This is a genomic window from Bradyrhizobium sp. AUGA SZCCT0169 (assembly GCF_018130085.1).
Classification (GTDB): domain Bacteria; phylum Pseudomonadota; class Alphaproteobacteria; order Rhizobiales; family Xanthobacteraceae; genus Bradyrhizobium.
The window spans coordinates 1-55,611 of the sequence record NZ_JAFCMC010000010.1; the positions used below are offsets into that span (position 1 = coordinate 1).

Annotated in this window: 58 protein-coding genes (1 of these 58 only partly in view); 23 read left to right on the plus strand and 35 right to left on the minus strand. The window is 62.2% G+C overall.

Annotation, left to right across the window (positions count from 1 at the left end; all coding sequences use genetic code 11):
- Positions 1–595: 595 nt before the first annotated feature.
- Positions 596–751: a hypothetical protein gene (locus JQ609_RS13885; protein WP_212273822.1), complete on the plus strand. Its 156-nt coding sequence runs from the start codon at positions 596–598 to the stop codon at positions 749–751.
- Between the two features lie 59 nt (positions 752–810).
- Here JQ609_RS13885 and JQ609_RS13890 read toward each other — a convergent pair whose 3' ends face one another.
- From JQ609_RS13890 to JQ609_RS13925, 8 genes are all read right to left on the minus strand, one after another.
- Positions 811–1,797 (minus strand): ABC transporter substrate-binding protein, encoded by a 987-nt coding sequence (locus tag JQ609_RS13890; RefSeq protein WP_212209194.1) that lies wholly within the window; start codon positions 1,795–1,797, stop codon positions 811–813.
- Positions 1,798–2,599: 802 nt separating this feature from the next.
- Positions 2,600–2,857: a hypothetical protein gene (locus tag JQ609_RS13895; RefSeq protein WP_212273823.1), complete on the minus strand. Its 258-nt coding sequence runs from the start codon at positions 2,855–2,857 to the stop codon at positions 2,600–2,602.
- Positions 2,858–3,015: 158 nt separating this feature from the next.
- Entirely contained in the window at positions 3,016–3,648 is a 633-nt protein-coding gene (locus tag JQ609_RS13900; RefSeq protein WP_212273824.1) for a flavin reductase family protein, read from the minus strand.
- 115 nt (positions 3,649–3,763) lie between these two features.
- Positions 3,764–4,369: a TetR/AcrR family transcriptional regulator gene (locus tag JQ609_RS13905; protein ID WP_212273944.1), complete on the minus strand. Its 606-nt coding sequence runs from the start codon at positions 4,367–4,369 to the stop codon at positions 3,764–3,766.
- A gap of 18 nt (positions 4,370–4,387) precedes the next feature.
- On the minus strand, positions 4,388–7,540 hold the full coding sequence (locus JQ609_RS13910) for an efflux RND transporter permease subunit (protein ID WP_212273825.1): 3,153 nt from the start codon (positions 7,538–7,540) through the stop codon (positions 4,388–4,390).
- Positions 7,541–7,578: 38 nt separating this feature from the next.
- Positions 7,579–8,685, minus strand: a complete 1,107-nt coding sequence (locus JQ609_RS13915) for an efflux RND transporter periplasmic adaptor subunit (RefSeq protein ID WP_212273826.1) — start codon at positions 8,683–8,685, stop codon at positions 7,579–7,581.
- A gap of 374 nt (positions 8,686–9,059) precedes the next feature.
- On the minus strand, positions 9,060–10,229 hold the full coding sequence (locus JQ609_RS13920) for a winged helix-turn-helix domain-containing protein (protein WP_212273827.1): 1,170 nt from the start codon (positions 10,227–10,229) through the stop codon (positions 9,060–9,062).
- Between the two features lie 120 nt (positions 10,230–10,349).
- Positions 10,350–10,580 carry a hypothetical protein gene (locus JQ609_RS13925; RefSeq protein ID WP_212273828.1) on the minus strand — a complete coding sequence of 77 codons (231 nt, stop codon included), beginning with the start codon at positions 10,578–10,580 and terminating at the stop codon, positions 10,350–10,352.
- A 506-nt stretch (positions 10,581–11,086) separates the two neighbouring features.
- On the opposite strand from JQ609_RS13925, the gene JQ609_RS13930 reads away from it, so the two are divergent.
- Positions 11,087–11,716 (plus strand): OmpA family protein, encoded by a 630-nt coding sequence (locus JQ609_RS13930; protein WP_212273829.1) that lies wholly within the window; start codon positions 11,087–11,089, stop codon positions 11,714–11,716.
- Positions 11,717–11,969: 253 nt separating this feature from the next.
- On the opposite strand, the gene JQ609_RS13935 is transcribed toward JQ609_RS13930, so the two are convergent.
- A complete protein-coding gene (locus JQ609_RS13935; RefSeq protein WP_409411178.1) occupies positions 11,970–13,178 on the minus strand; it encodes a phospholipid carrier-dependent glycosyltransferase in 1,209 nt (402 codons plus the stop codon).
- 284 nt (positions 13,179–13,462) lie between these two features.
- Between JQ609_RS13935 and JQ609_RS13940 the strand changes: the two genes are divergently transcribed.
- Together JQ609_RS13940 and JQ609_RS13945 are read left to right on the plus strand one after the other, a co-directional pair.
- On the plus strand, positions 13,463–14,173 hold the full coding sequence (locus JQ609_RS13940; RefSeq protein WP_212209185.1) for a FecR domain-containing protein: 711 nt from the start codon (positions 13,463–13,465) through the stop codon (positions 14,171–14,173).
- A gap of 2 nt (positions 14,174–14,175) precedes the next feature.
- On the plus strand, positions 14,176–15,285 hold the full coding sequence (locus JQ609_RS13945; RefSeq protein ID WP_212273831.1) for a hypothetical protein: 1,110 nt from the start codon (positions 14,176–14,178) through the stop codon (positions 15,283–15,285).
- Between the two features lie 113 nt (positions 15,286–15,398).
- Here JQ609_RS13945 and JQ609_RS13950 read toward each other — a convergent pair whose 3' ends face one another.
- Together JQ609_RS13950 and JQ609_RS13955 are read right to left on the minus strand one after the other, a co-directional pair.
- The gene (locus JQ609_RS13950; protein ID WP_212209184.1) at positions 15,399–15,830 is read right to left on the minus strand and encodes a VOC family protein; all 432 of its coding nucleotides are present in this window, start codon (positions 15,828–15,830) and stop codon (positions 15,399–15,401) included.
- A gap of 211 nt (positions 15,831–16,041) precedes the next feature.
- Positions 16,042–16,587: a cupin domain-containing protein gene (locus JQ609_RS13955; protein WP_212209183.1), complete on the minus strand. Its 546-nt coding sequence runs from the start codon at positions 16,585–16,587 to the stop codon at positions 16,042–16,044.
- 132 nt (positions 16,588–16,719) lie between these two features.
- Between JQ609_RS13955 and JQ609_RS13960 the strand changes: the two genes are divergently transcribed.
- Entirely contained in the window at positions 16,720–16,935 is a 216-nt protein-coding gene (locus JQ609_RS13960) for a CsbD family protein (RefSeq protein ID WP_212273832.1), read from the plus strand.
- Positions 16,936–17,208: 273 nt separating this feature from the next.
- On the opposite strand, the gene JQ609_RS13965 is transcribed toward JQ609_RS13960, so the two are convergent.
- The 5 genes from JQ609_RS13965 to ggt all read right to left on the minus strand — a co-directional run bounded on the left by JQ609_RS13965 (position 17,209) and on the right by ggt (position 23,668).
- Positions 17,209–17,667 carry an FKBP-type peptidyl-prolyl cis-trans isomerase gene (locus JQ609_RS13965; RefSeq protein WP_212209181.1) on the minus strand — a complete coding sequence of 153 codons (459 nt, stop codon included), beginning with the start codon at positions 17,665–17,667 and terminating at the stop codon, positions 17,209–17,211.
- A 166-nt stretch (positions 17,668–17,833) separates the two neighbouring features.
- A complete protein-coding gene (locus JQ609_RS13970; protein WP_212209180.1) occupies positions 17,834–19,969 on the minus strand; it encodes a catalase in 2,136 nt (711 codons plus the stop codon).
- Between the two features lie 235 nt (positions 19,970–20,204).
- Positions 20,205–20,477: a SemiSWEET family sugar transporter gene (locus JQ609_RS13975; RefSeq protein WP_212209179.1), complete on the minus strand. Its 273-nt coding sequence runs from the start codon at positions 20,475–20,477 to the stop codon at positions 20,205–20,207.
- Positions 20,478–20,704: 227 nt separating this feature from the next.
- Complete coding sequence (locus JQ609_RS13980; RefSeq protein WP_312014852.1) at positions 20,705–21,952, minus strand: FAD-dependent oxidoreductase; 1,248 nt, start codon at positions 21,950–21,952, stop codon at positions 20,705–20,707.
- Positions 21,953–22,081: 129 nt separating this feature from the next.
- Complete coding sequence (gene ggt, locus JQ609_RS13985; RefSeq protein WP_212273833.1) at positions 22,082–23,668, minus strand: gamma-glutamyltransferase; 1,587 nt, start codon at positions 23,666–23,668, stop codon at positions 22,082–22,084.
- A 204-nt stretch (positions 23,669–23,872) separates the two neighbouring features.
- On the opposite strand from ggt, the gene JQ609_RS13990 reads away from it, so the two are divergent.
- Positions 23,873–24,625 (plus strand): rhodanese-related sulfurtransferase, encoded by a 753-nt coding sequence (locus JQ609_RS13990; RefSeq protein ID WP_212209177.1) that lies wholly within the window; start codon positions 23,873–23,875, stop codon positions 24,623–24,625.
- The gene (locus JQ609_RS13995; protein WP_212273834.1) at positions 24,618–24,833 is read left to right on the plus strand and encodes a SlyX family protein; all 216 of its coding nucleotides are present in this window, start codon (positions 24,618–24,620) and stop codon (positions 24,831–24,833) included. The genes JQ609_RS13990 and JQ609_RS13995 overlap by 8 nt, the downstream gene beginning before the upstream one ends.
- Before the next feature lie 77 nt (positions 24,834–24,910).
- Here the strand turns inward: JQ609_RS13995 and JQ609_RS14000 are convergent, their stop codons facing one another.
- From JQ609_RS14000 to JQ609_RS14010, 4 genes are all read right to left on the minus strand, one after another.
- Positions 24,911–25,177 carry a hypothetical protein gene (locus JQ609_RS14000; protein ID WP_192738391.1) on the minus strand — a complete coding sequence of 89 codons (267 nt, stop codon included), beginning with the start codon at positions 25,175–25,177 and terminating at the stop codon, positions 24,911–24,913.
- 98 nt (positions 25,178–25,275) lie between these two features.
- A complete protein-coding gene (locus tag JQ609_RS35535) occupies positions 25,276–25,410 on the minus strand; it encodes a hypothetical protein (RefSeq protein ID WP_283813718.1) in 135 nt (44 codons plus the stop codon).
- 21 nt (positions 25,411–25,431) lie between these two features.
- On the minus strand, positions 25,432–25,653 hold the full coding sequence (locus JQ609_RS14005; protein WP_212209175.1) for a hypothetical protein: 222 nt from the start codon (positions 25,651–25,653) through the stop codon (positions 25,432–25,434).
- 290 nt (positions 25,654–25,943) lie between these two features.
- A complete protein-coding gene (locus JQ609_RS14010; protein ID WP_212273835.1) occupies positions 25,944–26,810 on the minus strand; it encodes a LysR family transcriptional regulator in 867 nt (288 codons plus the stop codon).
- A 353-nt stretch (positions 26,811–27,163) separates the two neighbouring features.
- Here JQ609_RS14010 and JQ609_RS14015 point away from each other — a divergent pair, with 353 nt between their 5' ends.
- The 3 genes from JQ609_RS14015 (at position 27,164) to hemE (ending at position 30,446) form a co-directional block, all read left to right on the plus strand.
- Positions 27,164–27,577 (plus strand): TadE/TadG family type IV pilus assembly protein, encoded by a 414-nt coding sequence (locus JQ609_RS14015; protein ID WP_212273946.1) that lies wholly within the window; start codon positions 27,164–27,166, stop codon positions 27,575–27,577.
- Positions 27,564–29,246, plus strand: a complete 1,683-nt coding sequence (locus JQ609_RS14020; RefSeq protein ID WP_212273836.1) for a pilus assembly protein TadG-related protein — start codon at positions 27,564–27,566, stop codon at positions 29,244–29,246. Before JQ609_RS14015 ends, JQ609_RS14020 begins: the two co-directional genes overlap by 14 nt.
- 153 nt (positions 29,247–29,399) lie before the next feature.
- Complete coding sequence (gene hemE / locus JQ609_RS14025) at positions 29,400–30,446, plus strand: uroporphyrinogen decarboxylase (RefSeq protein WP_212273837.1); 1,047 nt, start codon at positions 29,400–29,402, stop codon at positions 30,444–30,446.
- Between the two features lie 146 nt (positions 30,447–30,592).
- On the opposite strand, the gene JQ609_RS14030 is transcribed toward hemE, so the two are convergent.
- The 3 genes from JQ609_RS14030 to JQ609_RS14040 form a co-directional block, all read right to left on the minus strand.
- Entirely contained in the window at positions 30,593–32,206 is a 1,614-nt protein-coding gene (locus JQ609_RS14030; protein WP_212273838.1) for a GMC family oxidoreductase, read from the minus strand.
- Positions 32,207–32,343: 137 nt separating this feature from the next.
- Entirely contained in the window at positions 32,344–33,120 is a 777-nt protein-coding gene (locus tag JQ609_RS14035; protein ID WP_212273839.1) for an enoyl-CoA hydratase, read from the minus strand.
- The gene (locus JQ609_RS14040) at positions 33,117–33,590 is read right to left on the minus strand and encodes a MarR family winged helix-turn-helix transcriptional regulator (protein ID WP_212273840.1); all 474 of its coding nucleotides are present in this window, start codon (positions 33,588–33,590) and stop codon (positions 33,117–33,119) included. The genes JQ609_RS14035 and JQ609_RS14040 overlap by 4 nt, the downstream gene beginning before the upstream one ends.
- Positions 33,591–33,851: 261 nt before the next feature.
- Between JQ609_RS14040 and JQ609_RS14045 the strand changes: the two genes are divergently transcribed.
- A complete protein-coding gene (locus tag JQ609_RS14045; RefSeq protein ID WP_212273841.1) occupies positions 33,852–34,094 on the plus strand; it encodes a hypothetical protein in 243 nt (80 codons plus the stop codon).
- Between the two features lie 149 nt (positions 34,095–34,243).
- Positions 34,244–35,284: a uroporphyrinogen decarboxylase family protein gene (locus JQ609_RS14050; protein WP_212273842.1), complete on the plus strand. Its 1,041-nt coding sequence runs from the start codon at positions 34,244–34,246 to the stop codon at positions 35,282–35,284.
- 17 nt (positions 35,285–35,301) lie between these two features.
- Here JQ609_RS14050 and JQ609_RS14055 read toward each other — a convergent pair whose 3' ends face one another.
- The 7 genes from JQ609_RS14055 to JQ609_RS14085 form a co-directional block, all read right to left on the minus strand.
- Positions 35,302–35,694, minus strand: coding sequence for a VOC family protein (locus JQ609_RS14055; RefSeq protein ID WP_212209166.1), 393 nt, complete (start codon positions 35,692–35,694; stop codon positions 35,302–35,304).
- Between the two features lie 91 nt (positions 35,695–35,785).
- Positions 35,786–36,049 (minus strand): hypothetical protein, encoded by a 264-nt coding sequence (locus JQ609_RS14060; RefSeq protein WP_212273843.1) that lies wholly within the window; start codon positions 36,047–36,049, stop codon positions 35,786–35,788.
- Complete coding sequence (locus JQ609_RS14065) at positions 36,046–37,032, minus strand: DUF2778 domain-containing protein (protein WP_249127976.1); 987 nt, start codon at positions 37,030–37,032, stop codon at positions 36,046–36,048. Before JQ609_RS14065 ends, JQ609_RS14060 begins: the two co-directional genes overlap by 4 nt.
- A 198-nt stretch (positions 37,033–37,230) precedes the next feature.
- Positions 37,231–37,656, minus strand: coding sequence for a DOPA 4,5-dioxygenase family protein (locus JQ609_RS14070; RefSeq protein WP_212273844.1), 426 nt, complete (start codon positions 37,654–37,656; stop codon positions 37,231–37,233).
- A 112-nt stretch (positions 37,657–37,768) separates the two neighbouring features.
- The gene (locus tag JQ609_RS14075; protein WP_212273845.1) at positions 37,769–38,326 is read right to left on the minus strand and encodes a carboxymuconolactone decarboxylase family protein; all 558 of its coding nucleotides are present in this window, start codon (positions 38,324–38,326) and stop codon (positions 37,769–37,771) included.
- A 47-nt stretch (positions 38,327–38,373) separates the two neighbouring features.
- Positions 38,374–38,907, minus strand: a complete 534-nt coding sequence (locus JQ609_RS14080) for a VOC family protein (protein ID WP_212273846.1) — start codon at positions 38,905–38,907, stop codon at positions 38,374–38,376.
- A gap of 63 nt (positions 38,908–38,970) precedes the next feature.
- Positions 38,971–39,768 (minus strand): SDR family NAD(P)-dependent oxidoreductase, encoded by a 798-nt coding sequence (locus JQ609_RS14085; RefSeq protein ID WP_212273847.1) that lies wholly within the window; start codon positions 39,766–39,768, stop codon positions 38,971–38,973.
- Between the two features lie 214 nt (positions 39,769–39,982).
- Between JQ609_RS14085 and JQ609_RS14090 the strand changes: the two genes are divergently transcribed.
- Positions 39,983–41,023: a LacI family DNA-binding transcriptional regulator gene (locus JQ609_RS14090; protein WP_212273848.1), complete on the plus strand. Its 1,041-nt coding sequence runs from the start codon at positions 39,983–39,985 to the stop codon at positions 41,021–41,023.
- 80 nt (positions 41,024–41,103) lie between these two features.
- Positions 41,104–42,072, plus strand: coding sequence for a tripartite tricarboxylate transporter substrate binding protein (locus JQ609_RS14095; RefSeq protein ID WP_212273849.1), 969 nt, complete (start codon positions 41,104–41,106; stop codon positions 42,070–42,072).
- Between the two features lie 50 nt (positions 42,073–42,122).
- Here JQ609_RS14095 and JQ609_RS14100 read toward each other — a convergent pair whose 3' ends face one another.
- Both JQ609_RS14100 and JQ609_RS14105 read right to left on the minus strand, forming a co-directional pair.
- Positions 42,123–43,346, minus strand: coding sequence for a cytochrome P450 (locus JQ609_RS14100; RefSeq protein ID WP_212273850.1), 1,224 nt, complete (start codon positions 43,344–43,346; stop codon positions 42,123–42,125).
- A gap of 64 nt (positions 43,347–43,410) precedes the next feature.
- Positions 43,411–43,620, minus strand: a complete 210-nt coding sequence (locus tag JQ609_RS14105; RefSeq protein WP_212273851.1) for a ferredoxin — start codon at positions 43,618–43,620, stop codon at positions 43,411–43,413.
- A gap of 163 nt (positions 43,621–43,783) precedes the next feature.
- Here JQ609_RS14105 and JQ609_RS14110 point away from each other — a divergent pair, with 163 nt between their 5' ends.
- From JQ609_RS14110 to JQ609_RS14120, 3 genes are all read left to right on the plus strand, one after another.
- Positions 43,784–44,422: a TetR/AcrR family transcriptional regulator gene (locus tag JQ609_RS14110; protein WP_212209157.1), complete on the plus strand. Its 639-nt coding sequence runs from the start codon at positions 43,784–43,786 to the stop codon at positions 44,420–44,422.
- A gap of 118 nt (positions 44,423–44,540) precedes the next feature.
- The gene (locus JQ609_RS14115; RefSeq protein WP_212273852.1) at positions 44,541–45,449 is read left to right on the plus strand and encodes a hypothetical protein; all 909 of its coding nucleotides are present in this window, start codon (positions 44,541–44,543) and stop codon (positions 45,447–45,449) included.
- A 69-nt stretch (positions 45,450–45,518) separates the two neighbouring features.
- Complete coding sequence (locus JQ609_RS14120) at positions 45,519–46,343, plus strand: SDR family NAD(P)-dependent oxidoreductase (protein WP_212273853.1); 825 nt, start codon at positions 45,519–45,521, stop codon at positions 46,341–46,343.
- Here JQ609_RS14120 and JQ609_RS14125 read toward each other — a convergent pair.
- On the minus strand, positions 46,293–46,526 hold the full coding sequence (locus tag JQ609_RS14125) for a hypothetical protein (RefSeq protein WP_192740622.1): 234 nt from the start codon (positions 46,524–46,526) through the stop codon (positions 46,293–46,295). The two genes, JQ609_RS14120 and JQ609_RS14125, sit on opposite strands and share 51 nt — an antisense overlap.
- Positions 46,527–46,732: 206 nt before the next feature.
- Here JQ609_RS14125 and JQ609_RS14130 point away from each other — a divergent pair, with 206 nt between their 5' ends.
- Positions 46,733–46,954, plus strand: coding sequence for a hypothetical protein (locus tag JQ609_RS14130; RefSeq protein ID WP_212209154.1), 222 nt, complete (start codon positions 46,733–46,735; stop codon positions 46,952–46,954).
- Positions 46,955–47,081: 127 nt separating this feature from the next.
- Complete coding sequence (locus JQ609_RS14135) at positions 47,082–48,152, plus strand: putative sulfate exporter family transporter (RefSeq protein ID WP_212273854.1); 1,071 nt, start codon at positions 47,082–47,084, stop codon at positions 48,150–48,152.
- Positions 48,153–48,549: 397 nt separating this feature from the next.
- Here JQ609_RS14135 and JQ609_RS14140 read toward each other — a convergent pair whose 3' ends face one another.
- Both JQ609_RS14140 and JQ609_RS35770 read right to left on the minus strand, forming a co-directional pair.
- Positions 48,550–48,927, minus strand: coding sequence for a carboxymuconolactone decarboxylase family protein (locus JQ609_RS14140; RefSeq protein WP_192734580.1), 378 nt, complete (start codon positions 48,925–48,927; stop codon positions 48,550–48,552).
- Positions 48,928–48,975: 48 nt separating this feature from the next.
- Positions 48,976–50,319 (minus strand): MmgE/PrpD family protein, encoded by a 1,344-nt coding sequence (locus JQ609_RS35770; RefSeq protein ID WP_212273855.1) that lies wholly within the window; start codon positions 50,317–50,319, stop codon positions 48,976–48,978.
- Positions 50,320–50,467: 148 nt separating this feature from the next.
- Here JQ609_RS35770 and JQ609_RS14150 point away from each other — a divergent pair, with 148 nt between their 5' ends.
- The 4 genes from JQ609_RS14150 to JQ609_RS14165 form a co-directional block, all read left to right on the plus strand.
- Entirely contained in the window at positions 50,468–51,397 is a 930-nt protein-coding gene (locus tag JQ609_RS14150) for an NAD(P)-dependent oxidoreductase (protein WP_283813850.1), read from the plus strand.
- A 31-nt stretch (positions 51,398–51,428) separates the two neighbouring features.
- A complete protein-coding gene (locus JQ609_RS14155; protein WP_212273856.1) occupies positions 51,429–52,826 on the plus strand; it encodes an MmgE/PrpD family protein in 1,398 nt (465 codons plus the stop codon).
- A gap of 127 nt (positions 52,827–52,953) precedes the next feature.
- Positions 52,954–53,892 (plus strand): branched-chain amino acid ABC transporter permease, encoded by a 939-nt coding sequence (locus JQ609_RS14160; RefSeq protein ID WP_211996673.1) that lies wholly within the window; start codon positions 52,954–52,956, stop codon positions 53,890–53,892.
- Positions 53,889–55,611 carry the 5' portion of an ABC transporter permease subunit gene (locus JQ609_RS14165; protein WP_212273857.1) on the plus strand. It continues 68 nt past the right edge of the window, so 1,723 of the gene's 1,791 nt are visible here — the first part of the coding sequence; its start codon is at positions 53,889–53,891; its stop codon lies off the right edge, out of view. Before JQ609_RS14160 ends, JQ609_RS14165 begins: the two co-directional genes overlap by 4 nt.

The following is a 55,611-nucleotide window of genomic DNA, read 5'->3' on the forward strand; positions in this document are numbered from 1 at the left end:
CTTTACGGCTTATGACGCGCTCTCCCCGGTGAGACGGCCTCTATTGCCACCGTCGCCCCTCGGAAGCGTTGGCTCCCTTAAGGCTTGACGCCGTTACGGGCGCCAGGACCACACGCTTTCGCCGTACGCTTCAGCCGCGACCGTCAATCGCAACAACAGCGTCCACCGCAACCCGCCCCTCGTTGTGACGATGGCCAACGCCCTCTGAGTGGGACGGAATGGCTATTGATGTGCAGGTGATTTGGGGTGGAAGGAAAGGGAAATATTTTTGATTTGCAGAAATTTGGGACTTGACATGATTTCTTAAAATCGGAAGTGATTTGCCCGTCGGGTCAATTTGTCGCGGGAAAGCGCAGGACCATGCGGCAGTGATGAGCGGGCGGCGGACCACCGATGAAGCAGCGACGAGCCCCGGATCAATCATAAACCTAAGTATCATCGTCCCAAACGAATGTAAGGCACTGATGAACGTCCGTGCAATGGTCCGACCCTTCCCTCTGCGAGAGGTTGTCGTTCGACGGCGTTATGCGGTTCGAACTGAGCGCTGGGCGGAGTAACGACCACGAAACTTGCAAGCAGGAAGGGAAGCACTGTCATGGACGTCATCATCCAGAGGATCAACGGCTTGTGGCACCTCATCGTCGGGTCGTGTCAGATCCGGACTCCGTTCCTGGAGACACAGCACCGCTCGCTGGTCGTTGCGTACGCCCGCCAGGTCTACCCGGGCGCCAAGATCCACGAACGCGACTGAGCACTCACGAAGGTCAAGAACTCGTAGGGCTGAGCGGCAGGCGTAGTCCACCCGACGGGCTATTCGATCACCTCGTCGGCACGTCCGATCAGCGCCAGCGGTATGTTCAAGCCTAGCACCTTTGCGGTTTTTAGATTGATTATCAATTCGGCCCTCGTGGTCTGCTGGACGGGCAGGTCAGCCGGCTTTTCGCCCTTAAGAATACGGCCGGCATAGAGACCGACCAAACGAAACCCCTCCGTCAGATTTCCACCGTAGCTCAAAACGCCGCCAGCTTCCGCGAAATCGCGATACTGATAGATCGCCGGCACCCGATGGCGCAACGCCAATGTAGCAAGTTGCTGCCTTCGTCCGGTGAAGAATGAATCAACGGCGATCACGAGCGCATTTGCCCGAAGTTGAGCCATTTTTTCAAAGACCGCATCGAACTCAGGTTCTGTGCCGGCACTCAGGATGTGCAATTGTAATCCAAGGATATCGGCCGCAGCTTGGACCTCTCTCGTGGTAGAGGCCATAAGGGCAGGATTGGTCGGGTTAATTAAGAGAGCCATGGCAGTCGCCGTGGGGATCAACTCGTGCATTAATTCCAACCGCTTCGGGGCAAGTTCGCCAGCTAACGAAGTCGTGCCGGTTACGTTGCCCCCCGGTTTGTTCAGGCTTGCGACTAGTCCAAGTGCAACCGGGTCGCCGGCTGTGAAGATGACGATTGGAATTGTTGATGTCGCCGCCTTTGCGGCCAATGCCCCGGGAGTTGTGGCTGGAGCGACAATCACGCTCACTTCACGATGGACCAGCTCGGCCGCCAAGGTAGGCAACCGGTTATTCTGACCCTCAGCCCAACGATATTCTACACGTACGTTCTGGCCCTCGGTGTAGCCGAGTTCGCCTAGGCCGCGGCGGAAACTGCGCAGAGCGCTCTCAGATACGGCGGGAGATTCGCTGCCCAGAAATCCAATCACCGGCAGGAATGGTTGCTGTGCCCATGCCATAAATGGGCACGCTGACGCCGCAGCACCGACAAAGGCTATAAATTTCCGCCGGTCCATGCTGCCTCCTTACCAAGAAAGCAGGCGCATCTTATCGCTGAATCCGGCCCATCGATAGAGGCTCGAGCGCCTACCGCAGCGCATATCCTGGTCGAAATCTTTACGCGTCAATCGCAGGCGGTGACGATCGTTCGACATCACGGTCATCGACGTTCGAGCCGCAAGCGGCGGATTACGCCGGAGCCTGTCATCGGGCCGCGCTTCGCGCGGACCCGTTGTGCTCAATCCACCCTGTACCTTTGCTGGCGTTCGGCGCTGGTCTAACAGTGTAGACTGGTCGCACGGGCCTATCTACCGGGAGCCGCCCAATCCGCCTGTGCCGAGAGCACCCACGTAGGATCTGCGCCCCGGTAGAGCGGCCACGGTCCGTCACCGTAATTCCCGAAGGCGCCGCTGGACGGCCGGGTTTTGGCTATTAGTATAGGTGCGGGAAACCGAGGGGGAAGCCAATGCTTTTCAAGCGATTTCGACGGGCCGTTGAACCCAGTCCCAGCAAATGGAAGCGAATAGAGGAAACACCGATACCGTTGAGCCTCGGTCGGATTTGGCTCGTTGATATTGATGGCAATATCACCCGCGCGATGGCGTTTACCTGGCCGATCCTCAAACGCCGCGAGCCGCGCAAATATCGGTTCTGGATGTCTCGCGAGCCTCACGCGCGAGAACCTGCGGCTGAAGCTATTGCGGCACTCAGAGCGCTTAGAGCCAAATAGGCCGGAGCACGTGGCTAAAAGCGCGAGGCTATATCAATCGCCAGCCGCGCGCTCTGCATCGCCAGGCGTGACATTTTCTCAGCGGATGCTCAGGTCTTTGGGAGCCACCACCCGAATAACGCAACAACGACGCACGCAGCCAGGGTGATCAAGTTCATGCCCATCGATTTCCAGTAACGGACCGGCGCTTCGTCTTTCTGAAAAATCCAGGTTTCACAGTCCAGAATATCCTCACCGCTGACCTCGATTTTTCTTTCGACGAGGCCATTCCAGAATCTGCGGCCGCAATCGAAGCAAAAATAAATCGCGACGAGGCGAGCGACGATCTCGCAAAGGAAAAATTGCATTCGACACCCGTCATCAAGCGCTGCTTCGATGACCAGGCCGCAATCGGCCGGGTCACGGCAGTCGTTGCATCCGCGCTACACGGTTTGGGTGTAGCCGGAACCGGTGTTGGTTCAATTGCAGCAACGATTCGCGGACCAGCGAGCGCGGGGCAAGACGATCAATCCGGCCGGATCATCTCGAACATGTTTTCCGGCTTGATCTCGAAATAGTCGCCGCTGCGGCCGGCGCGGACGATCGGGCGGGCCAGCGCGGTCTGGTAGACGCCGTCCTTGATCATGGCCTTGTCGATGTGGACGGCGACGACTTCGCCGAGCGTCAGCCAGGCCTGCGCCTTGTCGCCATTGGCGCCCTGCAACTGGATGATCTGCGTCAGGCGGCATTCGAACGCGACCGGACTTTCGGCGACGCGGGGCACGTTGACGAGCTTGCCGGGTACCGCCGTGAGGCCGGCGATGTTGAACTCGCTGACGTCGCGGGCGACGTGGGCCGCGGTGGCGTTCATCTGCTGCGCCAGGTCCATGGTCGCGAGATTCCAGACGAACTCCTTGGTCTCCTGGATGTTGGCGGCGCTGTCCTTCCAGTTGGTGGAGGAGAAGCCGATGATCGGCGGCTTGTAGCAGAACGCGTTGAAGAAGCTGTAGGGCGCCAGATTGACGTTGCCCTCGGTATCGCGCGACGAAATCCACCCGATCGGGCGCGGCGCGATGATGGCGTTGAAGGGATCGTGCTTGAGGCCGTGGCCCTTGGCAGGCTCGTAAAAATGCAGGTCTTTGGGGCTCTTGGCGTCCATTTTCCGGTGTTTCCTTCAATCGCAGGGGCGGCAAAGCGTAGCGCGCCCACCAGCTTTATTGAAGTAACAATGGTGGGCATGGCGCATGCGCGCCCGAAGCAACCCGGGCTCGGAGCTATTGCGCCTTGCGCGGAGCCATGCTGGCGAGGATGAAATCGATCATCCGGTCGATGGTCGGCCCCGGCTTGTTGGCGCATTGGGCGATCATTTGCGGGTGGAAGAAGCGGATCATACCGGTGCAGCAGCACAACGCCGCTTGCTCCAGATCATCGACCTCGAATTCGCCGGTCGCCACGCCCTGCGCAATCACGCTGCCCATCGTCTGGGTGATCAACATGATATGGGCGTTGCAGACCTCCCAGTCCTCCTCCATCGCGATCGCGACCATCTCGTGCAACTTGGAATCGCCGACATAGCGTTCCGAATTCATGCGGTGGACGGTTTTCATCAGTTCGCGCAACCGGGGCGCGGCCGGACCGGGCCGGTCCGCGATCCGCTGCGCCTCGACCTCGACCTCGCCCATCAGGGCGCGGGCGACGCCTTCGTGGATCGCCTTCTTCGAATCGAAGAAGCGATAGACGTTGGCCGGGCTCATCCGCAGTTCTTTGGCGATGTCGGCCACCGTCGTCTTCTGGTAGCCGATCTGCCGGAACAGACGCTCCGCCACCACGAGAATCCGTTCCCGCGTGTCAGTTTCGATGTGTTCAGCAATCAGCGTCATGTCAGAACCAATGTTCAATTATTCCGCCGCGTCGGCAAGCGGAAATGCGAGTGGAGACGTGCTCAGCTCCTTGGCGGCATGTTGCGGCGCAAGATCGGGCTGCTTGGTTTGGCCGCTTTCTTCCAGGCTCTTGCGGAACCAGAGCGCGTAGAGGCCCGGCAGGTACAGCAAGGTCAGGAAGGTTGCAACGAACAAACCGCCCATGATGGTGATCGCCATCGGTCCCCAGAAGGCCGAACGCGACAGCGGAATCATGGCCAGGATGGCGGCCAGCGCCGTCAGGATCACGGGGCGAGCCCGCCGCACGGTCGCTTCGACGATGGCCTCCTTGCGCGTCATGCCATGGGAAACGTCGGTCTCGATCTGGTCGACCAGAATGACCGCGTTGCGCATGATCATGCCGGCCAGCGCGATCAGCCCGAGCAGCGCCACGAAGCCGAACGGCTGGCCCGCGATGTTGAGGCCGAGCGAGGCGCCGACGATGCCGAGCGGCGCCGTCAGGAACACCAGGATCAGGCGCGAGAAGCTCTGCAGCTGGATCATCAGCAGCGTCAGCATGACAAGCGCCATCAGCGGAAACAGCACGGCGATCGAGGCGTTGCCCTTGGCGGATTCCTCGAACGCGCCGCCCGGCTCGATCCGGTAGGCCGGCTCGAGGCTGTCGCGGATTTGGCTCAGCTTCGGCCAGATCTGATTGGTGACGTCGGGCGCCTGCACGCCGTCGGCGACGTCGGTGCGCACGGTGATCGCCATGTCGCGGTTACGCCGCCACAGGATCGGCTCCTCATGGGCGTATTCGATCTTTGCAATTTGCTGCAGCGGCACGGCTACCCCATTACGTGACGTCACGGTGAGGTCGCCGACATGGCCGAGATCGAGCCGCTCGGAGGGCACCGCGCGGGCGACCACGCCGACCTTCTCGATGCCGTCGCGGATGGTCGTGACCGGCGCACCAGAGATCAGCATGCTGAGCGCCTGCGAGACGTCCTGCGGGGTAAGACCCAGCGCACGGGCACGGTCCTGATCGACCACGAGCTTGAGGTAGGGCGACTGCTCGTTCCAGTCGAGCTGCGGCTCCAGCGCATTCGGATTCTGCCGCATCACGTCGCGCACCTGATAGGCGATGTCGCGGACCTTGTTGGGGTTGGGGCCGATCACGCGGAACTGGACCGGGAAGCCGACCGGCGGGCCGAAATTGAAGCGGTCGATGCGCACGCGCGCCTCGGAGAGGTCGCCGCCGGCGACCGCCTTCTCCAGCCGCGCCTTGATGCGTTCGCGGGCATCGACGTCCTTGGAGACGATCACGATTTCCGCGAAGGCCTCGTTCGGCAGCTGCGGGTTGAGGCCGAGCCAGAACCGCGGCGAACCCTGGCCGACATAGGAGGTATAGGTCGCGATGTCCTTGTCGTCCTTGAGCAGCGCCTCGGCCTTCTTCACTGACTTCTCGGTGACGTTGAAGGCGGTGCCTTCGGGCAGGCGCAGCTGCAGGAACAGTTCGGGGCGCTCCGACAGCGGGAAGAACTGCTGCTGGACGTTGCCGAAGCCGACGATCGAGAGCGCGAACACGGCGACGGTCGCCACCACCACCTTGATGCGATGGTCGACGCACCACTGCACCATGCTGCGCAGGATGCGATAGACGCGGGTCTCATAGACCGCATGCGGATCGTGGTTGTGGTGGACCTTGATGTTCGGCAGCAGCTTGACGCCGATATAGGGCGTGAAGATCACGGCGACGAACCAGGACGCCACCAGCGAAATCGCCACGATCCAGAAGATGCCGCCGGCATATTCGCCGACCGCGGAATTGGCAAAGCCGATGGGGAGGAAGCCAGCGGCCGTGACCAGCGTCCCCGTGAGCATCGGAAACGCAGTAGATTCCCAGGCAAAGGACGCCGCGCGGACGCGGTCCCAGCCCTGCTCCATCTTCACCACCATCATCTCGACCGCGATGATGGCGTCGTCGACGAGCAGGCCGAGCGCGATGATCAGCGCGCCCAATGTAATACGGTGCAGATCGATCGACATCGCGTTCATGACGATGAAGACGATCGCCAGCACCAGCGGCACCGACATCGCCACCACGATGCCGGTTCGCCAGCCAAGCGCCAGGAACGAGACGAACAGCACGATCGCCAGCGCCTCGACGAAGGAGTGCACGAACTCGCCGACGGCGCGCTCGACCACCTTGGGCTGGTCGGCGATCTGCTCGACATTGATGCCCTGCGGCACCGCCTTCATGAAGTCATTGGTCGCGTTCTCGACTTCCTTGCCGAGTTCGAGGATGTTGGCGCCCTTGGCGGTGACCACGCCGATACCGAGCGCGGGCTTGCCTTCCTGGCGCGCCTTGAAGGTCGGCGGATCGACGAAGCCGTGGGTGACGGTGGCGATATCGCCCAGGCGGAAAATCCGGCCGTTGCTCTCGACCGGCGTCTCGGCGACCGCCTTGGCGCCGTCGAGCGCGCCGGTGACGCGCAGCGGCACGCGCTGCGAGGAAGTTTCCACCGTGCCGGCCGGCGTGACGTTGTTCTGCTTGGCCAGGGAATCGAACAGCGCCTGCGGTGTGACGCCGATCGTCGCCAGCTTGGCGTGCGAGAACTCGACGAAGATGCGCTCGTCCTGGGCGCCGTAGAGATTGACCTTGGTGACGCCGGGCACCTTCAGCAGCCGCTGGCGCATGCCTTCGGCCGCCTTCTTCAGCTGCGCATAATCGGCGCCGTCGCCGGTCATCATATAGAGAATGGAATCGACGTCGCTGAATTCGTCATTGACGTTGGGGCCAAGCAGGCCCGCCGGCAACTGGCCCTGCACGTCGGCGAGCTTCTTGCGTAGCAAATAGAACAGATACGGCACTTGCGCCGGCGGCGTCGAATCCTTGAACGTGACCTGCATCGCGGTGAACGCGGGCTTGGAATAGGTCTGCACCTTCTCGAAGTAAGGCAGCTCCTGCAGCTTCTTCTCGATGGGATCGGCGACCTGGGTCTGCATCTCCTGCGCCGTGGCGCCCGGCCAGATCGCGGAGACGTTGACCACCTTCACGGTGAAGAACGGATCCTCGGCGCGGCCAAGCCGCTCGTAGGAGAAGAAGCCGGCCACACCCAGCGCGATCATCAGGAACAGGATCAGCGTCGGATGGCTTACCGCCCAGCCCGACAGATTGAAGCGCTTCATCTCACTCTCCAACGCATTCCGTTGTTACCGACCGCGGATCAGAACGACAGCGACGAGACGACCCGGACCTTCTGCGCCGGATCGAGCTTCTGCACGCCGAGCGCCACAACCTTGGCGCCTTCAGGCACGCCGCCGGTGATGACGACGGAATTGCTCTCGTAGGATTTCACGACGACCGGCTTCAGCGTCACGGCGCCGGCATCGTCCACGATGTAGAGCGAGGGATTGCCGCCCTGGCTGTACAGCGCCGACAGCGGCAGCTTCGCGACGTTCTCGGTGGCGGGATCGGACAGCGTCAGCGTTGCGGTCATGCCGAGCGACACGCTGTCGCCGGCGCCGGGCAGCGAGAACTTTGCCAGATAGGTGCGCGTTGCCGGATCCGCCGTCGGCGCGATCTCGCGCAGCTTTGCGACGTATTTCTTGTTGGCGTCCGACCACAGCGTGACCGAGGCGGCGCCATCCTTGGCGCGGCCAACCAGAGTCTCAGGGATCGCGACCACGGCTTCCTTTTCGGCAAAGCGCGCGACACGAACCGCGGTCTGGCCGGAGGCGACCACCTGGCCGGCGTCGATGAGGGTCGCCGTGACGACACCGCGCGTATCGGCGACCAGCGTCGCATAAGAGAGTGAGTTCTTGGTCAGTTCGACCGAGCGCTCGGCACGATAGAAGCGCGCGCGGGCCTCATCGGCGGCGGCGCGGCTCTGATCCATCTGCGCGTCCGTGGTCCAGCCCTTGGCGCGGAGATCCTTGGCGCGTTGCTCGGACGCTGAGGCCTGCGCCAGCACGCCGGTCGCGGCGCGGTATTCCGCTTCGGACTGCTCGGCCTGCAGCTTCAGATCGACTTCATCGAGGGTGGCGAGCGGCTGGCCGACATCAACGGTCTGGCCGACTTCCACGAGGCGCTTTGCAACCTTGCCCGGGACCCGGAAACCCATGTCGGTCTCGATCCGCGGCCTGATGGTGCCAACAAAACTGCGTTCCGGCGTTTCCGCCTCATAATGCACGGTGGCGACCAGAACCGGACGCCCCGGAGCGACTTTTTCTGCCGCCTTTTCATTGCAGCCGGTCAACGAAAACACCGCCAACGCCAGCATCGCTCCGGTCAAGAGCCTGTAATAGCTGGAAAAAATGGAACGGGCGAACATCGGTTTTCTCCATCGGCTACATGCTGATGAAGATTATTGAATGTTCACTGACGAATGTCAATATTCGTCAGTGAACACCAATTCGTGAGTTAATGAGTTATTAAGGGTCCAAATCTCCCGTCGCCCCGGCCTTGAGCCGGGGCCCATAGCCACCGATGGCCGTTTTGCGAAAGCCGTGACAGCGTGCCCCTTACAATGGCCGCGGCGTATGGGCCCCCGATGCGCAATTGCGCATCTGTGCTCAAGGCCGGGGCGACGAAACAGATGTAGCCCGGATGAAGCGCAGCGAAATCCGGGGCCGCTCGCAAACCCAGAGAGTTTCCCGGATTGCGCTGCGCTTCATCCGGGCTACGGGCTTACTTCGCGCGGGCGCCCTACTCCGCCAGTTGAAACCGCTCGAAGCGATGCAGCTCTTCCTCGATGCGGCGCTTGAGCTCCTTGCGCGGAGCCTTCGCGGCACCCTTGCCGACCCAGTTCCATTTCTGCATCAGCAATTTCTTTTCCTTGCGGTCGGTCTTCAGATCGATCGCGGCGACGATGTCTTCGCCGACCAGGACCGGCAGCGCGAAATAACCGAACAGGCGCTTTTCCCGGGGTACATAGGCCTCGAAACGATGGCCGTAATCGAAGAACAATTCGGTGCGCTTGCGCTGGATGATCAGGGGATCGAACGGCGAGAGGATGTGCACCAGGCCGCCATCGCCCTCGCCCGTGGGCTGCTCCAGCGTCTCTGCCCGCGCCCAATGTTCCTGCTTGCCCGCGCCTTCGAGTTCTATCGCCACCATCTCCTTGCGGCGGACCCGCGCCTCGATCAGGCGGCGGACCGCGGCCTTGTTCGGCGCATCGAGATGGCAGATCGAATCGAGGCTAACGAGTCCCTGCGCGCGCAAGGCGCGGTCGAGCAGATAGGAGGTCGTCTCCAGGTTCGATGCCGGCTTCGGCGGTCTGTCCCAGCCGAAATGCCGCGTCATCAGCTCATATGTCTTCAGCATGCCGGTGCGTTCAGAGATCGTGACCGCGCCGGTATAGAACGCCAGCTGCAGCGCGCGTTTGGACGGCTTGCGGCTCGCCCACAGATGCTCCTTCTCGGTCAGCACGTCGTCCTCGATGTCGCGGATGGTCAGTGCGCCATCGCGTTTGAGCAGCCGCATCACCTTGCGGGTGTCGGCGGGACTGACGGACGCGAACCATTTATGGCCCTCGCGCTTGTGCAGCTTCATGCCCGGCACGAAGAAGCGAAAATCTTTCGACGGCACATAGGACAGCGCATGGGTCCAGTATTCGAACACGCTCTTGTCGACGCTCTGGGCCTGCCGCAGGTCCGCGCGGCGATAATTGGGAATGCGGCTGAAGAGAATGTGGTGGTGGCAGCGCTCGATCACGTTGATGGTGTCGATCTGCACATAGCCGAGATGTTCCACCGCGGCGGCAGTGGCCGCTGGCCCCTCGCCGAACGGGTCAGGCGTATCGAGCCGCTGGGCACGCAGCCAGATTCGCCGGGCCTCGGTCTTGGTCAGGGGGTGGGGTTTTGTCGCGCGGGGCATCGCCCGGCAATGTAGTCGGATTCGCTCATTGGAGAAGTCCCGGATCTGGGATGAGGAACAGACTCTTCTGTTTGACGCGTTTTCTTAAACGCGAACCGGTACCCACTTCGCTCGAAAACGCTATCTCTTCGGCCGGTCCGGGACGCTACCGGTTGCGATATCAGCCTCGCAGGACGCCTTGCCATGGTCCGGGGCGCGGCATTTGTAGACGCTGCCGGTCAGACGATCGACCAGCCACGCGCTCTCTTCGGTCGGACCTTCGAAGGCGGTATAGCGGGTGCCAAGCGCGTTGATGAACGTCGACAGCAGGATCGCCGCCGCGATCAGCGCCGCGCCGATCAAGGTCGGCATCGAACTTGCCGAGCCCGTGAGCTCCGGTGGAACGTTACGATAATTTTGATACTCACGCTGCCGCTTAACCGATTGAAACACCCGCCCGCCTGCTCTTGCTTGCCCAAACTTTTTCTTCGATTTCTTTTGGGATTTTCACGTGGAGAATTTTGCTAGGTCCCCATCTTGCCGATTTGTTGTTCGCAGATCGGCGCTGACGCGACGGCATTGCGACCAGCAAACAGCAAAGAAGAAGCCGGGAGGCGGCGCGGGTTCGCTGATACCTGCAACACGAGGCCAATTGCGCTTTGGATAATGGCGCGCGGCTCGCAAGCGCCCTTTACAGGCGTCGCAGGGAACACAGTGATCCAGATCACACAGAGTAGCGAAGCGACCCCCATATCAACGGAAACTGGCCGCTTTCAACGTGACCTAGATCACCTTAGCCTATTTGAACCTGTCTTATCTTCGCAGCATCAAACCGCCAACCAGCCAATATGGCAGGCGTAACAGTAAGGAAGACGACAATGACCCGCTCTAATGGATTTTCCATCCTGACATTCGGCGCCGCGCTGTCGATGACGGCGGGCGTGGCGTTTGCCGGCGAGACCGTCTCGGCAGACAAGATCCTGAACGCGCTGAAGCCGACGTCGGCGACCCGCAGCCTCTCGCTCGGCCCGCAGGTCAACACCGCCGCCCAGGCCAAGGAAGCCAGCTTCGTCGACACGCTGCGCAATCGCAAAACCCGGTCGCTCTCGCTCGGCGAGCGCCAGGAAATTGCCGAACTCGCCGCGACCAAGCCGAAGATCGATCTCGAAATCCGCTTCGACTACAATTCGGCCGACATCAGCAAGAGTTCGATGTCGGCGGTGCAGGAACTCGGCAAGGCGCTTTCGGACGCCAGCCTGAAGGGTTCGACCTTCGTGGTTGCCGGTCATACCGACGCGGTCGGCAGCGACGGATACAACCAGGACCTCTCCGAGCGCCGCGCCGATACGATCAAGAAGTTTCTCACCGAGCAATACGGCCTCAACGCCTCCGACCTCGTGACCGTCGGCTACGGCGAGACCAAGCCGAAGGATCCGAACGCGCCGATGGACCCGGTCAACCGCCGCGTCCAGGTCGTCAACATGGATACCAAGACCGCGTCGAAGTGACGTGATGCGATTTGATCCGCCTGCCGGAAACGGCAGGCGGATTTCGTTTGTCTCATCCGCACACGTCATCCTGAGGCGCGAGCCTTGCGGTGCACTTGCACCGCTGGGCGAGCCTCGAAGGATGGGCCGCGGGCGCTTCTCATCCTTCGAGGCGCGCAAGAGCGCGCACCTACGGGTGAACGCAATTGCGTTCATCCCGGGGATGACGCGAGAAAGTGCGAGCGGGCTCGCTTCAACCCAAGCCTATCCCGCTCTATATCCAGTTCTGGAAAATCATCAGGCGGTTGAACGTCGCCATCGATGTTTCCACGAACGCGGCCGAGATCGGCAGCATCGCGGCGAAGCCCGCCGCTCCGACCGCGACAAAGGCCCATAACAGCCAACGCGGCGTGCCGCCGCGGCGGAGCGCGTAGACCAGCACGAAGCTCGCGGTGGTCGCGGCCGGCAGATAATAGTAGATGAAGCCGAGCGTTCGCGGCAGCAACGCCCAGGCGAGATACGGGCCGACATAGAAAGCCAGCACCAGAAACGCATCCGCTCGCCGCGTCACGATCCAGTCACGCAGGCAAACCAATAGCGCGATCAGCGCCGACCACAGGATCAGGGGATTGCCGAGAAAGACCACGGCCGAGATCCTGTCGTCGCCGACCTTGTCGAACAGATACCAGACCGGGCGCACCAGGAACGGCCAGGACGGCCACGAACTCATATAGGTGTGGCCCGCGATCGCGGTCGTCGTGTTGTCGCTGAAAATCCGCCGTTGCGCCTCGATGATATCAGGGACCGACAGGCCGTAGAGCGGGACGAAGGTCGAGAGATAGGCCAGCGCCGGCATCAGCAGGAAGCACGCCGCGAGATGCCAGGCCTTGAAATCGGGCCACAGGTCGGGCCGGTACCAGTCATCTTCATTGCCGTCGGCAAATTGCGTACGCCAGCTTTGCATCAGGCGGATCACCGCCACGATGACCACGCAGACCGCGAGCACGAACAGACCGCTCCATTTGCAGCCGATCGCAAAACCGGAGCATAGCCCGGTCAATGCGAACCACAAATGCGGCCGCTGCTGCCGGAAGCCGTACATGAACGCGGCGATGGCGAACAGGCTGAAAGTCAGTGCGAAAATATCCAGCATCGCGATCCGCGATTGCACGAACAGCATCTGATTGAAAAAGGCGAGCAGGCTCGCGGCGATGGCCGGCCCTTGCGCCGCAAACAATGCGAGGCCGCACAGATAGACCGCGACGATGGCGAGTGCGCCGGACAGCACCGCCGGATAGCGCCAGCCCAGCGGCACGTCGCCGAAGGTGTGGATCGACAGCGCGATGAATTGCTTGGCCAGCGGCGGATGCATCGGGTTGAGCATCGGCTGCGGCATCACGGGAAGAAGCATCTGCCGCGCCGCCGGCACGTAATGCACTTCGTCGAAGTAGAACTTTTCGGGCGTGGTGATGCCGATCAGCATCGCGAAATGCGCGAAAAAAAACAGGGTACCCGCGATGATAGCGGTGCGCGCAATCGTCTGATTGGGAATAGAAGTTGGTGATTCTGGCACTGTCTTCACGAACCAAATGAAATTGCGGCAAAATTCAGTGTGGGCGGTACAGATTTTTATGTCCATCGCATTGAACGCGATTGGAATCCGGCAGCACTAACCACCGGGCTAGTAGCGCGCCGCCTGTGATAATTCTACCACATCATTTGCGTGCGCGATCCGGTACGATATCGGGATAATCGATCGGCTTTGAAATGAAATCGCGTAACTACTCTGTTTTTCTTTTTGTGCTTGGTGCAATCGCGGTGCTGGCGGCAAGTCCGCTTTCAGCACAAACGCGCGTCGGTGAAGCCGCCGTCGTCAAGAATCAAGTTCTCCGTGTTAAGGGATCGGCAACCAGCCAGCTCAATGTCGGCGACGGATTACTGCGCGACGAAATCGTGCGCACCGGCCTCGACAGCGCCGCGCGGCTGGTGATGTCCGACAGCACCAACCTTTCGCTCGGGCCGAGCGCGTCGCTCAAGCTCGACCGCACCGTCTTCGACGATGAGACCCATTACCGCGACGTCGCGATCCGCCTGACCTCCGGCGCGTTCCGCTTCGTCACCGGTAATTCGGAAAAAGCCGCCTACAAGATCACGACGCCGCTCGCGACCATCGGCGTCCGCGGCACCACGCTCGACATCCTGTCGCAGCGCGGCCAGACCGTCGTCAACTTGCGGGAAGGCCAGGCCTCGGTCTGCACCGTCAGCTTCGAATGCGTCCAGCTCACCAGTCCCGGCGATACCGCTGTCATCACCCTGAGCGGCGGCAAGACATCCATCAAGAAGACCAACAACCCGCCATGGACCTTTGCCAAGACCTGCAGCGCGGCGGCGGGGCTTTGCAGCGCGACGCAATATGCCAACGCCTCGCCGACGGTGACGCCGCCGGTCGATGACGGCGGTATGTTGTGCGGACGCTGATGATGGCAAACCGCATCAAGGGCTTCATTGTATCGGCCGCGTTGACCGCGGGGGTTTTGCTGACGCCAATGCTGATCGCGCCCGCGTCGGCGCAGTCACCGTCACCAACGTATTCGCCGTCACCAACACCAACCCCCACATATTCACCGACACCAACGCCCTCGCCGTCGCCGACTCCCATTGCGTCGCCAACGCCGACACCAACGCCGAGCCCAACCGGCGCGGATTCCAGCGCGGGATCGATCAACGACCTGGCCAAGCAGCGCTTCAACCAGATGATCACCAACCGCGTGCTCGGCACGGTGCTTTTGGGCATCAACGAGCAGGTCAATTGCGGCGATTGCGTCAGCGCGTTCGGCTCGGCCGGATCGTTCTCGGCGGGTATTCACGGCCGCAAGAACCTGACTGCCAATCTGTCGCTGCTGGCCGGCATCGCCTACACCCATTACAGCGAAGGCGGCTACAGCGTCACGGCAGCCCCGATCGGCGCGTTCGCGCTGCGCTATGATTTCGCCGACTGGGGATCGTCGCGGCCGTTCTTCGACATCGGCGCCATCCTGACGCCCTATGAGAAGATCCGCTATCGCCGCACCTATGCGACGAGCCTAGGGGCGGTATCGCTGGACAGCCACACCACCGGCGACAATTACGGCGTCTATGGCCGCGCGGGCTGGATCAGCCGGCTGTCGCCGCGCGACGAGGTCGCCGCCTCCGTCGAGGTCTGGCAGTTGTGGCAGCGCGTGAAGGGCTATACCGATCCCGCCGCCGCGTTCAATCCGTTCGACGCCTCGATATCAGGCGGCACCGACAAGACCAACCTGGTCAAGATCGGCGGCCAGTGGACGCATCTGTTCGGCAACAATGTCGAGGCCAATATCAATGGCGGCTTCGTGCAATCGTTCGGCACGCAATCCGGCATCGTCGCCACCGTGACCGGCAACGGCACCGTGGTGCCGACGATCGGAAACCAGGGCTGGTTCGAATATGGCGGCCGCCTCGGCTTCCGCATCAGCAAGGGCTGGATCGCCGACCTCTTCGCCAACGGCACCGCCGGCCCGCAACCTGTCGGCAACACACTGCATGGCGGCGTCGGGCTGCGGATCACGTATTAGCTGACAACGTAGGGTGGGCAAAGCGCAAGCGTGCCCACGATTTACATTTGTGACTGGGAAAGATGGTGGGCACGGCGCAGTTGCGCCTTTGCCCACCCTTCGCATCCCCTGCCCTAGGCGTTGGCCGCAGCCGGTTGCGCTGCATTCGCGGCCGCGACATCCATCCACATCACTTCCCAGATATGGCCGTCCGGATCCTCAAAGCTGCGGCCGTACATGAAGCCGTAATCCTGCTTCGGGCAGGGATCGACGCCGCCGCCCGCCCTCTCGGCCTTGCCGACGACATCGTCGACTTCCGCCCGGCTGTCGGCGGAGACGCAGATCAGCACCTCGCAGGAAGTCTTGGCGTCCGCGATCTTCTTCGGCGAGAACTGCATGAACTTCTCATGGGTCAGCAGCATCGCGTGGATGGTGTCGGAAAACACCATGCAGGACGCCGTGTCGTCGCAGAACTGCTCGTTCTTCACGGCGCCGATCGCCTGGTAGAACGCAGTGGCGCGGGCAAGGTCGCTGACCGGCAGGTTGACGAAGATCATTTTGGCCATGAATGGGCTCCTTTTCGAGGGGTTCGGAGAGAGGACGAATGCCCGGGGGCCGATCCGACATCGGTCCTGGAATTTTATTCGGCCCGATTTTCGGTGTCATGAGGGGGCTTGGCAGGACTTCGGCAAACCAGCTTCGGCATACCAATACGAAATGCCCGGCGCGAGGCCGGGCATGACAAGTTTAACCGTCATCGCAAGGGGCGGCGAGAAGTTACGATTTCTTCTCCGCAGGGTCCCGGTGCACGGGGTCGACCCACAGTACGGTCTCCGGCTTTTCGATCGGCTCGATGTCGAGGTTGATCGCGACCGCTTCGCCGTCGCTGCGCACCAGCACGCATTCCAGCACCTCGTCGCGGCTGGCGTTGATCTCCTGGTGCGGCACATAGGGCGGCACAAAGATGAAATCGCCGGGCCCGGCTTCGGCAGTGAATTGCAGCTGCTCGCCCCAGCGCATCCGCGCCTTGCCCTTCACGACATAGATGATGCTTTCGAGATGGCCGTGATGATGCGCGCCGGTCTTGGCGTCGGGGCGGATCGTCACGGTGCCCGCCCATAATTTCTGCGCGCCGACGCGGGCGAAATTGATCGCGGCCTTGCGGTCCATGCCCGCGGTCGACGGCACGTTGGGATCGAGCTGATTGCCGGGAATGACTCGGACGCCATCATGCTTCCAGCGATCGGCGTCGTGGCTGTGCGAGTGATCGCCGTGAGAATGATCGTGCGAGTGATCGTGTGGATGGTCGTGAGAACCTGACATCGCGCTGCTTTCCGTAAAATCGTTCGGTGGCCAAGCGTACATAAAAACGTGAACAGAAACCAGCGTTTAGAGGAACCGCTGGCGCATTGGTGCGTTGCCTTATCGAAGCACAAACATCAGAAGGAATGTTCCATGGGTAGCACGGCAGACAAGGTTAAAGGCACTGCCAACGAAGCCATCGGCAAGGCCAAGCAGGGCATCGGCGAAGCCACCGGTTCTGAGCAACTGCAGGGCGAAGGCGTGATCCAGGAAGTCAAAGGCAAGGGCCAGAAGGCGATGGGCGACACCAAGGAAGCTGCCAAGGAAGCCCTCGACAAGGCCGCCAACGCGGCAAACAAGAATCTCTGATCGCGCTGATTGCGTGAAACTGAAAGACCGGCCCTTTGGGGCCGGTTTTTTTGTCGTTATCCATCGTCATGGCCGCGCATAGCCGTCTGAAGGACGGCGTCGCTTACGCTCGCCTATGCCCGGCCATCCACGACTTACTTTTTCGTGCGCAGTAAAGACGTGGATGCCCGGCATCGCAGACAAGTTTACGCGGTCTGCGCAAGGCAGACCACTATGGCCGGGCATGACGGAGAGGTTGAGATTAACTTAGCCCCGCTCGTCGATCACGGCCGGTTACTTCACCGCCAGCAATTCGACGTCGAACATCAGCGTGGCGTTGGGCGGGATGACGCCGCCGGCGCCGCGCGCGCCATAGCCCAGCGCGGGCGGAATGATCAGCGTGCGCTTGCCGCCGACCTTCATCGAGGCGACACCCTCGTCCCAACCCTTGATAACGCGGCCCTGGCCGATCGGAAAATCGAACGGCTCGTTGCGGTCGACCGAAGAGTCGAACTTCTTGCCCTTCTGGCCATTTTCATAGAGCCAGCCGGTGTAGTGCATGACGCAGGTCTGGCCGGGTTTCGGCGACGCGCCGGTGCCGACCGTGCTGTCGATGATCTGCAAACCTGAAGCTGTGGTCATGGGTTTTCCTGCGGTCTGGGCCGATGCGATTGTGGGAACGAGAGGTAAAGTAACGGCAGCCGCGACGGCTGTGAACGCAGTCTGGATGATCGTGCGCCGGGAAGATCGCATCTAGTTACCTTTCTCGATAAGTCGGAACGTGTCTAGCGCAACGGACCTGATGTTGTCACCCCGTCGGCGCGGGAAATACCCACGGAATCGACGCCATTCCGGTGTGGTCCATCAGCGCTTTTCCGCAACTTCTGCAACCCGATCGGACAGCTTCGCTATCGCCCTGCTATTTCATCTTGACGCCGGGCTCCCGGCCCCAAACCCGCAATTGACCCAGCTTGCCGACAAAGCCTGCCACGTCCTTTGGCGAAGCCAGAGCAATAAAGCCTTCGTCGATGTCGGCCTTTCCGATCCCGGCTTTCGCAAACAGCGGTGTTGCCGCTTCCACGTGACCGATGAACTTGCAATGAGCGAACGCATCGGCGACGAAATCCCGCGCGGTGGATTCCTGCAGCAGATCGTCCATTGCGGAAGCCGCCGGCAGCAGTGCAACCGCGTCGTACAATACCGAGGGACCGCCATCGATCATCTGATCAGCCTCGATCCAGCTCCCGTCGCCGGCCTTGGCTCCTCCCACCCTCGGGGCGATGATTTCGAACGTGGCGCCTTCCTTGGTGAGCGCCTTCTGCAACGCTTTCAGCAACGCAGCATCGGTGCCGTCGGTGACGAGAATACCGAGCTTGCGGCCTTCGAACCGTTGCGGCCCGTTCTCGACGATGCTCAGTTTCGACGACGGATCGAGGTCCTGCCGCGTCGGCATTGCCGCAGCGGCCGGTTTGGGCATCGCTTTCAGCCCGAGCCCTGTGCCGACCCTGCCCGCCAGCGTCTCGTCGATGTTGAGCAAATGCGACACCATCCGTTCGCGAATAGCTGATGTTTTCACCTTGCTGAGTTCGAAGGTCAGCGCCGCCGCGATATGATGCTGCTCGCCGCGGGTTTGGCTGATCAGGAACTGCCGCGCCTGGCTGTAATGATCGGCGAAGCTCTCCGCGCGCAGGCGGCGTTTGGCGCCCTGCTCCACGTCCGCAAACGGCACGAAGCCGCGCTGCGGGGATTCGCGCGGGCCTTCGCCGAACGAGTTCGGCTGATAGTTGACGCGCCCGACCGGGTTGCGCATCGCCATATGACCATCCTGCTGGAAATGAGCGAACGGACATTTCGGCGCGTTGATCGGAATATGGGTAAAGTTCGGGCTGCCCAGCCGCTTCAACTGGGTATCGAGGTACGAAAAATTGCGCCCCTGCAGCAGCGGATCGTTGGAGAAGTCGACGCCGGGCGGCACGTTCTGGGTCATGAACGCAACCTGTTCGGTCTCGGCAAAGAAATTATCCGGCATCCGGTCCAGCACCAGACGGCCGACCGGGACCGGCGGCAGCATTTCTTCCGGAATGATCTTGGTAGGATCCAGCACATCGAACTCGAAACGGTCCGCGAAGGCCTGATCGAACAGCTGAAACTGCAGTTCCCATTCCGGAAAATTTCCGGCCTGTATCGCGGACCAAAGGTCGCGGCGATGGAAATCCGGATCGGCGCCGTTGATCTTCACGGCCTCGTTCCACAACACCGACTGTAGGCCGAGCTTGGGCTTCCAGTGGAATTTGACGAACGTCGACTCCTGCTTCGCATTGACGAGGCGGAATGTATGAACGCCGAACCCTTCCATGAAGCGGAACGAGCGCGGAATGGCCCGGTCCGACATCACCCACATGATCATGTGCATGCTTTCGGGGGTGAGACTGATGAAATCCCAGAAATTGTCGTGGGCGGATTGGGCCTGTGGAAACGCGCAGTCCGGCTCTTCCTTCACCGCATGAACGAGGTCCGGAAACTTGATCGCGTCCTGGATGAAGAACACCGGAATGTTGTTGCCGACGATGTCCCAATTGCCTTCCTGCGTATAGAGCTTGACGGCAAACCCGCGCACATCGCGCGCCAGATCGAACGAGCCCTTTGCGCCCGCCACCGTCGAGAACCGCACAAAGGCCGGCGTTCGCTCGCCGCCGCGCTGAAACAGGTCGGCACGGGTGTATTTCGAAAGCGGCTTGTAGTTCTCGAAGAAGCCGTGTGCGCCGTAGCCGCGGGCATGAACCACCCGCTCCGGAATGCGCTCGTGGTCGAAGTGGAAGATCTTCTCGCGGAAATGGAAGTCTTCGAGCAGCGTTGGTCCGCGGGGGCCGATCTTGAGCGAGTTCTGATCGTCCGACACCGGGCCGCCCTGGGCGGTGGTCAGCACCGGCACATCACCTGTCGCGACCTGATGCAGTTCGCCGCCCTCGCCGCGACTGGGTTTCTGATCGTGAATCGTTACCGATCGGGCGGATATGGCTTTGCCGTTGGCGGCGGAACTGGAAGATTTGGCCATGAATTTTCCTTGTTAAGACAACGGCACCAGGTTTTGAGGATCAGCTCGGCGCGTTGCACGCCGACACCCATGCAGAGCGCGACTGCAAGCCGTGCAGCAACAGATCGTCCAGGGTCTTGATGTCTTTTGAAGACAACCCCATTTGCATCTCCCGATTGAACATTTTGAAACCGAGGCGCGTTAAACATTTCAGGACGGTCAAATGTTCCTGTCGGCGATTCACAAATGGGACGAGCTAGGTTTCAGACCTCATGTCGCGGAGCTTGAAGGCGAGCACGCTCGCCGAAAGGGCAGCGCCGACGCCGTTAGCAGCGACAATGACCCAGTCGCCTTTCAGCAATCCGTAAGCGATCCAGCACACCAGACCCGACGTCAGAACGACCAGCATGGTTAGCGAAAGATCGGCGGTCGATCCGCGCGGCCACGCCTTCTGCACCTGCGGAATATACGACAGGGAAGTAAGAGCGGCGGCGCAGGCTCCGATCCACGGAGCGAAGTCCTGGATCATTTCGATCGCGCCTTAAGTGAATGGGGTGGATCCGGAGCCTCACTGCGGAATTGTCCGTCGGGGCCCAAGATCTCTAACGATTCATGAATAGTGCGAGAAGTAGAATGATCGGAAGCGGAATTCCGATCAACCAGAGAAGCGCGCCTTTACCGAAACCCATGTCGGCCTCCATGCATTGATGACTGGACAACGCGTGGCGAAGAGAGGGGTTCCGACGATGCAATCCTTCAGCCGATCAGTCCGCCATCCCGGTCCAGCGCGAAATCGCGCAGCAAGGGCGAGGTCGCGCCCGCGATCAAATCGCCGATCAGGTGCGCGGCGAGATAGCTGAACGTGATGCCGTTGCCGCCATAGCCGTAGGCCGCAAAGACGCCCTTTTGCCCCGGCACCGGGCCGATCAGCGGCAGGCCGTCGCGCGTGGTGTCGAACGTGCCGGACCAGCGGAATTCGATTTCGGTGTTCGCGATCGGCCATAGCGCCGCAAGCTTTTGTGCGAGAATCCTGGACTTCTCCGGGATCAGGCGGTCGCGCGCCTCCGGCTCGATCACCTCCTCGCTGTCTTCGCCGCCGATGATGATCCGCCCGGCCCGCGTCGTGCGCGCATAGTGATAAGCCTTGCTGTTCTCCCAGATCAGCACGGCGTCTTTCCAGATGTTCTGCGGTTGCGGCGTGGTCGCAATCGCCCAGCTCGACGACACCGCGTGCACGGTCGAACGGACGATATCGGGCATCGTATAACCGGTCGCGAGTATCACCGAACGCGCCTCGATCCCGCGGCCATTGGCCATGGTGACACCGACTGAACGTCCCGCAGGATCGAACGCCACAGCCTCGCCATCGAACAGACGAGCGCTACGCGCAACGCAAGCGTTGAGAAGCCCGCGCGCCAGTTGCATGGGATCGGAATCGGCGGCGCCCGGCGAGACAATTGCGCCTGCGCGCGCAAATCCAAAAATCTCCAGCAGCCTGGCATGGTCGAGATAATCGCCGGGCAGACCGGCGCGTTGGCGCAGGCGATGTTCTTCGATCAATTCACCTCCGGTGTCACCGGCCGCCAGATAAAGCGCATCCCTGTCATGCATGTCGCAGGCGATGCCGAGCTGTGCTACCAGCGATTTCAGGCCGGTGACCGCGTTCAGGCTGGCGCGATAGGCGCGCGACGCGCGCTCGAAGCCATAGGCGTCCGTCAGTTCGGTGAGAGAGCGGTCGATTTCCCACAGCAGCATCGAGGTGCTGGCTGCGGTGCTGCCGCGACCCGGCAACTCGCGATCGACGATCACGACGTCGAGGCCCTGGCGAGTCAGGCGTTCGGCGACCAGCGATCCGGTGATCCCCGCGCCGACGACCAGCGCGTCGCATTTGAGATTCTCGCTGACCTCACGACGCGCCGGATGTGCGGCCGCCGCAAACCACGGCGATTGTCCGCCGTGCAGATCGGCCTGTTCGCTGTCGTCGGTATCGAGAACGCTGATCACGGACCTCAGGGGGCTGACGCAGGTCAAACCGGCGCACGTCCGCGCCCATCGCTTAACGAAAGCGATGGGGGTCTGGTTCCGTTATCCCTGAGATGGGCCGACAGACGGGCGGCGACCTGCCCGGCCGGTTTAATAGCCCAGCGCGCAACCGTCCTTGCGGGGATCGGAACCGCCGACCAGCGTGCCCTTGTCCCAGTCGATCCAGATCGCCTGGCCGCCGCCGAGCGGGCCGACCACACTGGTGGTCTTGTGCCCGATCTTCTTCAGGCCCTCGACGATATCAGCCGGCACGCTGTCCTCGAGCTGGTAGACGCCCTCGTAGTGCAGGCCCCGCGGCATATCGATCGCTTCCTGCACGTCGCAGCCATAGTCGATCATGTTGGTCAGCACATGGCTCTGGCCTACCGGCTGATACTGCCCGCCCATCACGCCGAACGGCATCAGCGCGCGGCCGTTCTTGGTCACGAGGCTCGGGATGATCGTATGCAGCGGCCGCTTGCCCGGCGCGATGCAATTGGGATGGCCGGGCTGGATCCGGAAACCGCCGGCGCGGTTCTGCAGCAGCACGCCGGTGTTATTGGAAACGATCGCCGAGCCGAACGAATGCGCGATCGAGTTGATGAACGAGCAGACGTTGCGGTCCTTGTCGACCACCGTGATGTAGACGGTGGACGGATTCATCGGCGGCGCGATGTTGGGCAGATCGAGCAGTCCGTCCATCCGGATCTTGCTGATGTGCTCTTCGGCGAACTCCTTGGCGAGGATGCCGGCAACATCGACGTGAACCTGCGCGGGGTCGCCGATATACTGCTCGCGCATCATGTAGGCGATGCGCGCGGCCTCGGCCTCGAGATGAAAACGCTCGACGCTCAGCGCGGGATATTTCGTGAGGTCGAAGCGCGAGAGGATGTTGAGCATGACAAGCATGGTGATGCCCGGGCCGTTCGGCGGGCATTGCCAGACGTCGTGGCCCTTATAGATGGTGCCGATCGGCGACGTCGTCTCGGTAGAGTGGGCTGCGAAATCCTCCAGCGTGTGCAGGCCGCCGATGCCGCGCAGGGTGTCGACCATGTCGGCGGCGATCTCGCCGGTATAGAACGCGTCGCGGCCATTCCTGGCGATCGCGCGCAGCGTCTTGCCCAACTCAGGCTGATGGATCAAATCGCCAGCGGCGGCCGGCTTGCCGTGCGGCAGCAAATAGCGCTCGGTGTTGGTGCCGTTCTTGAGCTTTTCGAAACCGTTCTTCCAGTCGAAGGCGATGCGCGGGGCGACGATGTAGCCTTCTTCCGCGGCCTTGATCGCCGGCTGCAACAGGGTATCGAGGCCCATCTTGCCGTGATCGCGCAGGATCGTATCCCAGGCGTCGATGCTGCCCGGAATGCTGACGGCGTGCGCCGAGGTCAGCGGCACCGAGTTGATCTTGCGCTCCAGATACCATTCGGCGGTTGCCGCCATCGGCGCGCGGCCGGAGCCGTTATAGGCGACGATCTTACCTTCGCCCTTGGGCTGGATGAGCGCAAAGCAATCGCCGCCGATGCCGGTCGATTGCGGCTCGATGACCCCAAGCAGCGCGCAGGCCGCGACCGCGGCATCCGCGGCGGTGCCGCCCGCGCGCATCACGTCGACCGCCACCAGCGCCGCGGCGGGATGCGAGGTCGCCACCATCGCGTTCTGGGCATGGACCGTCGAGCGGCCGGCGAAATGGAAATTCCTCATCAGGAAAGCTTTCTTTTCAGCGTTTTCTTTGGCCACGCCAAGGGTCGGGCGCGGGCTAACCGTGGGTTCTTGGCATATTCATCCCGGATTGGGCAATGGCTGGTATGCCAGAGATTTCACCACGAGGGCAGGCCGGCAAACGCAGGGGGTAGCGGCTGATTTTGCAGGGTTTCCCACTCGCTGCCCGCCTGATACACGGTCGCGATGCCCCTCAAGGTCGCCACCTTCTATCAGTTCGCCGCGCTGCCGGATTTCCGGGAACTGCGCGAGCCCCTGCGCGCGTTCTGCGCGGGCCTTGGGCTGAAAGGCAGCGTGCTGCTGGCGCATGAGGGCATCAACGGCACGATCGCCGGCGAACCTGCCGCTATCGACGCTCTGGTCGAGGAGTTGCAAGCAGGCGCCCTGCTCGGCGGCCGGCTCGACAATCTCGAACTCAAATTCTCCCAAGCCGCCACGATGCCATTTGCGCGGCTGAAGATCCGGCTCAAGAAGGAAATCGTCACGCTGGGCGACGCGATTGCCGACCCGACCCGGCAGGTCGGCACCTATGTGGAGCCGGCCGACTGGAACGCGCTGATATCAGCGCCCGATACCCTCGTGATCGACACCCGCAACGCCTTCGAGGTCGCGATGGGGACGTTCGAAGGCGCGCTCGATCCCGGCATCAGGAGTTTTGGGCAGTTCAAGGATTTTGCCGCGCGGCAGCTGGATCCCGCCAAGCACCGCAGGATCGCGATGTTCTGCACCGGCGGCATTCGCTGCGAAAAGGCCAGCGCCTATTTGCTGGCGCAAGGATTTAGCGAAGTCTATCACCTCAAGGGCGGCATTCTTCGTTACCTGGAAGGCGTGCCGAAAGAACAAAGCCGCTGGCGCGGCGAATGCTTCGTGTTCGACGAGCGCGTAGCGCTTGGGCATGGCTTGCAGGAACGGCAGATCAGCGAGGGCTCTCATGAGTGAAGCCAATGCATTTGGCGAGCGCATCGACGCGCTGGAGATGCGGCTGACGTTTCAAGACGTAACCATCGAGACGCTGAACCAGACCATTACCGAACAGTGGAAGCAGATCGACGCCCTGACGCGCCAACTCGCGGAGCTGAAGGAGCGGCTGCAGGACGCCGAAAGCAACATCACCGGTCCGGTCAACGAACGGCCGCCGCATTATTGAGACAACAAATGGAAACGGCCCCCGCCAGGGAGGCCGTTTCGTCAAACTCAACGCTGGTCAATAAAAACCAACGCTGCTTAATACCGTTCGCGCTCGATGATGACCTTGCGGTCGGGGTCGTAATCGCGCTTGCGCTTGATCACGACGGTCTCGTCGCGATCACGGTACTCACGCTCGCGGATCACCTCACGGTCGCGATAGCGGTCACGGTCGACGCGGCCGACGGTAACGCCAGCGCCTCCCGGTCCAACGCCGACACCGACGCCGACATCCTGCGCACTCACCGGCTGAACGAAGGAAATTCCGGCTACCGCGACGGCAGCCATTACAAGATGCTTGATCATCGCATGTTCCTCTCTGTGGATTTATCTCTGTGAGTTATCTGGGAGCAATTCGGGGTGATATGAATCGTTCCGGCGCAATCACGCACGCTGCAATTGCACTACGCGTGCATGCCAAACCAGATCGCGAGCGCGATCATGGCAGCCACGATCGCGGCCCAGACCACCGGCGCGGCTTGCTTCGAACTGCCGCTACGCGGCGAGTTGTTGGCGGCGTGGTTGAATTCAGTCTTCATCACATCACCCGCCAATAAGTGCTAGCGGAAAACCGCGAGTACCTTGTCCCACAGCGTTTCGTTGGCGCGATCGCCGTCATGTTTCGACGGCGCCGGTTGCGCGGCGCTGGCGGGGTCGGAGGCGGGGAAACTGCCCTCCAGCCCGGCATCGAGCTTTTCGTGCATTTCCCGATCGGCCAACAGCGCCTCACGGGGGTCATCGGCGTGCTTGTCATGCGCCGCGGGATTGAATTTCTCAGCCATGTCGTCCTCCATGGGAATACAACATCGGCGATTGGCCGCAGTTCCGCTTTGCTCATGCCGAAAAAACGTTCCAGCAAGCGGAACTTGCGCCGGATTCCGTCATATGCCGGGTGCAGCGGTTGCGATACAGGGAAATCCCGAGATTGCGCTGATATGTCCGCCCCTGAAGAGCCGCTCCCCGCCCCTTTGCTCCAAATGCCAGATGAGAATGATACCGAGTTCCGCTCGCCAGACTCCGCGAATGTGGGAGTGTCGGCGCTGCGGCCATAAGAACCCGCTTCAGAAAACCACTAGCTTTCAGCCTGGCCGCCGCTTCCTGCGACGCCACCGAAAAACAGCGCGGACAGCTGCTTCATGACGACCCGAGCATGATCGTTGTCCAGCTCCAACTTCGCGCAAAGCAACCCTTTGACGGGAGGCAGCGGCGGCAAATAGTATTCCTTTGCGTAAACCAGGTCTGGCGGAATCATGCGTCTGGGAATTGCGGTAATGCCGATGCCCGCCCTTAGCGCCGCCAGCTTCGCATGAAAATCGGGGCTATTGAAAACAATCCTGTAGGAAAGCCCCTGCTTCACCATCGTCCGTATCATCGAATCGTCACCGGGCCATGTCAGCAGCGGGATCGGCGCACCGGGACTGAGCACAAAGTCTTTCGAACGTACCCAGAGCATCGGATCTTCGCATTCATTGATGACCAGCTCTTCGACCTCGGCCTTGATCGCCTCATTCTCATAAATGCAGGCCATGTCGATATAGCCGTCGGTCAATCCCTTCCCGATCGCCGTCGAATGATCCGTGTGGATCATGATGTTGGCCATTGATTGCTGCGTTTGATGCTTGACGAACTCCGGGACGAACAGAGTACTTAGTCCGAGCCGCAGTGGTTTCGGACCGATAGTGTTACCACCGAGCCGCAACATCTGATCGTTCGCTTCGAGAATTCGTCGCGCATGGTGCAAAGCAAGCTTGCCAAGCTCGGTGGTCGTCGTCCCATTGGCCGTCTTCACAAACAACGAGCCGCCGATCATGCTTTGCAGCCGTTTCACCTGCGAGCTTATCGCCGGCTGGCTCAATCCCAGCCGCTCACCTGCTTTGGACAGGCTTCTGGTCTCTGATATGGCGACGACGGTACGAATGATCTCGATTGGAATATGCATGTGAAAATTTTGTCGGTGCGTCAAAACGGTCCTCCACAACCGCACTAATGGCCCCCGCCCCCGGGATCAATAAGAATCAATATTGGTATTGCAGGCGGTTGTACGCCAATATGTTTACTATCCAACAGGAAAACACATTCCATGTGACCGCTAGGGTGCATATCCCGTATTTGTCCGGGCGCGTCCTTTCGATCGGGGCATCCGCCGCAGCATTGCGCGCATTGATGGACCCATAAAAAGCTGAGGTCTCACAGCAATGGATCAACCGCTCCAATTCTCAGAAGAAGTTTTATAGCGCGTGTTCACCCATCCCTGAGATGCTGAACGAAAATCAGCATCGTGAGGTACAGGTGATGCGTAAACTGGTTCGTTGCTGCCGTGGCGTATCTGCGATCGAGTTTGCGATACTGGCGCCGGTGTTTCTGTTGCTGGTATTCGGAATAGTCGTATTTGGCGCCTATCTGGCCATGGTCCACGGCGTACAGCAGCTGGCCGCCGAAGCCGCCCGTTCGTCCATTGCGGGGATGAATGATAGCGAGCGAAGGAGTCTCGCCGCGAGTTACGTCACCGCCAATGCATCGACCTATCCACTGCTTACGGGGAATGCGCTCTCCGTCAATGCCGCTGCATCGGCCGGCGACGCCAACGTATACGTCGTCACGGTAAACTATGACGCGTCGCGTAGCTTCATCTATCAATTGCCGTTCGTTCCTGCCCCGCCATCCACGATCGTCCGCTCCGCGGCGATCCCAAATGGAGGGTTCTGACTTGATAACGAAGCCGATATTCCGGCGGTTTCGCGCCGACGAGCGGGGCAACATAGCCATCATGGGTGCCGGCCTGATGGTCCTGGTGATCGGATGCACCGCGCTTGCGGTTGATCTTGGAACGATCTTCGCTGACCGGCGCAAGACCCAGAGCACCGCCGACCTCGCTGCCATTGTTGCTGCCAGCAATCTTTCCAATGCGGTGAACGCTGCGACGGCGACGGTCGTGAAAAACAACTATCCCGCAAGCTCGATGGTAAAGCTCGAACTCGGAACATACACTGCCAACAGCACCGTTTCGCCGCAGACCCGCTTCGTGACACCGGGGGCCGGCACCGCGAATGCAGCACGCGTAACCTTGAACACCCAGACGCCGCTGTACTTTGCACGCGTCTTCACCGGCACCAACCAGTTCACGATAAAGACTTCAGCCACCGCGTCGTCGACCGCCATCGCGTCGTTTGCCATCGGCTCGAGATTGGCATCGGTGAATAACGGATTGATCAACGCCATGCTCGGCGCGACCCTCGGAACCAATCTGTCGCTATCGGTGATGGACTATGAAGCCCTCATCAGCGCTCGCATCGACGCGCTGGATTTTCTCTCCGCGTTGGCGACACGCATCAACCTGACCGGCGCCACCTACGACAGCGTGCTCACCAGCAACGTTAAAGTCGCCGACATCATCGCGGCGGCATTGACCACCCAGCAGACCGCCAATGGAGCGAACGCCGCGACAGCTGCGTTATCGACGATCTCGCAAGCCGTCTCCAGCAGCACGACAAAAATCAAGCCGGGATCACTGATCGACGTCGGTCCGTATGCCAATCTCCCTACGGGACAGAAAGCCAAGGTTGGCGTCGGCGTGTCGGCGCTTGATCTGGTGTCAGCCACGGGCCAGGTCGCAAATGGCACAAACCAGATCGCAACTTCCGTCAATCTCGGTTTGCCGGGCATCGCCAGCGCCTCCCTCACCGCGACCATCGGTGAGCGGCCGGTCGGCTCCGGATGGATTGCACTTGGTACCAAAGGCGCCAGCGTGCATACCGCGCAGACCCGCATTCTGCTGTCGGTCCAATTGGTCGGCAGCGGCGCTGTTCCCGTGGTCAATTTGCCGCTGTACGTCGAAATAGCGTCCGGCACGGCCACGCTCAACGCCCTGAACTGCGGACGCCCGAATATCAACACATCGACCGTCACGCTCGGCGTAACGCCCGGAATCGTCGATGCATGGATCGGCAACGTGACGACAGCCGAGCTGAAGAACTTCACAAGCAAGCCGAACCCGCCCGCAGCCACGCTGGTCAATCTGGGTGGAGTGACAGTCACCGGTCGCGCCCACGCCGGGATGGGCAACACGACCGCCAAGAGCGTCGACTTCAGCTACTCGGACATCCAATCCCAGGTCAAACGGACGGTGACGACCACGAACTTCACTTCATCCCTCACATCGAGCCTGCTTGGGGATCTGTCGCTGTCCGTGAATGTGGGCCCGTTAGGACTTCCCGTTCCCGGACTCGGTTCGACGGTCAGCGGCATCCTTGGCGGTGCGACCGGTTCGATCGATCAATTGCTGGCCTCGGTGCTTGCGACGCTCGGTGTGGGTATCGGACAGGCCGACGTCTGGGTGCTTGGAATCCGCTGCGACGGAGCCGTGCTGGTAAACTAGCAATCCTCTCTGAAGGTTGAACCGGATTGGGGAATCCGGCGCTTCTCGATAACCATCGATTGAATAGCGATAGCCATCAAACGCTTGGCCAAGCCTCAACTGGCGTGTATCAGGAACGGCGTCTCTTACCCGATACATGGCTGGAACCAACGTTTGACCTCCTCTCCAACAATCAAACCGTTTCTCGACGTATTGTCCGGCCACCGTCAGCCGGTGCCGCCGGTCTGGATGATGCGGCAGGCCGGGCGTTATCTGCCCGAGTATCGCGAGCTGCGCGCCAAGGCCGGCGGCTTTCTCGATCTGTGCTTCACGCCGGAATACGCCGCCGAGGTGACGCTGCAGCCGATCCGCCGTTTCAACTTCGATGCCGCGATCATCTTTTCCGACATTCTCGTCATCCCCTACGCGCTCGGCCGTTCCGTACGCTTCGAGGCCGGCGAAGGCCCGCGGCTCGACCCCCTGGATACGCCGGAGCAGGCGACGAGCCTGGCCACGCAGGCCGACTTCAGCAAACTCGAACCGGTGTATGAGGCGCTGCGCCGCGTTCGCCGCGAGCTCGATCCCAACATCGCGCTGATCGGCTTCTGCGGCGCGCCGTGGACGGTGGCGACCTACATGGTCGCAGGCCAGGGCACGCCGGACCAGGCGCCGGCCCGGATGATGGCCTATCGCCATCCCCAGGCGTTTTCGAAGATCATCGACGTGCTGGTCGAGAATTCGATCCAGTATTTGCTCGGCCAGCTCAAGGCCGGCGCCGACGTGCTGCAGATTTTCGACACCTGGGCCGGCGTGCTGCCGCCGCGCGAATTCCAGCGCTGGTCGATCGAGCCCGCCAAACGCATCGTCGCGGGCGTGCGCGCGCAAGTGCCCGATGCCAAGATCATCGGCTTTCCCCGCGGCGCAGGTGCAATGCTGCCCGCTTACGTCGAGGCGACCGCCGTCAATGCCGTCAGCATCGACTGGGCGGCCGAGCCGTCATTGATCCGCGAGCGCGTTCAGAACCGCGTCGCCGTGCAGGGCAATCTCGATCCGCTGGCGCTGATCGCCGGCGGTGCGGCGCTCGATCGCGCGGTCGACGACGTGCTGGCGAATTACGCCAGCGGCCGGCTGATCTTCAATCTCGGCCACGGCATCCAGCCAGAAACGCCGATCGCGCATGTCGAGCAGATGATCAAGCGGGTGCGGGCGTATAAGGGGTAATTGTCATGCCCGCGAAGGCGGGCATCAAGTAACCACCAGCCCGCGCGAGAACCGAGACGTCACGGCGTACTGGATCATCCGCCTACGCGGATGATGACAGTGGTGTTTGCCGGGGCTGCCTCAGTCGGAATGCAGAACCGAATAGGCTACCGCGCATCCTCCAAAATCATGTCGGAGGCCTTTTCGGCGATCATGATGGTCGGCGCGTTGGTATTGCCGGACATCAGGTCCGGCATGATGGAGGCATCGACCACGCGCAGGCCCTCGATGCCGCGCACGCGCAAGCGCTGATCGACCACGGCCAGCGGATCGTTGCCCATCCGGCAGGTCGAGGTCGGATGATAGACCGTGCTGCCGGTGCGGCGGCAGAAATCCAGCAACTCGTCGTCGCTCGCGACTTTCGGGCCGGGATCGACCTCGCCGACCGCAAATGGCTTGAGCGCCGGCGCCGCGAGAATCTTGCGCAATATCCTGATGCCGTCGATGAAGGCGCGGCGGTCGGTTTCGGTTGCGAGATAATTGATACGGATTTCCGGCGCCACGCTCGGGTCCGCGCTCTTGATGCGCAGCGAGCCGCGGCTTTCGGGACGCAGCTGGCATACCGAGGCCGTGAAGCCCGATTGCGCATGCAGCTTCTCGCCCATCTTGTCGGTCGAGAACGGCAGGAAGTGAATCTGGATGTCGGGCGAGGCCAGCCGCGGATTGGTCTTGAAGAACGCGCCCGAGGTGCCGGCCGCGATCGTCAGCGCGCCCTTGCGGAACGCCGCATATTGCAGACCGGCCATCACCCGCCGAACCGGGTTGTTGACGATGTCGTTCAGCGTGATGGATTGGGCGCAACGCGTCACCAGCCGGACCTGCAAATGATCCTGCAGATCGTTGCCGACGCCTTGCGCGTCGAGCACCACCTCGATGCCGTGGCTCTTCAGGAGGTCCGCTGGCCCGACGCCGGAGAGCTGCAGCAATTGCGGCGAATTGTATGCGCCGCTGGAGACCAGGATTTCCTTGCGCACCCGTGCAATGCGCACGCGGCCTTCCTGCTTGTACTCGACCGCTTTGGCGCGGCGACCTTCGAACAAAATGCGCTGCGCCAGCGCCGAGGTTTCGATGTGCAGATTGCTGCGGTTCTTCGCGGGACGAAGATAGGAGAACGCCGAACTGGCGCGGCGGCCGCGCCGCGTCGTGGTCTGGAAAAATCCGGCGCCTTCCTGGGTCGCACCGTTGAAATCCGGATTGGTCGGAATGCCGACTTCGGCGGCCGCGACAACGAAAGCCTCCGACAAGGGATCGTGATGCCGCCAGTCCGACACCGGCAGCGGGCCGTCCGCGCCGTGATACTTGTCGCCGCCGCGTTGTTGATTTTCGGCCTTCTTGAAATAGGGCAGCACGTCGTCATAGCCCCAGCCGGCATTGCCGCGCTGGCGCCAGCGATCGTAATCCTCATGCTGGCCGCGCACATAGAGCAGACCATTGATCGAGCTCGAGCCACCCAGCACCTTGCCACGCGGCTGAAACACCTGCCGGCCGTTCAAGCCCGGCTCGGGCTCGGTCTGGTACATCCAGTTGACGGATTTTTCCTTGAACAGCTTGCCGTAGCCGAGCGGCACGTGGATCCAGAGATTGCTGTCCTTTGGTCCGGCCTCCAGCAGCAACACCGAATGCTTGCCGTTCGCGCTCAGCCGATTGGCGAGCACGCAGCCGGCCGAGCCGGCACCGACGATGACGTAATCGAATTCGGAAGCGTCGTTATTATTGTTCATTGGTTCCCCCGGGCACTATCCGGCGTCCCTCCTCCCTATGCAACGATGTGGGATGATCACGGGCGATGCACCGTTCGGGTGCATCGCCACACAGGATGCCAGCCATGGAAAACAGGTAGCGGGGGCGTCCGATAGGGTCAAGTTGCCGCAAGCTTTGAGAAATCCGGCGGGCGGCGCTCGGCGAATGCCGTGAAGGCTTCGCGCGCCTCCATCGTCTTCAACCGTTCCGCGAACCGTTCACTCTCTGCCAGTATCTGCGCCATCAACATCTCGGGATTGCGCATCAGCCGCTTGGTCGTGCTGACGGCACCGGCCGGTTGCCTGGCGAGACGTCCCGCAAGCGCCTTTGCCTCGGCATCGAGCCGGTCCAGCGGCACGACGCGATTGGCGATGCCCCAGGCCAGCGCAGAGGCGGCATCGACGGCCTCACCAAGCGCAAACATCTCAAAGGCGCGCGCATAACCGATCCGAAGCGGCATCAGCAGGCTGGAGGCGGCTTCCGGCACCAGTGCCAGATTGACGAACGGCGTTGAAAGCAGCGCGTTCTCGGCCAGCACCACGAGATCGCAATGCAGCAGCATCGTGGTCCCGACGCCGACGGCGCGTCCGTGGACCGCGGCAACCAGCGGGCGGCTGGATTGTGCGAGCGATTTCAGGAAGCGGCTGACGTGGCGCTCGCCCTGCATCTGGCCGGTGGCAATCGCCGCGAACTCGCCGACGTCGTTGCCGGCAGTGAACATGTCGCCTTCGCCCCGGATCAGGACCACGCGGACGGCGGGATCGTTCTCCGCACCCTGGATCGCGTCCGCCAGCGCGCCGTACATCGCGTTTGTCAGCGCGTTCTTCTTGTCGGGTCGCGCCATCGTCAGAATCAGGATGCCGCCGTCGTTTTCGATTTTGATGTGTTCGGTCACTGCACTTCTCCTCTTGGAAACCTGGTTTGAAAACTGGTGAGCCAGCGCGCGACGATTTCGATTTCGGCGTCGGTGAATCCCTCGGCGAGGCGTGCGTTGATTTCGGCAAGCCCGGCCTTCGATTGCGCCAGCGCCACGCGCCCGACCGGCGTCAGCCAAAGCCGCCACGCGCGGCCGTCAGCCGGATCGGCGCGCCGCTCGATCAGGCGAGCCGCCGTCATCCGGTCCACCAGGCCACTGATGCCGGGCGGACCGAGGTCCAGCGCCGCACCCGCCTCGCCCATCAGGGCCCCGTCGTGTTGACCGAGGATAAAGAGCAAGCCGGATTGCGCGGCCGTCACCCCGTTCCTCCCTGTCTTCGTGGCGACCCATCGCTGCAGCCGCCGCTGCGCGACGTTGAGCAGGAAGACCAGCCGGCGGTCCGGGCGGGAGGTCACTTGCGGACCCGCTCCTGGGAATTTAGTTCGCATGCGAAATATCTACCCGAAGGCCGGGAGCTTGTCACTACTGAATGTGATGTCGCACCCTCGGCACCGAGCGAGGTTCCGCGGCCGGCCCGCGCCGGCGAAGAAGGCGCCCGCTTCCACCCGGAATTCCTGCTCGACTGCGTACCAACCGGTCCCAAGGCGCGGCCCCGCCCAATGGAGCGGTCCAGGAGAGCGGCCAAGTGATTGGTTGCCCTTTGGTCCCGGCGGGAGGATGCTGTCGACCCTGGGCAAAGGGAGAGCGGCATGAGCAAGGCAAGCCTCGACAATCGCCACCGCAACCACGATGGCGAAATCAGCCACAAGCACGGCGCCACGCTGGTTGGCACGTTTCGCAAGATTTACGGACAGGGATTCGCCGCCGGTTATCCGGCAACCGAGAAGCTGAGCGACGTCTTGCTTCAGCTCAACGAGACCTCGCTGAGCCAGCTTCGCCGGGATTACGAAACCGGTCACCTCGAACAAAAAATCGCGAAAACGGCGAAGTAAAACCCCGCCTCCGCGACCCTGCCCACGTTCGCCGACCGCGACGGCAGCGGCGGCGTGTCGATCGATGACCAGATGTTTTGACGCGCTTTCTTCACGCCGCTTCGCCTGAAAACGCCGTCGACGATAGCAACAAGAGCAAGGATACCGTGATGAACCTGCCAACGCATTTGCTGCCGACCACCGTGGTCGGAAGCTATCCGCAGCCGGAATGGCTGGTGGACCGTGCGATGCTGTCGAAGGTGGTGCCGCGCACGCGCATGCATGCGATGTGGCGGCTGCCGCCGGAGCATCTGCAGGAAGCGCAGGACGACGCCACCATCGTGGCTATCCGCGACATGGAGCGCGCCGGCATCGACATCGTCACCGACGGCGAAATCCGCCGCGAAAGCTATTCCAACCGGTTTGCGACCGCGCTCGACGGCATCGACGACGAAAAGCCTGACATGATCACCTCGCGCAGCGGGCAACAGACGCCGGTGCCGCGCGTGGTCGGCCCGGTGAAGCGCAAGGGCCCGGTCGAGCTCCACGACATGGAATTCCTGCGCAGGAATACCGACCGCGCGGCCAAGATCACCCTGCCCGGCCCGTTCACGATGAGCCAGCAAGCCAGGAACGAGTTCTACAAGGACGACGAAGAACTCGCGATGGCGTTTGCGGAGGCCGTCAACGCCGAAGCGCTGGATCTGCAAAAGGCCGGCGCCGACGTGATCCAGCTCGACGAGCCCTGGGTGCGCAACAATCCGGACCTCGCAAGGCGCTATGCCGTCAAGGCCATCAACCGCGCATTGGCCGGCATCACTGTGCCGACGGTCGTGCATCTGTGCTTCGGCTATGCCGCGGTCGTGCCGGGTTCGACCAAGCCGGCGGGTTACTCATTCCTGGCCGAACTCGCCGACACCAGCGCCGAACAGATTTCGATCGAGGCCGCGCAGCCGAAGCTCGATCTCGGCGTACTCAAGGATCTCTCATCGAAGAAGATCATGCTGGGCGTGCTTGATCTGGGTAATCCCGAGATCGAGACCGCCGCCATCGTCGCGGATCGCATCCGCAACGGCCTCAAGCATGTCGCGGCCGAACGTCTGGTGGTGGCGCCCGATTGCGGCATGAAATACATGCCGCGCCACGTCGCATTCGGAAAGCTGAAGGCGATGTGCGAGGCGGCTGCGATCGTACGCAAGGAAATCAGCTAGGGCGCTTCCCCTCGCACCTAAACCTCGGCGTAGAGTTCGATGACGTTATCCTCGGGGTCGCGGAAGAACAGCGCGCGATGGTGCCAGCTCGGTATATCCCGGGGCGGGCTCAGGATTGTCACCCCCCTGGATTGCAACGTCGCATAACAGGAATCGATCAGATGCGGCGCAACCCGGAAGGCGAGCTGGACCGCGGCCGAGCCGGGGGGAAACGGACCATCGTGCCACGCAGCCCAAGGACCGCGCGGCCTCAAGGTGAGCAGCGCGGAGCCGACCTGAAAGCTGACCCAGTTCTCACTGTCGTGAGCGAGCGGAAAGCCCATCACGTCGAGATAGAATTGCTTGGTCTCCTGCATCTTCGAACACAGCAGAATGGTGTAGTCGAGATTGCGAATGTCACCCAGACTCATGCAGCTGCCATCCTTGAAAAATCGATCTGAAATGACTGGCCACGCCGCGAGATGGCCCAACGAAAATGATAGCTCTTATGGGACTACATCGTCAAAGCAGCTTGGCGCGGACGAACAGCGCGCGCAATGCGGCGGTCGCCTGCACCGTCAGCATCGCATCTTCAGCGGCGCCTTGCAGCGTACGGACCGCATCGGCGTGCAACGACTTGAACTCGATCCATTCGACCGAGCTGAGATTGGTGATAAACTGATAGGCCTGGCCGACGGTACCGATCGATACCGTCTTGCCGTTCAAACTGATCTTGAACGTGGCCCGCAGCGGCGTGTCGGAATTGGAGACGCTGTTCGCAGTCATGATGGCGACGTCGAACGCCGCGACGCGGTCAGTCCCTCGTTCAGGCTCGGCACCACGACGAGGCGCTTGACCTGCCCGTTTCGATAGGCCTGCAGGAACTTGTCGTATTCCTTGATCGAGACGCAGCCGTTGGAATCGCCATTGGGCCCGAGCAGATAGGAGTGCACCAGCAATCCGGTTCGTCCGAGCGTGTCGGCATCCCCCACCGGCGTCATGCGAAGCGCCGCGACACCATGAAACAGCTTCTCTCGCGGTTTCAGATCATAGACGTTCGGCGGCGTCGCCCCGACCATGCGCATGGCGACCGAGGCTGGGTTATCCATCAGGCCGCCGAGGCCTGAATGCGCCTCGAGCTTGACGCCGTTCGGCATATAAACGGTCCGCGCCGAGATGTCGTAGACGGCGGTCGTGCTGTCATAACCGAGCGCGCTGAGATCCGGCTTCTTGACGAACAAGCCGTCGCCCGGCGTTAGCGACGCCAGCGTAAAGCGCATCGGCACCATATCGGCCAGCTTCTGGAACATGGTCCGGTCGTCCGACCGCGCCGGCGGAGGCGGCGGATCAACCCGCAGCGCCAGACTGGCTTCGGCCGGCCGTGACTTCGGCAGCGGAATCGCAGGTCCGGCTGGCGCTGCGGGCTGGTCGACCTGCGTGTCCGGCAATAGCTCGGCCAGCTGGCTTTCGATGTGACCGAACTCGGCGTCGAAATCCGTTCGCGCCGGACGGAAGACGGGACGCGAGGGATACCTGATCGACGACGCGTTGCGCGCCGATCCCGATCCGAACCTGTCATCGAAAGAGAATGTACCGGCGCTGTTGGCGGCTTGCGGATTTCGTAGCCAGGCAACGAGATCAACATTCATCGACCAGGCGGCCAGCGCCGACGTCACCACGAGCAAGGCAGCGGCCAAGGCGGCCTTGCCGACCAATGGAAAACCGCGGCTCAAAGCAGGCCCGGTCGTGCTCGTGGTCCTGTAATCCATCCGTCCCCGGCTCGGCGCTTCGGAATCAGACCTGATTCCGCAAGGGATTCACCGAATAAGCCCAAATATAATGCAATTCAAAGTAAGGCATAATCGAGACACCGGACCGCGGCTAGGGTCATCCATCGAATTCGCGGCGACCCGGGCAATCTTGGTAAACAGCCGCCGGTTCCGGGTGTGACAATAATGGAGGCATGCTCAGGGCCGGATCGTCGGGCTGGTATTCGGCGCCGGCGCCTGTTCCAGCTCGGAATGGTCCGGCAGCTTGTCCGCATGCACTGATAGCGGGGGCCCGATCCAGATCGGATCGGCAAGATGGTCGCGGCGCGGATTCGTCGTGTTCGGATGGACCAGAACGCTCAGCCTGCCATGATTGAGCATCAGCCAGGGCACCAGTTCAGGGAACACCTCTTTGGCAAAGGCCACCTGATACATCGCCTGATCGTGGGGACCGACCTTGACGTCGTGCCAGCGGCCGATCGTCACCGAAAAGCGCTCGCCAATCCAGCCGCGCAACTGCTCGGCTTCGCCTCGCGTCGCCGCCGGATCGTAATAGATATGGGCATGGTAGCTGGCGATCTCGCTCAGGGATCGCGCAGCCCCCTTCTCCGGCAACTCGCTCATCGCGACCGCTCCGTTTCCTGCCAATCTAATACAGCAGCAACCATCGCCTCAAGCGGCGGTAGGGTCAATCGGCAGATGGTCACCTTTTCCGGCAGCGGCACTTGCGCTGACTTCAGCTGCGCCGTTTGCCGCCTTCGAAGACGGTCATACCGGCGGCGGGATCGAGGTCGGTCTCGGTCGCCTCGGTGAGGCGCGCCATCATCATGTAGAAGCCGATCGTCATGATCGATTCGACGATCTCCTGCTCGGAGAAATGCGCGCGCATCCCGCCAAATACCGGCTCAGGCACACGCACATTGTCGACCACTTGCCGACCGAAAGCCAGCAGCGCCTGTTCGGCTGCATTGAACGCGGCGTCGGCGTAATTGCCCTGTTCGAGGCAGTCGATCTGCGGCTGCGTGACGCCGACGCCGAGCGCGATCGGGACATGCTGGCGCCACTCATAGGCGCCGCCTTCCCGCTGCGCGGCCTGCAGGATCAGCAACTCGCGATTGACGTGGCTGAGCTTCTGCTTATGCAGGATGGAGTTGGCGAACCGCATCGCCGGAATGAAGTTGGTCTCGGCATGCGCCAGCATCCGGAAGATGTTGAGCTTGACCGGCATCCGGTCGAAAGCCGTGCGGATGTCGCCGCTGGTCTTCTCCGGATCGATCAGGGGTAGTCTGGCCATGCGCGTCTCCTTGCGTTTGCTGTTTTTCTTTCGACGTTGACCGGGGATCAGCGAGCTCTGACGTCACGGATCGGATCGGAGCCGTCCCAGGCGGCCGCGATCTGCTTGATGTGCTCGAAGAAGCGTCCCTTTCCGCCGCTGATATCGGAGATCTCGATCACGGTGCCGGGATGGGATTCCGTATCGAAATAGCAGAAGCGGCCCTGCTCGCCGCCGATCTGGCCCTCGTGCCCGACCTTGTAGCCCAGCGACAACGCGCGGTCGTAGAGCGCCTGATATTCCCTCGTCCAGTACGACATGTGCTGCATTCCTTCGCGCCCGGAATCGAGAAACTCCTTGTACATGGAAGGCGCGTCATTCCGTTGCTGGATCAACTCGATCTGAAGATCGCCGGAATTGGCGAGCGCGATGCTCATCTCCACGCCGGACTCGGCACCGCGGTGACGGAAATAGTCGGTCTTGACCCGGTCGATATAGAACCAGGGCCCGACGCCCATCACGTTGATCCAGTGATCCATCGCGGCGTGGATGTCACGCACCACATATCCGTTCTGACAGACGGCGCCAAAAATGCGACTCATGTTTACCTCCGTTGCCGCGGACCTTAGTCCGCCTATTGCGGACCGCCGCGGCATCATTTCCCGTCAGCCGATCGAACGGCCGCCGTCGATCACGAGCTCGGTGCCCGTGACGTAGCGGCTCTCGTCGCTGGCGAGCCACAGAATACCATTGGCGATATCTTCCGGCATCGCCTTGAACCCGAGCGGCACCGCGCGTTCGGTCAGCTTGTCCAGTGTCGGTCCGCGCGGCGGTCCCGAATTCGAGCCTGCCTCGGCGGTGCCGATCAGCGTATCCCAGATCGCGGTTTCGGTGATGCCGGGGTGAAGCGAGTTGACGCGCACGCCGTCCTTGGCAGCGGCGCATTCCAGCGCGACGGATTTTGTGAACAGACGGACGCCGCCCTTGGTCGCGCAATAGCCGGACACGTTTGGCGAGGCTTTGATTCCCGCGATCGAGGAAACATTGATGATGCTGCCGCCACCGCCTGCGCGCATCAGCGGAAGCGCGGTTTTGACGCCGAGGAAGACGCCATCGAGGTTGACGGCAACCTGCCGGCGCCAATCGGCAAGCGACATGTCGACGACCGGACTGGAGAGACCGATCCCGGCGTTGTTGACGAGAACGTCGAGCCGGCCGAACCGCGCCTTCGTCCTCGTTATCACCGACTGCCAGTCTTCCTCGCTGGTCACGTCGTGATGGAAGTATTCCGCCGCGCATCCGGCCGATCGCAATTCGCTTAGCAGGCGCTCGCCGTTCTCGTCCTGCAGATCGGTCGCGACGATCTTCGCGCCCTCGCGCGCCAACACGATGACCGCGCCGCGCCCGATCCCGTTGGCGGCGCCGGTCACCAGCGCGACCTTGCCTTCGACCCGCCGTTTCATGCGCTCCGCCCGTTCACGCCAAATCCTCCCAGCCCGGTCGGGCGCTGTTCTTGGAAACGTTTCCACGATTGAGCTTGATGTTTCCAATGATGTCAATATTAATAGGTAAAGTACCTCAAATAACGTTTCCAGTAACACGTCGATTTTGATCTGCCAGAGTTCGAATCCAAACGAATCCGGGCGCTTAGGACGAGACAGCGGGCACGCAGGACCGATGGCCAGAACCCAGCCGACTCCATCCCTGCGCCCGACCATCCGCGATGTCGCCGCGCAAGCCGGCGTGTCGGTCTCTAGCGTCAGCCGGGTGTTGAACCGCGAGCCGCATACGAGTCCTGAACTGCACGCCCGGATCATGCGCGTGGTGGACCGACTCGGGTTCGAGCCACATTCCGCCGCGCAGGCGCTGCGCTCGCGCGCGAGCAACACGATCGGCTGCATGGTCTCGGATATCTCCAACCCGCTCTACAGCGAGATGGTCAACGCCGCGGAAGAGGAATTGCAACGCGCCGGCTACGTCCTGATGCTCGGCGCAACCCGGCACGCCGAGGAACGCGAGACCGCTTTCATATCCGCGGTGCGCCGGCGGCGGATGGATGGATTGCTGCTGTTCGCCGGAGACAACACTCACAAGGATTTCACCAGCGCGCTGGCCACGCTCGACCTGCCCTGTGTCGGGATCGACCGCGAGGTGCCGGGCGCGCCGTCGGTGCGCGCCGATCATCGCGGCGGCGGCTTTGAGGTGACGCGCTATCTCATCCGCCTTGGCCATCGCCGTATCGCGCTGCTGACCGGGCCTGCGGCGGTGCTGCCGAGTACGGAGCGAGTAGCCGGATATCGGCAGGCGCATATTGAATCCGGACTTGATGTCGATCTCGATCTCGTCCGCCCGCAGGTGCACGGCTCGGGCATCGCCTTCAGCGACGTCTGCCAGTTGCTGCAGGGGCCTGCGCCGCCCACGGCGATCATCACGCTGGGAACGCATATGCTCGCAAGCGTGATGGACGCGTTCGCCAGTAACGGCATTCGCTATCCGAGCGACATCTCGCTGGTGTGTATCGGCGACACGGATCTGGCCCGGCACGCGACGCCGGCAATCAGCACGCTGACATGGGACTTGAGCGAAATCGGCAGGATCGCCGCAAAAACCCTGCTTGAGCGGGTGCGCGACGGGGATCAGGCCCAGGACACCAGGCCGATTTATCTGCCGACCCGATTCATCCTTCGACATTCCTGCGCCGAGCCGCGCGCCAAATGATTTGAGAATCTGCCCTGCTTACCTGCCTGTTCTGGCGACCATCAAAAAAGAAAACACCGGGAAACCCAAGGGAGTTGCGTATGAAGTTCCGCGTAATGCTGCTGACATTGCTGACGTTCGTATTGGCCATTTGTGCGGCACGAGCCGAAGATGCGTCGGACTACCCCTCCAGAAAAATCAAGATGCTGCTGCCGTTCGCGGCCGGTGGCGGCGGTGACGTGATCGGCCGGCTGCTGGCCGACAAGATGGGCAAGCGCCTGGGGCAGACCATTTTCGTCGAGAACCGCACGGGGGCGGCCGGCACCATCGGCACGCAGATGGTCGCGACCTCGCCGGCGGACGGTTACACCATCATGATCGGCGGCATGACCACCCACGTCCTTGCGCCCGCGTCCTATGCGAACCTGTCCTATGACCCGATCAAGGATTTCGCGGTCATCGGCCGCATCGGAACGTCGGCGATCCTGGTGGTAGCCTCAAGGGATTTTCCGGCCAGCGACCTGCGCGGCCTGATCGCAATGGCGAAGAAAGGCGATCAGATCCAGTACGGCACGTGGGGCGTCGGCTCGACCGGACATTTCTGCGCGGAGATCCTGTCGCAGAAGGCCGGCATCAAGCTCGAACACGTCCCGTTCAGCGGCGCGGCCAAGCTTGCCAACGATATGATCGGTGGTCACATCTCGCTCGGCACCCTCGACATGGCGACGGCGACGCCGCTGGTGAAGGATGGAAAATTGAAGGCGCTGGGCACATGCGGGGATCGCTCGCCAAGCCTGCCTGAAGTCGCAAGCTACAAGGACCAGGGGATCGATTTTGAGCGCAGCCTGTCCTGGGTCATGTACGCGCCCGCAGGCATTCCCGACATCGCCGCAAAGAAGCTTTCAGCAGCACTGCAGGAGTCGATCGCCGAAGCGGACATGACCGAAAGGCTGCTCGCGCTCGGCGTCACCGCGGACTTCATCCCCGGAGACCGGCAGCGCGACATCAATTTGCGCGACATCGAGGCCTGGAGGGTGGTCGCCAGAGAAGCCAAAATCGAGATCAAGTGAACGCGCGGGCGATCCGGCCGAATTGCCGGCACGCCGCGCCCGAAGCAGGTTCAGTTTTTCTTGCCGAACAGCACCGGAAGCTGGCGCGGGCCGCGCACCGTACCTTCCGACCAGGTGACCTTGCCGGCCGGATCGAGCCTGAAGTCCGGAATCCGCTTCAGCCATTCCTCGATCGCGACCGTCATTTCCATGCGCGCGAGGTTGGAGCCGACGCAGCGGTGAATGCCGAGACCGAACGCGGCATGGCGGTTCTCCTTGCGGTCGATCACCACCTTGTCGGCATCGGGGAACATCGCGGGGTCGCGGTTGGCCGCCGGGAACGACAGCAGCACCATGTTGCCCGGCTTGACCGGGCAGCCGCTGATGGTGGTCTCCTTCATCACTTCGCGCGCCATCGTGACCGGCGAATAGGCCCGCAAGAATTCCTCGATCGCGCTCGGCATCAGTTCCGGCTCCGCGATCAGGCGGTCGCGGTCCGCGGGCGTGTTCGCCAGATGCCACAGCGAGGAGCCGATCGCGCTCCAGGTGGTGTCGATGCCGGCAATCAGCAGCAGGCGCAGCGAACCCAGCACCTGGGAATCTTCCAGGGGATTGCCGTCCTTGTCCTTGGCCTTCATCAGGGTCGAGATCAGATCGTCGGTCGGATGCGTCTTGCGATGCTCGATATGGCCGGTGAAATACGCGGTCATCTCCTGCACCGCCTGCACCAGCATGCTCTCGTTCTTGATGCTGAGCTCGAGGATCATGTGGATCCACTTGACGAACAGATCGCCATCCTTCTCGGGAATGCCGAGCATGTGCGCGATGGCGCGCACCGGAACATGCTTGGTGTAGCGCGCCGCGGCGTCGCATTGGCCGTCTTCGATGAATTCGTCGATCAGCTCGTTGCAGATGGCACGGACCCGCGGCTCCAGTTTCGTCATCGCGTCCGGCGTGAACGGCGGCAGCAGCAATTGCTTGGCGGGCTTGTGCTCGGGCGGATCTGAGGTGATCGGAGGCGCGGCGTTGCGCTGCACTTCCGGCCGCACGTCGCGCACGATGACGCGCCGCGAGGAGAAATGCTCGGTGTCGTAGGCGATCTCCTTCACCGCCTGATAGGTGGTCGGCAGATAGCAGCCGAGGAAACGCTTGGTGTGCACGACAGGGCATTCGCTGCGCAACTCGTCCCAGATCGGAAACGGATTCTCGGTCCAGCGCGGATCGGTATGATCGAAATCGTTGACCCAGTCGGTGACCGGAGGATGTTCGGGCATCATGCTGACGGAATCGGACATCGCGCAAATTCCTTTTGCTTGGTTCGTTCAGGACGAGCTTGATTTCAGGACCGGACTATCGCCGCTATTCTTCCTGCACTTCGATCGCGATTTCGGGGCAATTGGTCTGGGCGAGCCAGGCCTTGTCTTCCATGCCCGCGGGGACCGAACCGTCGCCGACTTCATGGGCATTGCCGAATTCGTCGAGCTCGAACAGTTCCGGCGCCAGCGACTTGCAGCGTGCGTGTCCCTGACATTTGTCCTGGTCGACGCGGATCTTCAGCTTTCCCGGCATGGCGAGCGCTCCTTCAAGCCGTGCGCGCTCGAGTGGCGCGCCGCATTTCCTCGTTTGATTTGGGCGCTGCCAGCCGCGGCCGGTCCGCCTCTTCAAGTTATATCCTATTACATTGCTGTCGCCGTTGTGCTGTCAAGCGGAAAGTTATAGATCATTACACTGAATGCCGCCTCGCCCCGCACGTAAAGCGCTCAACACCTATCACCATGGGGATCTCCGCGATGCCCTGGTTCAGGCCGCGCTCGGGGAAGTGGAACTCGGCGGCCCCGAAGCGATCAGCATCAGTGCGCTGGCCAAGAGGCTCGGCGTCTCGCAGCCGGCTCCCTACAAGCATTTTGCCGACCGCGAGAGCCTGCTCACGGCGGTAACGGCCGAAGCCTTCCGCCAGTTCAACGCCATCCTGCGCGAGTCGATCGGAAAACCCTCCAGGCGTTCGAAGCTGTCGCGGCTGGCGCAAGCCACATTGGATTTCGGTCTACGCCGCAACGGCGTCTACCGCCTGATGTTCGCCTCACGGATCATGGCATGCGCACCCAAGGGCAGCGAGCTGCACGTCGCCGCGATGGAAACCTTCGAGCTGCTGCTGGAATCCCTCGAAGCGCCCGCGGTCGGATTGCTGCGCGAACGCAGTGCCCTGCAAATCTGGGCCGCGCTGCACGGCGTGGTCATGCTGGCCGAACAGGGACTTCTCACCGGCCAACTTGCCAATGTCAGCCGGGAAGAACTGGTCGAAGATATCGTCGAGCAGACCAAACTGGCGCTGGCGGTGGCCATCAAGGCGGCGGACAAGAACGGCCGATAAGGCTCACCTGGTCCTCATGGTGCGGCGTCCGCAAATCCGTTATCATGGGACCTGCGTAGCTGTTGCCGGAAAAGCGGCTGCCCTGGATGCGAGTGGGCCGGTGCAAGTTCGATTGAAAATGAGATTTGCGCACACCCGGCCGGCGCGAACCGGCCTGCGGCTGGCACTCGGGATATTGCTGTCGCTTTGCTGGTCCGGGCTCGCGTCTGGCAAGGACAATGGCGAGGATGAAGATGAGCCGGCCAAGCCGAAGCCGGTATTGCCGAACATCTATCTCGACTTGCGGACGATCTACACCACCCTGCCGGCAGGTACGCTCTCGATCGGCTTCAACGCGCCGCCACTATTGTCGACGCTGTCGAACCTGACATCGCTCGGGACCTTGTCCTCCCCGGCCAGCCGCAGCATCAATCTCGACATTCCCGTGACGGTGGACGTCAACGAGTGGCTGTCGGTCTATGGTGGCGTCAGCGGCGCTTCGTCCCAATCGGGCAGCCTGCCCTGGTCGTCGTTCGATATCTACGGTTTTACGGTCGGCTTTCAGGCCGACCTCTATCAGCAAAACGGTGGCATGTTTCCAACGGTGACGATACAAAGCAACGCATCGCGATCGATTTCCGACGCGCCATTGGCGACGACCTCCTACAATACGATCCTCGAATTCGGCTACGCGCTGAATCCGGACGAAACGCGGGGACTGCTCGCCGGCGCGCAATACACAAAGATCATCGTCGATTCCATATTCGCTGAAGTGAAGCCTGGCTATGTCGGCTATCTCGGCGGCTACTATCAGTGGGACAACAACTGGAAGCTGACCGGCCGCTTCGGCGTGCAATCGTTCGGCGGCGCGCAGCTTCTCAATCTCACGCCGTTCCCGGCCTTCACCCAGCCGATCGTACGGCTCGATCTCGACCGCATGGACGACGACGACAACCGCCTGTTCGGCGTCACCGCGCAGATCGCCTGGACGCCGAAGCCGTCCTATCAGCTGACGGTGAGGACGCCGCTCTATGCGATCAAGAATTAAGGCGCGTTCCGGCACCCGCGGATGCCGCCCCCGGTCACACTGACACATTCACATCCAGGAGAAGACATCATGACACCCAGCGACGGCGCACGGACGCTCGAGGGCAAGGTTGCATTGGTCACCGGCGCGGGCCGCGGGCTCGGCCGCGCTTTCGCGGAAAAACTGGCTGCGATGGGCGCCAACGTCGCGATCCACGGCATGCGCGAGAACGGACCGGCCGAATATGGCGAGGGATCGACGCTGACCGCGGTCGCGGAAGATGTCGCCAAGGCGCATGGCGTACGCACCGTTCGCGTGCTCGGTGATCTCACGCAAGGCGTCGACATCGCCCGCGTGGTCGAGACCACGACGCGCGAACTGGGGCCGATCGAGATCCTCGTCCACAATGCCGGCGGCGACATCGCCGCCAAGGGCGGCAAGCCGGATCCGAACGACGCCATCACGATCAAGGAAGAGGACGTACGCGCGGTGCTGGATCGCAACCTGCTCAGCACGATCCTGACCTGCCAGGCGGTAGCGCAGGAGATGATGAAACGGCGCCAGGGCCGCATCGTCACCGTCGGTTCGGTCGCGGCCTTCAAGGGCCGCACCAAAGGCTCGATCTACGCCGTCGCCAAGGCCGGCATGACGCATTACACGCGCTGCCTCGCCGACCAGCTGCGCGCCTACGACATCAATGTGAACTGCATCGCGCCGGGCGACACCCGCACCGGCCGCTTCATGGGCACGCGCGCAGTCGACCAAAATCGTCTGGTCGAAACCGGCACGCTCGACCGCATCGCCACCGTCGATGAAGTCGCGCGCGTCGTCGAAATGTTCGCTGGCCCGATGGGGGCGTTCGTCTCAGGACAGGTGCTGCGCGTCGACGGCGCCGGGCAGTGCTGGGCGGCCTGACACCCGCTCTCTCAACTGGTCAAATTCGCCGGAATGGTAGGTGGCGCCGTCAGGCGTCACGATTTCGACGTCCCAGCAGCCGTCCGATATCAGTTCGTCGGCCTTTTTCATCGCGGCCAGCACCGACTCCCGCCGCAAGGTCACGGTTCCCGATGTATCGAGCGCGGTAATGAGAAATACCATGGGCGGCTCCTGTTTCGGATTCGCACCAGTGTGGCTGGGAATACGGCCGGGTCAAGCGGCATGAATTGGAGGCCAGGAGAAGAAAAACCTACCCCGGAACGGCAGCGGGAAAGGGGCTTCCACGTTCTGGCCGCAGATTGCATACCGCTACCCTTGCTTCCGGGCCGAACTGGGCGACATTAGGGGCTCGTTCAATGGAAGCCGCCATGAGCTCGCCCGCCTTCGATCCCTTTGGAGAACTGGTCCCGACCGCCGATTCGGCGGCCGCGCCGGAGCGTGCGCCGAGCTGGCTGAAATCGGCCGGTGTCGGGCTGTTCTGGGGGCTGGTTGGCGTCATCGTGCTGGCACGCGCGATGTACTTCGAACCGGGCGCATTCAGCTTCGGGCAGGCCGTGGCGTGGGCACAGGGCCTGTTCGGGTTGCTCTAGGGGCACGCGATACGCCCGCCCCGGTTGAAGCGGGAAGAAAAACACTCTCCCCGCCTCGCTAAATCGAAAATTTATTGGTGAAGCCGAGCAGGCCGGCGCATAAACTGTTCTCCAAAACGGGGGGCATGTGCCGCAACAAGACCACGAGACCGACGGGATAAGGTCGGAACCAGGCGAGCTCGGCCGCCGCCTGGCCCTCATTCCCGGCATCGCACTTTGCGGCGCGATCACCGCCGTTTCGCTTGGCGCCCAACTGGTCGAAGAGCACATCTTCGCCCACCCCTATGTCGAAGCGCTCGTCATCGCGATCCTGCTCGGGATGGCGATTCGCACTGCTTGGCACCCCTCCGAGCGCTGGCGCTCCGGCATTGCCTTCAGCGCCAAACAGCTGCTCGAGGTCGCCGTCATGTTACTCGGCGCTTCCGTCAGCTTTGCCGCGATCGTGGCGTCCGGCTACCTTTTGGTCGCAGCGATCGTCGCTACCGTCATCATCATGCTGGCTGTCAGCTACGGCCTCAGCCGGATGCTCGGCCTGCCGACCAAAATGTCGATCCTGATCGCCTGCGGCAATTCGATCTGCGGCAATTCGGCAATCGCCGCGGTGGCGCCCGTGATCGGCGCCGATGGCGACGATGTCGCCTCGTCGATCTCCTTCACCGCGATCCTCGGCGTCCTGATGGTGCTGGGCCTGCCGCTCCTGATCCCGTTGCTCGCGCTGTCCGCGACGCAATACGGCATTCTGGCGGGCCTTACCGTCTATGCCGTTCCGCAGGTGCTGGCGGCGACCGTCCCCGCCGGTATCGTCGCCACGCAGATCGGCACGCTGGTGAAACTCGTGCGCGTGCTGATGCTGGGGCCGATCGTGGTCGGGCTCTCGCTCGTCGCCGCGCACCGCCGCAAGCGCCATGCCGACGCGACCAGGGCGGTTGCGATCAGCCCGTTCAAGCTGGTGCCGTGGTTCATCATCGGCTTTCTGGTGCTCGCCGCGCTGCGCTCGCTTCAGCTCGTGCCGGACATCGCGGTCGCGCCGGTGACTAAAACCGCTGGTATCCTCACCGTGCTGTCGATGGCAGCCCTCGGGCTTGGTGTCGATGTGCGCGTTCTCTCAACGGTCGGTGGAAGGGTCACCGCCGCGGTCACGCTGTCGCTGCTCCTGCTGCTCGGCCTGAGCATCGGACTTGTGCATTTCTTCAGATGAGCGAGCCGTCAGTGTGGCCTACGCCGCTCTCATTCCGCCCAATTGTGCAACAGCCGATCGATATCGCCGCCTGCGGTCACAACTAGCGTCACGATGTCCTTGCATGGCCGCATCTTCTACATAGCCATCCGGCATTTCGTCTATCAAAGTCCGACGCCGACGCAGCTCGATGACGTCGTCGTTGACGCCGTCAGGCTATTTCTCGAAGGCTCAAATCCCTGATGCCTGAGCTTGTCGCATCCAAGAGCAAGCCCTGATCACAACGCGCGACTCGTTGGCGCAAGAACCGTCGGGACTCCGCGGAAATCATACCCACTCGGCGCTGAGGATGCCGCGGTACTGAACGGCAGACCGCGACATGATCTCTTGCCCCTTAATGATTGCCCTGACGGCTGCGTCATTGCTCTTCCACTTCCTTGAACGCCTCCCGCGCGTTTCGGAAGGCATCGATTCCCGAAGGGATGCCGCAATAGACGGCGACTTGAAGCAGGATCTCCTTGATCTCGTCCTTTGTAAGCCCGTTCACGAGGGCCCCTTTTACGTGCAGCTTCAGTTCGTGGGGACGGCCCAGCGCACCGAGCATGGCCAGATTGACGATGCTGCGGGTACGACGGTCCAGACCCGGCCGCGTCCACAGAGCGCCCCAGCAAAATTCGGTCGACCATTCCGCCATCGTCCGGGTGAATTCATCGGCGCCGGCAATGGATTTGTTGACGTAATCCTCGCCGAGCACTTCCTTGCGAACCTTCAGGCCCTTGTCGAACAACTCAGTCATCGTTGGTTCCTTTCATTGTTTGAGAACTGTTTTTCAAGGCGGCGCGGCTCAGCCGCGCGCCCCCATCAGGCTTGAGGCGTCCGCGAGCTCGTCGAGACGCCAGACACCATCGATGATGCGATCTATATCCCAATCAGTCCTGCCCAGCCGCGCGCAATCGCGCAGTTTCGCCTCGATATCCCGATCCGACAGCGGATCGGCAAGACTACCCTTCGCTTGCATCACGATCTCGGTGAGCGTCTCACCCGACGTCAATCGGATGATGACACGCGCAGCACCATCCGGAAGCCAAGCGTCAAGCTCAGCCCGCACCTTCTGGCGCAGGGATACGATGTCGGGCCGAAATACGGTCGCGTCCGCGAACTCGGTGACGCCGGCCGCCCCCACCAACAGCGCGCAGGCGGCGCAGTGATGGATGCTGACCCGCGCGTCGCGTTCGTTGCCAACCGGCCGGTCGCCGCGCGCGAGCAGAAGGGCTGAGCCCTGCACCGTAATGGAGGTGGTATCATCGATGCGCCCGCCCAGCTTCGCACGCAAATTGAAGCAGGCGTCGATCACGGCGTGAAACACGATACCCGCCGGATAGGGCTTGTAGGAGTTCTTCGCGATCTCCCATGTCTTGCCGAGGCTGCCGGTCAATCGCCCAAGATCAGGCTCGTCTCCCATGGCGCGGGCCCAACCGAACGGTCCCTCAATGGCCCGGGGCGATGCGGAATAGCCCTCGGCCGCAAGCAATGCTGCGAACAGGCCGTTGCGCGCCGCGTTGCCGACGCTGACATTCTTGGCGGCGCTCGGGAGATTCTCGATGATCCCGGCCGACTGGCTGGCGGCAATTCCGATCGCATTTGAAACCTGGTCCGCCGGAAGCCCGAGCAGCTTGGCGCAGGCTGCGGCCGCACCGAATACCCCGCAGGTCGAGGTGATGTGCCAGCCGCGCGCATAATGGCCGGGGGACACCGCATTGCCGATGCGGCATTCGACCTCCACGCCGAGAATGAATGCCGTGAGCACAGCCTGCCCGGAAAATCCCCGCGCTTGCGCCAATGCCAGGACCGGTGCTGCAACAGGTGCCGCCGGATGAATGATGGTGTCCAGATGGGTATCGTCAAAATCGAGCAGATTGGCCGAAACCGCGTTGACGAACGACGCAGCCAGCGCATCGAGCCGTTCCGGACGACCGATGACCGCGGATGTCGCGGCCCCGCTGAACGGCAACAACGTGCGCAACGCGGCAGTGACGGCGGGATCATTCGCCGACCCGAGCGCGGTCGCGAAGAAGTTCAGGATCGAGCGTTTCGCTTCGTGACTTTGCGCGGCGACATCCACCCACACCGTGCCGGCAACGAAATCGGCGAATGTCGTGCCGGCGCCTTGCGCTTCATCTTGCCGCACTGAGTGAATTCCTCGGTCCTTGTTTTTCCGACCCTATTCCGGCGCGACATCGCCTGTCGACAAGAATCTTATGCTTGACAGATTGACTGACAATCTGGAAATTCGGCGAAACGCGACCGGGGAACCCTCCGGTGCGGCAAGAACAAGAATGCGCCCCGGCTTGCGGCGCGACAGGGAGCGAACCATGGCAGCGGAAACAATCGGCTTTGTCGGAACGGGCCGCATGGGCGGACCGATGGCCGGGCGCCTGCTCGATGCCGGCTACTCGCTGTGCATTTACGATTCGCAGAGCGAGGCGACCAAGGCGCTGGTTGCGCGCGGCGCACGGCTTGCGAAATCACCCGCCGAAGTCGCATCGAGCGCCGATATCGTGCTTTGCAGTCTGCCCACCCCTGATATCGTCAAGGCGGTTGCGCTGGGGCCCGATGGAATCGTTGCCGGAAACCGCGCCACGGTGCTGATCGACCTGTCCACCACCGGACCCGGCGCAGCCAAATTGATCGCGAAGGGATTTGAAGCGAGGAACCTGACCCTGGTCGATGCGCCTGTCAGCGGCGGCATCAAGGGCGCGGTGAACGGCACGCTCGCGGTCATGGTGTCCTGCCCGAAGGCGACCTATGACCGGGTTGAGCCGATCCTGAAACATTTCGGAAAGCTGTTTTACACCGGCGACAAGCCGGGCACCGCACAAACCGCGAAACTCGCTAACAATCTGATGGCGGCTGCGGCTCTGGTGATTACCTCCGAAGCGGTGGCGATGGGCGTCAAGGGCGGCGTCAACGCCAAGGTGCTGATCGACATCATCAACGCCAGCAGCGGGCGCAACAGCGCCTCCGAAGACAAATTCCCCCGCGCCGTGCTTCCCGGCACCTTCGATTTCGGATTCACCACCGGCCTCTCCTACAAGGACGTCCGGCTTTGCGTCGATGAAGCCGAAGCGATGGGCGTTCCGATGGTCTGCGGCTCGGTCGTCAGGCAGATGCTCGCGATTACCAATGCCAAGTATGGCGCGTCATCCGACTTCACCTCGATCGCCAAAGTGCTTGAGGAATGGGCCGGCGTCGAAATGCGCGGCTAGACCGAAGCCACCGGCGCGAGGGGCGATGGCCATGACGATCGGATCGAGCGGACCAGGCGAGGTTTCGTTGGCGCGAGCGCTGACGCGCACCGCGCTTGCCGTCGCCCCCGACCGTTTCGACGCTGAGGTCATCGCCAAGGCAAAAATCTGCCTCCTCGATTTTCTCTCCTGCGCATTCGAGGCGCGCAATCACCCGTGGAGCCGCCAGGCGATCGGTATCGCGCGCGAGGTCGGAGACGGCGCAACTGTCATCGGCACCCACACTCGCGCCTCGCCTGGCGACGCGGCCTTCGCCAACGCGACCATGGGCCACGGCCTGGTGCGCGAGGACATGCACGCCGCCAGCATCTGCCACCATGGCGTGGTGATCTGGCCGACGTTGCTCGCATTGTCGGAACGAACGCCGCTATCAGGCGCGACATTGCTTGCTGCTGCAATCATCGGCTATGAGACCGGCGCGCAGATCGGCCGCGCGCTCTTTACCTCCGATCTCGCCCGCCTCTACCGGCCGACCGGTCTTGTGACGCCACTCGGCGCAGCGTTAGCGGGAAGCTATGCCCTTGGCCTTACCGAAAATGCCGCAACCAGCGCCATTGCCATTGCCGCCAACACATCGGCCGGCCTGAACGAATGGCCGCGCGCCGGCGGCTCCGAAATGTATTTCCACCCGGGCTTTGCAGCGCGTAACGCGATTGCGGCGATCGAATTGGCGGAGGCCGGCGCCCTCGCTTCGGAAACGATTCTCGAGGGCGAAGCCGGATTGTTCGCCGCCTTCGGCCGCCGGCCCGCCCCTGACGATATCCGTTTGTTCACCGGCGCCGAGCCGGAAATCATGGCCGTCTACAACAAGCCGGCTCCCGCCTGCAATTTCGCGCAAACCGCAGCGCAGGCAGCCCTGCGCGCCGCGCGCGAATTCGGATCAACGGACGACATCGCGACCGTTGCCATTCGGGTGCCGGAAGCCGCGGCCCGTTACCCCGGCTGCGATTCGAAAGGGCCCTTTCACAACGCGCTGCAGGCCAAGATGAGCATTCCCTTCAGCGTCGCCGCCGTGCTGGCGCGCGGCGCGCTTGAAGAAAAAAACTACGCTGACATCGACGATCCCAGGACACTCCGCCTCGTCGAGCGGACCGAGCTGCAAAGCGCGCCTGATCTTTCCGCCGCATTTCCCGCGAACCAGGGCGCCGAGATCCTTGTTGGCCTGCGCAATGGAAAGATCATCCACCACCGCCTCGACAACGTGATCGCGGCCACACCGGACGAAATCCGCAGCCGCTTTCGGCGTGCTGCTTCCGGCGTCATCGGCGACAAGCCCGCGCTGCATCTGGAGGAGTTGGTGAACAACTGCACAGCGCTTCCGGACAGCCGCCTCATCGCCGCCCGGTGTCGGCTTGAACCGTCCGGGCAGCGACTGCGACCGGCATCATGATCGATAACTACAAACTGAAACTGGGGAGCAAAATGTTCAAACCGGAAATGGCCAAAACAGCCACAGCGATGGCCGGCACGAAACACCGATCCTCCCTCCGCACGAGAGGTTTTCAGTGACCCAGGCCCTGGAAGGCTTCCTGCAAGCACTGTCTGCCGGACTCCTGATCGGCGCGGTCTACGGCCTGATGTGCGTCGGGCTCGGGCTGATCTTCGGCGTCATGCGGGTGATCAATTTCGCCCAGGGCGATTTCATGATGCTCGGCATGTATGCCGCGTTCTATTTCTTCACCGCGTTCGGCGTGCAGGCGACATTCGGCAACACTTTCGGGCCATTCGTCGCGATCCTGCTGGCCGGCCCGGTGCTGGCCGTGTTCGGTTACTTCGTCCATCTTACTCTGATATCGCGCGTATCAGGCATGCGCACCTCCTCGCTTGAGGGCGAAGGTCACTATGCCCAGCTCATTCTGACGCTCGGAATCGCACTGATCCTGCAGAATGGCGGCCTGCTCGTGTTCGGCTCCGTACTGGCCTCGATCCGGACGCCGCTGTCGAGTTCGGCGTGGGAGCTTGGACCGATGGTTTATGACGTCAGCGTCTTCATCAACAAGGCGCGCGGGATAGATGCCGTCGTTTCGCTGGTGACGATGCTGCTGCTGACGCTAATGATCACGCGGTCGCGGATCGGAAAATCGCTGCGCGCCGCCGCCGATAACCCTACCGCGGCGACCTATATGGGCATCGACGTCGACCGCGCGCACCGCATCGCCTTCGCGCTCGGCACCGGAATCACCGCGATTGCCGGCGGCCTGCTCGCCACCAACTATCCATTCCATCCCTTCGTCGGTGTCGAATACGTCATCGTCATGTATGCCGGCGTCGTGCTCGGCGGCATGGGCAGCCTCATCGGCGCCTTCTGGGGCGGCATGACGATTGGCCTCGTGCAGCAGATGTCGACGCTGATCCTGCCGACGCAATTGCAGAACGCCGCGATCTTCGTCGTGTTCCTGCTGATCATCTTCTTTCGTCCGCAAGGCTTCTTCGGACGCATGGTCGAGAGGACATGACCATGCACGGATGGCGTTCACTGCTGCCTATCCTCGTCTTCACCGCGCTCTATGCCGCGGTGTCGCTGAGCGTGACCAATTCCTATTACCAGCTGGTGATGACGCTGGTTCCTGTCTGGGCGATCTTCGGGCTGTCGTGGAATCTGCTGAGCGGATACACCGGGCTGATCTCGTTCGGCCACGCCGCCTTCTTCGGCGTCGGCGCCTATACCGTCGTGCTCTGCCAGATCCATTTCGACCTGTCGCCGTGGGTGACGATCCCCATCGCGGCCGTTCTCGGCGGTATCGCCGGATTGCTGATCGGCTTTCCGACCTTCCGCCTGCAGGGGCACTACTTCGCATTGGCGATGCTGGCCTACCCGCTCGCGATCCTCTACGTGTTCGAATGGCTCGGCCTGCAGGAAGTGACGCTGCCCATCAAGCGCGACAATCCGATCGCCTATATGCAATTCACCGATCACCGTCTCTACACGCTGCTGGCGCTAGCGATGATGCTCGGCACCATCCTGCTGACACGGGCGATCGAACGGTCGCGCTTCGGCATGGCGCTGCTTGCGATCAAGCAAAATGAGGCGGCCGCGGAGGCCGCCGGGATCAACACGCTGGCCTGGAAGCTCCGTGCCGTCACACTCAGCGGCGCCATCGCCGGGGCTGTCGGCGGGTTCTACGCTGTCGTGTTGCTGGTGGTGACCCCGCAATCCGTGTTCGGCATGCTGGTATCGGCACAGGCGCTGACGGTCGCCATGTTCGGCGGTGTTGGAACAGTCTGGGGTCCGGTGATCGGATCGGTGATCCTGATCCCGCTCGCCGAAACACTCAATGCCGAAGCGGGCTCGCGCTTTCCCGGCATTCAGGGGGTCATTTACGGCCTCGCGATCATCTGCGTCATCCTGCTCGCCCCTGAGGGTCTGTTCTGGAAAGTGCGTGACTTCCTGCGCAAGCGGTCGGCGCCATCGGCTGCGGCGAAGCCGAGCGCGCCGGATGTTTCGGTCGCGACTGCCGCCCCCGCCGCACCGGCGCCAGCGCGTGCCAAACGACCCGCCGGGACAGGCGATGTCGTCCTCGAAGTCCGTAACCTGTCGCGTTCCTTTGGCGGGTTGAAGGCCGTGCAGGATGTCAGCTTCAAGCTGCGACAAAACGAGATCCTCGGAATTATCGGTCCCAACGGAGCCGGCAAGACCACGCTGTTCAACCTGCTCAACGGATTCCTGCGGCCGGGTACCGGCGAGATTCTGCTCGACGGACGCGAGATGTCCGGCCGCAAGCCGCACGAACTCTGCGAGGCCGGCATCGGCCGCACCTTCCAGATCATGCGCCCGTTCCTGCGCATGTCGATTTCGGACAATGTCGTGGTCGGGGCCTATGTGCGCGCCGAGACCGATGCCGAGGCCAGAAAGCTGGCGGCCGATGCGATTGCCCGCGTCGGACTGTCTGAGATCGCCGAGCGCATCGCGGGCGAACTCACGACCAAGGAATTGCGGCTGATGGAACTCGCTCGCGCGCTGGCCGGACAGCCACGCATCCTGCTGCTCGACGAGACGCTCGCAGGCCTCGGACATGACGAAGCCAACGAGGTCGTGGCGGTGATTCAGCGGCTTGCGCGCGACGGCATGACGATCGCGATTATCGAACACACGATGCAGGCGATGGTCCGCCTGGTCGACAGTTTCCTGGTGCTCGACCACGGCGCCGTGATCGTCGAGGGCGAACCCGAAGCGG

Excerpts from the sequence above, each read along its gene's own strand:
- JQ609_RS13970 (WP_212209180.1), bottom strand. The coding sequence starts at position 19,969 with ATGGCCAAATCTTCCAGTTCCGCCGCCAACGGCAAAGCCATATCCGCC.
- JQ609_RS13935 (WP_409411178.1), bottom strand. The coding sequence starts at position 13,178 with ATGCTGATCGGCATCACCACGCCCGAAAAGTTCTACTTCGACGAAGTG.
- JQ609_RS13925 (WP_212273828.1), bottom strand. The coding sequence starts at position 10,580 with ATGCCGACCTTGATCGGCGCGGCGCTGATCGCGGCGGCGATCCTGCTG.
- JQ609_RS35535 (WP_283813718.1), bottom strand. The coding sequence starts at position 25,410 with ATGAAGACTGAATTCAACCACGCCGCCAACAACTCGCCGCGTAGCGGC.
- JQ609_RS13960 (WP_212273832.1), top strand. The coding sequence starts at position 16,720 with ATGGGTAGCACGGCAGACAAGGTTAAAGGCACTGCCAACGAAGCCATC.
- JQ609_RS14020 (WP_212273836.1), top strand. The coding sequence starts at position 27,564 with ATGGAGGGTTCTGACTTGATAACGAAGCCGATATTCCGGCGGTTTCGC.
- JQ609_RS14060 (WP_212273843.1), bottom strand. The coding sequence starts at position 36,049 with ATGACTGCGAACAGCGTCTCCAATTCCGACACGCCGCTGCGGGCCACG.
- ggt (WP_212273833.1), bottom strand. The coding sequence starts at position 23,668 with ATGAGGAATTTCCATTTCGCCGGCCGCTCGACGGTCCATGCCCAGAAC.
- JQ609_RS13950 (WP_212209184.1), bottom strand. The coding sequence starts at position 15,830 with ATGGCCAAAATGATCTTCGTCAACCTGCCGGTCAGCGACCTTGCCCGC.
- JQ609_RS13890 (WP_212209194.1), bottom strand. The coding sequence starts at position 1,797 with ATGGACCGGCGGAAATTTATAGCCTTTGTCGGTGCTGCGGCGTCAGCG.
- JQ609_RS14100 (WP_212273850.1), bottom strand. The coding sequence starts at position 43,346 with ATGTCCGATTCCGTCAGCATGATGCCCGAACATCCTCCGGTCACCGAC.
- JQ609_RS14120 (WP_212273853.1), top strand. The coding sequence starts at position 45,519 with ATGACACCCAGCGACGGCGCACGGACGCTCGAGGGCAAGGTTGCATTG.
- JQ609_RS13955 (WP_212209183.1), bottom strand. The coding sequence starts at position 16,587 with ATGTCAGGTTCTCACGACCATCCACACGATCACTCGCACGATCATTCT.
- JQ609_RS14050 (WP_212273842.1), top strand. The coding sequence starts at position 34,244 with ATGAACCTGCCAACGCATTTGCTGCCGACCACCGTGGTCGGAAGCTAT.
- JQ609_RS14075 (WP_212273845.1), bottom strand. The coding sequence starts at position 38,326 with ATGGCCAGACTACCCCTGATCGATCCGGAGAAGACCAGCGGCGACATC.
- JQ609_RS14150 (WP_283813850.1), top strand. The coding sequence starts at position 50,468 with ATGCGCCCCGGCTTGCGGCGCGACAGGGAGCGAACCATGGCAGCGGAA.
- JQ609_RS14000 (WP_192738391.1), bottom strand. The coding sequence starts at position 25,177 with ATGATCAAGCATCTTGTAATGGCTGCCGTCGCGGTAGCCGGAATTTCC.
- JQ609_RS14095 (WP_212273849.1), top strand. The coding sequence starts at position 41,104 with ATGAAGTTCCGCGTAATGCTGCTGACATTGCTGACGTTCGTATTGGCC.
- JQ609_RS13965 (WP_212209181.1), bottom strand. The coding sequence starts at position 17,667 with ATGCGATCTTCCCGGCGCACGATCATCCAGACTGCGTTCACAGCCGTC.
- JQ609_RS13910 (WP_212273825.1), bottom strand. The coding sequence starts at position 7,540 with ATGAAGCGCTTCAATCTGTCGGGCTGGGCGGTAAGCCATCCGACGCTG.
- JQ609_RS13900 (WP_212273824.1), bottom strand. The coding sequence starts at position 3,648 with ATGGACGCCAAGAGCCCCAAAGACCTGCATTTTTACGAGCCTGCCAAG.
- JQ609_RS13975 (WP_212209179.1), bottom strand. The coding sequence starts at position 20,477 with ATGATCCAGGACTTCGCTCCGTGGATCGGAGCCTGCGCCGCCGCTCTT.
- JQ609_RS14015 (WP_212273946.1), top strand. The coding sequence starts at position 27,164 with ATGCGTAAACTGGTTCGTTGCTGCCGTGGCGTATCTGCGATCGAGTTT.
- JQ609_RS14105 (WP_212273851.1), bottom strand. The coding sequence starts at position 43,620 with ATGCCGGGAAAGCTGAAGATCCGCGTCGACCAGGACAAATGTCAGGGA.
- JQ609_RS13990 (WP_212209177.1), top strand. The coding sequence starts at position 23,873 with ATGCCCCTCAAGGTCGCCACCTTCTATCAGTTCGCCGCGCTGCCGGAT.
- JQ609_RS13895 (WP_212273823.1), bottom strand. The coding sequence starts at position 2,857 with ATGCAATTTTTCCTTTGCGAGATCGTCGCTCGCCTCGTCGCGATTTAT.
- JQ609_RS14140 (WP_192734580.1), bottom strand. The coding sequence starts at position 48,927 with ATGACTGAGTTGTTCGACAAGGGCCTGAAGGTTCGCAAGGAAGTGCTC.
- JQ609_RS14080 (WP_212273846.1), bottom strand. The coding sequence starts at position 38,907 with ATGAGTCGCATTTTTGGCGCCGTCTGTCAGAACGGATATGTGGTGCGT.
- JQ609_RS14110 (WP_212209157.1), top strand. The coding sequence starts at position 43,784 with ATGCCGCCTCGCCCCGCACGTAAAGCGCTCAACACCTATCACCATGGG.
- JQ609_RS13995 (WP_212273834.1), top strand. The coding sequence starts at position 24,618 with ATGAGTGAAGCCAATGCATTTGGCGAGCGCATCGACGCGCTGGAGATG.
- JQ609_RS14065 (WP_249127976.1), bottom strand. The coding sequence starts at position 37,032 with ATGGATTACAGGACCACGAGCACGACCGGGCCTGCTTTGAGCCGCGGT.
- JQ609_RS13915 (WP_212273826.1), bottom strand. The coding sequence starts at position 8,685 with ATGTTCGCCCGTTCCATTTTTTCCAGCTATTACAGGCTCTTGACCGGA.
- JQ609_RS14085 (WP_212273847.1), bottom strand. The coding sequence starts at position 39,768 with ATGAAACGGCGGGTCGAAGGCAAGGTCGCGCTGGTGACCGGCGCCGCC.
- JQ609_RS14125 (WP_192740622.1), bottom strand. The coding sequence starts at position 46,526 with ATGGTATTTCTCATTACCGCGCTCGATACATCGGGAACCGTGACCTTG.
- JQ609_RS14155 (WP_212273856.1), top strand. The coding sequence starts at position 51,429 with ATGACGATCGGATCGAGCGGACCAGGCGAGGTTTCGTTGGCGCGAGCG.
- JQ609_RS13905 (WP_212273944.1), bottom strand. The coding sequence starts at position 4,369 with ATGACGCTGATTGCTGAACACATCGAAACTGACACGCGGGAACGGATT.
- JQ609_RS14070 (WP_212273844.1), bottom strand. The coding sequence starts at position 37,656 with ATGAGCGAGTTGCCGGAGAAGGGGGCTGCGCGATCCCTGAGCGAGATC.
- JQ609_RS14005 (WP_212209175.1), bottom strand. The coding sequence starts at position 25,653 with ATGGCTGAGAAATTCAATCCCGCGGCGCATGACAAGCACGCCGATGAC.
- JQ609_RS14115 (WP_212273852.1), top strand. The coding sequence starts at position 44,541 with ATGAGATTTGCGCACACCCGGCCGGCGCGAACCGGCCTGCGGCTGGCA.
- JQ609_RS13885 (WP_212273822.1), top strand. The coding sequence starts at position 596 with ATGGACGTCATCATCCAGAGGATCAACGGCTTGTGGCACCTCATCGTC.
- JQ609_RS14030 (WP_212273838.1), bottom strand. The coding sequence starts at position 32,206 with ATGAACAATAATAACGACGCTTCCGAATTCGATTACGTCATCGTCGGT.
- JQ609_RS13930 (WP_212273829.1), top strand. The coding sequence starts at position 11,087 with ATGACCCGCTCTAATGGATTTTCCATCCTGACATTCGGCGCCGCGCTG.
- JQ609_RS14045 (WP_212273841.1), top strand. The coding sequence starts at position 33,852 with ATGAGCAAGGCAAGCCTCGACAATCGCCACCGCAACCACGATGGCGAA.
- JQ609_RS14090 (WP_212273848.1), top strand. The coding sequence starts at position 39,983 with ATGGCCAGAACCCAGCCGACTCCATCCCTGCGCCCGACCATCCGCGAT.
- JQ609_RS14130 (WP_212209154.1), top strand. The coding sequence starts at position 46,733 with ATGAGCTCGCCCGCCTTCGATCCCTTTGGAGAACTGGTCCCGACCGCC.
- JQ609_RS14040 (WP_212273840.1), bottom strand. The coding sequence starts at position 33,590 with ATGCGAACTAAATTCCCAGGAGCGGGTCCGCAAGTGACCTCCCGCCCG.
- JQ609_RS13945 (WP_212273831.1), top strand. The coding sequence starts at position 14,176 with ATGGCAAACCGCATCAAGGGCTTCATTGTATCGGCCGCGTTGACCGCG.
- JQ609_RS13940 (WP_212209185.1), top strand. The coding sequence starts at position 13,463 with ATGAAATCGCGTAACTACTCTGTTTTTCTTTTTGTGCTTGGTGCAATC.
- JQ609_RS14010 (WP_212273835.1), bottom strand. The coding sequence starts at position 26,810 with ATGCATATTCCAATCGAGATCATTCGTACCGTCGTCGCCATATCAGAG.
- JQ609_RS14055 (WP_212209166.1), bottom strand. The coding sequence starts at position 35,694 with ATGAGTCTGGGTGACATTCGCAATCTCGACTACACCATTCTGCTGTGT.
- JQ609_RS13920 (WP_212273827.1), bottom strand. The coding sequence starts at position 10,229 with ATGCCCCGCGCGACAAAACCCCACCCCCTGACCAAGACCGAGGCCCGG.